We start from the raw sequence: 56,523 nt of genomic DNA, 5'->3' as shown, positions 1-56,523 counted from the left end.
TCGTGTATGGTAAATCAGAATACTTTCTCGCTCATCCATGCTAAAATGGTGATAACTCATAAGATTTCCTTTTGTAACTAGTTCGTTTAATTCCATTCTACTAGAAGATCTTATGAGTTTTTATTGTGCACTTATATTGTATATTCAAGGGACAAAATAGACTCTATAATTCCTACGGTGGATTTACCCACTACGGAAATTCTAGAATCCTTTTCGTTTGAAAAAACTCCTTAGAAAAGACTAAGGAGAAAGAATTATGTTTTCTTTTTAAGTTGTTGGTTTCGATACTGTCTAGGTGTTAAGTGATAGTGTTGTTTAAATTGACGGTTGAAGTTTGAAAGGTTGGTGAAACCGACTTGGCTTGCAATTTCTTGAATGCTGAGGTTGGTTTGGACGAGTTTCTCACAGGATTTCTCAAGACGTAACTGGAGCAAGTAGTCCATACAACTGGCTCCAGTATGTTGCTTGAAAATACTCATAAAGTGATTTTTACTATATCCAAATGTTGCAGCCAGTTGCTCGATATAAACGGGTTCTGCATAGTGCTGTTCAAGGTAGCAAATCACTTCTTTTAGTTTTTGGTATTTTTGGTAGGTATCATCTGTATAGTGTCGATTGACGTATCGATACTTAAAGAGAAGATGAAGCAATTCGTATAGTTTAGATTTTATGAGTAGATCGTAGTATATGCCTTTTTCTTCAAGGATAGAAAAGAGGGAAAGAAGGCAGGATTGAATTTGATCATAGGCCTTATCGCCTGGTGATATTTGAGGAGTGAGGCAAAAGTGACCAGAGTGGAGGGGTTGGATATAGCGTTGACTAAAGCTGTCTATTTGATTTCTTCCAAGACAATCTAGGTGGAAACGAAAGGTGGTAGAAAGTTGTTCTTGATCTTCGATAGAGTAGATAGTGTGAAGGGCTGTTGGCTGAATAAGAAAAATATCCCCTTCGCGACTTTCAAAGCGTTCAGAGTTGATATGAACGATGGCAGAACCCTTTGTAACATAAATAACCTCTAGCTCGGGATGACAATGATAGATTGTGTCAGGAGATGTTTTGGATAAGATTTGTTTTTCAAAATCATATGGGAAGTCAGATGGGTTATCTCGTAAGAAACGTGAACGGTCTGCCATGGTAAATCCTCCCAATATACTATTACTACTTTTATTATACCAAAAAAACTTCCGTATATAGGAAGTTTTCGGGCTTTAAGCTTTCTTCTTCATATAAAAAATAGTAAGCATAAGTCCAATGAAGGCCAAAGCAATAGCAACATAAAAAGCTACACTATAATTTCCATTATTAGCCATTGCCATTTGAACAGCGACTTTGGGAGCGAAAAATGCTGCTAAAGAATATCCAGTGAAGACGATACCGTAGTTGACCCCTTGATTTGCAGAACCGTAATTTTCCATGACGATAGATGGGAAGACCCCCATAACACCACCAAAGCAGATACCAAGCCCTATAATTCCTAAGGTAAACCCGAATTGACCCGGAACGATAGTTAGGGAGAATAAAGCTAGGACAATGACAGAATAGATAATCAATAAGGTCTTTGAACGGCCAATTTTATCAGAAAGTGACCCCCAGATAAAGCGACCACTAGAGTTTGCGATTGAATAAAGAGAGACATAGAGAGCTGCAGCGCCTGCAGAGAGTCCAAACATTGATTGACCGATTGGTGATGCCTGAGAGGCAATCATCAAACCAGAAAAGGCGCCAACAAAGAACATGCTAATGATAATGTAAAACAGAGGACTTTGTAGCATTTGTTTCCAGGTTTTATTAGTAGGTCCTTGCTTCGTTTGTACTGGAGCTTTCCAGCCTGCTGGTTGGTAGCCGCTTGGAGCTGCCTTGATAAAGAAAATTGCACAGATGATAACAACAATATAGACTAGCCCAATTGTACGAAAAGCAAAGAAGGCATCTTGTTGTTGAATGAGATTGCTTGCGACTGGAGAAGCGATGACTGCGGCAAATCCCATTCCGCCTGTCAGAATTCCAGAGGCTAAGCCACGTTTATCAGGGAAGAGGCGAAGTGAATTGGAGAGGGCACCTGAATAGGCAAAACCTTGACCAAGTCCAGCCATTAATCCATAGGTCAAATAAAGCATGGCTGGTGAATTGACATAGCCGGTTAAGTAAAATCCACTAGCAAATAGGAGAGCGCCGAGGGCGATGGTCCATTTTACATAACCTTTGTCAACTAAATAACCTCCGAGAATCATGGGGATAGGGCCTATTGCAGAGTTGATAGCAAATGCTAACATAATATCTGACATGGACCAGCCTGTTGAACTGCTAAGTGGTCCGGCAAAAACAGAAAAGGAATAGACGGCACCTGTACAAAGAAGAATGGCCGTAGACGCGACTAAAATCCGCCAACGATTGAATGTCTCTTTCATAAAAACATCCTCCGTAAATGTATATTTTTTCACCAAGACTATATCATAGTTAAGTAAGATGGTCAATAGTTTATGAAGATATTTTGTTAATTTTTTCACGAACTTATACTAAAGTACGATAATCTGATAGAATAACACGGTCTTTTATTATCAAGGATTTACAAGATTTTCTAAAGTAGTATAATGAAAGTAGATTAAATAAATGAAAGGGGTACCAAGATGAAACTAGTTGCTATCGTTGGAACCAATTCGGATCGCTCAACCAATCGCAAACTCTTGAAATTTATGCAAAAACATTTTTCAGATAAAGCTGACATTGAGGTATTGGAAATCAAACAATTGCCAGCATTTAACGAACCTGAGGACAAGCAAGCGCCAGCTGAAGTTCAAGCTTTTTCAGAAAAAATTCTTGCCGCTGATGGTGTGATTATTTCAACACCTGAATACGATCACACGATACCAGCACCTTTGGCCTCTGCTTTGGAGTGGATTGCTTATACCAGTCGTGCCTTGGTTAACAAACCAACGATGATTGTCGGAGCTTCTCTCGGTTTGCTAGGAACATCTAGAGCGCAAGCGCATTTGCGTCAGATTTTAGATGCGCCAGAGCTTAAAGCGAGAGTTATGCCTGGTACAGAGTTCTTTCTAGGTCATTCTGAGCAAGTACTAGATGATGAGTGTCATTTGAACAATCCTGAAAAGGTTGCAGAACTAGAAGAACATTTTTCAGAGTTTCAAAATTTTGTTGAACTAACAAAAGCTTTGGTCAAACCTGAAGATACAAATCGAAAAAAATCATTCATCTGGGAAGAATGGTTGAAAGCATAGGGAATTAATGAAAGGAGTAGAGTCAATGAAATTAGTAGCTATTGTTGGGACTAATGCAAAAAAATCCTATAATCGCAACCTGTTGCAATTTATGAAAAGACATTTTGCTCAGAAAGCGGATATTGAGATTTTAGAAATAACAGATGTACCAATGTTCAATGAAACAGATGATCAAACAGGTACACCTATTATTCAGAAGTTTAATCAAGCTATTTCAGAAGCCGATGGTGTCATTATCTCAACACCCGAGCACAATCATACGATTCCATCAAGTTTGAATAGCTTGCTCGAGTGGTTGTCTTTTAACATTCATCCACTAGACGGAAAGCCGACAATGATTGTCGGAGCTTCTTATGATATTCAAGGTTCTTCACGTGCCCAACTTCATCTTCGTCAGATTCTGGATGCTCCTGGGGTAAATGCAACAGTTATGCCAGGTAGTGAGTTTTTACTTGGTCGAGCGCATCGAGCGTTTGATGACAATGGAGATTTGATTGATGAGCGAACCGTTGATTTCCTAGATAGCTGTTTTTATCGCTTCCTTCGCTTTGTATCCGTTGCAAACCAACTAAACCTTCCTGAAGAAGTTCGGTTTGAACCGGGGACTTATCACGTTACAACCGAGGGACATAATGGTAAACTGCCGATGGAGGTAACGGTTTCAGAAGAGCGTATTGAAAAAATTGAGATTGACTCTTCTGGAGAATCTTCAGGAATCGCAGATGTTGTCTTTACTCGTATTCCAGCAGAAATCATTGAGGGGCAAACATTAAATGTTGATGCGGTGTCAGGAGCTTCTGTGACTTCAAATGGTGTTTTAGATGGAGTTGCGCGTGCAGTCAAACAAGCCGGTGCAAATCCGGATGTTTTACGCAAGCGTTCAAAAGCGCCATCTGCCCTAGATAAAGAAGATAAAACCTATCAGGCAGACGTTGTCATCGTCGGAGGCGGAGGAGCTGGATTAGCTGCAGCGGCTGCAGTCTTACAAGCTGGTAAGAAACCAATTGTGGTAGAGAAATTTCCTGCAATTGGAGGAAATACTGTTCGTGCAGGTGGTCCAATGAATGCACCAGATCCAGCATGGCAAAAGACCTTTGGAGCGAATCCAGGAGAGGCTCATACGCTTCAAGAATTGATTGCGACAGATGAATCAACGATTGATCCAGAATATCTAGAGGACTTTAGAGCCTTGAAAGTTGAGGTTGAGCAGTATTTGCAGGATCCGAGCTATTTGTTTGACTCTACCTTACTTTACCGTATCCAAACCTATATCGGTGGGAAACGAAAAGATTTACAAGGAAATGAAATTCATGGCCAATACGATTTAGTATCTGTTTTAACCGAACGGGCCCTAGAGTCTGTTCGTTGGTTGGAAGACATCGGCGTTGAATTTGTTCGTAGTGAAGTGACAATGCCAGTTGGAGCCCTTTGGCGTCGTGGCCATAAGCCGGTTCAACCAATGGGGTATGCCTTTATATCCGTCCTACAAAAATATGTTCTAGAGCATGGTGGCAAGATTTTGACAGATTCTCCAGTTAAAGAATTGCTTGTAAAAGACGGGGCTGTCAAGGGTGTCAGAGCAGAAGGTCGAAACGGTCAAACCATCATTGTCAATGCAGATGCCGTTGTTCTAGCTTCTGGAGGATTTGGTGCCAATACAAAGATGCTACAAAAATACAATACCTACTGGACTGAAATTGCAGATGATATTGCTACATCTAATACACCAGCTGTAACAGGGGATGGTATTCTTTTAGGTCAAAGTGTAGGTGCAGATCTAGTGGGTATGGGCTTTAGTCAAATGATGCCAGTATCCGATCCAGTGACAGGAGCCCTTTTCTCAGGGCTTCAAGTTCCTCCAGCAAACTTCATCATGGTAAATACTGAAGGGAAGCGCTTTGTAGATGAGTACGGTAGCCGTGACAAGCTATCTCAAGCGGCGATTGATAATGGAGGCTTGTTCTATCTAATCGCAGATGAACGTATCAAGGCAACAGCCTACAACACTAGCCAAGAAAAAATCGATGCCCAAGTCAAAGCAGGCACTCTCTATCGTGCAGATACGATAGAAGAGTTGGCGATTCAGATTGATATGGATCCACAGGTGTTAGCAGATACAATCAAGAAGTACAATTCTTATGTTGATGCAGGATTTGACCCTGAATTCAACAAGGGTAGTTTCGATCTCAAGTGTGAGGTTGCACCATTTTATGCAACACCGAGAAAACCAGCCGTTCACCATACAATGGGTGGACTCAAGATTGATACTTCAACACACGTTTTGAATGAAAAAGGTCAGATTATCCCTGGTTTGTATGCTGCCGGAGAAGTCGCAGGTGGACTCCATGCAGGTAACCGTCTAGGAGGAAATTCACTTACGGATATCTTTACTTTTGGACGTATTGCAGGTCAAACAGCTGTTAAAGAAAATTGTTAGTGATTGATTTAAAAAGTTAAGGTAATTTTAAGTCTCCTCGTGTATCATATAGTCATTAAATAAAGACCTCCTAACTTTATTTAATGAATTCCTAATCCTTTCTTTTTCATAATAATCTCCCTAAAGAAGCCACCCAATCAGGTGGCTTTTTTGTTTGTGGCTTGGATTTTTGCTATAATAGAAACATGAGTAGAATTTTAGATAATGAGATAATAGAGGATGAGGAGTTAGTCGAACGTACGCTCCGTCCTCAGTATTTACGTGAATATATTGGGCAGGATAAGGTCAAGGATCAGCTCCAAATCTTTATCGAAGCTGCTAAAATGCGGGATGAAGCGCTGGATCATGTGCTCTTATTTGGGCCTCCAGGTTTGGGGAAAACGACCATGGCCTTTGTCATTGCCAATGAACTGGGAGTCAATCTCAAGCAAACGTCTGGTCCTGTCATTGAAAAAGCAGGTGATCTGGTAGCAATTTTGAATGATTTGGAACCTGGAGACGTCCTTTTTATTGACGAGATTCATCGCTTGCCCATGTCGGTGGAAGAGGTGCTCTATAGTGCCATGGAGGACTTTTACATTGATATTATGATTGGGGCTGGTGAAGGCAGTCGCAGTGTTCATTTGGACTTGCCACCTTTTACCTTGATTGGTGCGACAACCCGAGCCGGTATGCTTTCAAATCCTCTGCGAGCACGTTTTGGGATTACAGGTCATATGGAATACTATGCCCACGCTGACTTGACGGAAATTGTTGAACGGACGGCAGATATTTTTGAGATGGAAATCACCCATGAGGCGGCAACTGAGTTGGCCTTGCGTAGTCGTGGAACTCCTCGTATCGCCAATCGTCTCCTCAAGCGCGTGCGCGACTTTGCTCAGATTATGGGAGATGGGGTTATCGATGATGTCATTACCGATAAGGCTTTGACCATGCTAGATGTTGACCATGAAGGCTTGGACTATGTGGATCAGAAAATCCTTCGTACCATGATTGAGATGTACGGTGGTGGACCTGTCGGGCTAGGAACTCTTTCTGTTAATATTGCCGAGGAGCGTGAGACGGTCGAAGATATGTACGAACCTTACCTGATCCAGAAAGGTTTCATCATGCGGACAAGGTCTGGGCGGGTGGCAACAGCTAAGGCATATGAGCATTTAGGCTATGAATACAGTGAAAAATGAGCAAGATATTTTAGACATTTTTAGAAAAAATCCAGATATGATGACCATTCTGACCATCATTCGAGACCTTGGTCTGAAAGACTCGTGGTTGGCAGCAGGCTCAGTTAGGAATTTCATCTGGAATCTCTTGTCAGACAAATCAGCTTTTGATCATGAAACAGATGTGGATGTGATTTTCTTTGATCCAGATGTTTCTTATGAGGAAACAGTATCCCTAGAGAAAAAGCTGAGAGAAGATTTTCCCCAGTATCAGTGGGAGTTGAAAAATCAGGTCTATATGCATCAGCACAGTCCCCACACTGTGCCCTATACGAGTTCTCGTGATGCTATGAGTAAGTATCCAGAACGTTGTACGGCGATAGGGCTTCGCTTGCATGCTGACGCAACTTTAGAGCTCTTTGCGCCTTATGGCTTAGAGGATATTTTGAACTTTCAGGTTTCCCCAACTCCTCATTTCTTAGAGAATGAAGACCGAATGAAGCTCTATCAAGAACGCTTATCCAAGAAAAAATGGCAAGAAAAATGGGAAAATCTCACTTTCTCAAATCTCTGAAAAGAAGTTAGTGACTTGATTACATAAGAATTCTATATGTGAGCTTGTGGTCATCACAAGATAAACAGAGAAATCTAAAGATGCAAAAAATTATATACTTAACAGGAACAACTCATTCAATCTATCATAGCTAACAAAGATGCCGAATTTGTGAGATTAAGTGAGAAAAACGTCTACTAGATTGTTCTTGGAAGAGAGAAAACAATGAAAATCTTAGTCGTCTCATCCATAAGTCCGTACTTAAAGGGGTAAAACGAACAACTAGAAAACTAGTCTCCTAAAATAGATGCTGGATAACATTATCCTAAAAAGATAAGACTCTTAGAAAAATTATCTCAGATAGCTAACTTGAGCTTGAAAATTAGCATATAAACGCTTTAGAAAAGTTGTAAATTGTGATACAATGTTTAGAGAAATTACTGAGACGAGGATTTAGAAAACAATGAAAGTACATTTCACAAATTTATTTGGGCAAGCATCAACGAGTGTGGCCTTAATGGCACAGAACAATGTCATGAAAATTGTTCGAGACTTCGGAGTTAACGAACTGGGGATATATTTTTATGATGCAAGCCATGAGCCGTGGGAAGAACTGAATTCGCGGATGGATGGAATTGTCGCGGGGGTATCTTATGGAGATGTGGTCTTTTTCCAATCCCCCTCATGGAATAGTGTTGAATGGGACAATCACTTGATAGAAAAGTTAAAGCTTTCTCATGTAAAAATGGTGATGTTTATACACGATGTTCAGCCGCTGATGTTTGAGAGCAATTATTACCTTATGAAGGCACACATTGATATGTATAACAAGTGTGATGTGGTGGTAGTGCCATCAGAACAAATGTACCAGAAACTCGTTTCAGAGGGATTAACCGTCAAGAAGTATGTTGTTCAAAAACTCTGGGATCTTCCCCATGGTTTGGAACTCTATACTCCAAAGTTTGAGAAAAAATTAATCTTCTCAGGAGATCCGTCTCGTTTTCCACATATTGTTGACTGGAAACACAGTACCCCCCTTCATGTTTATGCTACGAGAGCAGAGGGAGTAGATTATTCCAAAGTCCATCTTGAGGGGTGGCGAACTCAGCAGGAATTATTGTTGGAGTTGTCTAAAGGAGGAGGTTTTGGCCTAGTATGGGGAAATTCCGAAAATCCTGCGGAAGAGCGTGACTACTACAAAGAAAATGTTTCTTATAAGTTGACAACTTATCTGGCTGCGGGTATTCCTGTGGTTGTGCCAGACTATCTTTCTAATGTGGACTATATCCGTGAGAAAGGTTTGGGCTTTGTCGTGTCCAGTTTGGAAGAAGCTAGCCGTGTAGTTCAGGAATGTACGGCAGAAGAATATGATCAAATGGTCACAAGAGCGAAATACACAGCCTACTTGATTAAAAATGGGTATTTCACGAAGAAATTATTTATTGATTCCATGATGCTCTTAGATTAGCCAGAAGTCGGTCATCGATTTACTACATTCAGATTTAGAAAGGCAAAATTTCAAGTCGAAGTTAGCCATCTGAGATAATTAGTTTTTATATCAACTGTAATGGGTTGATGAAAAAACTCATCTTGGAGGGAACCAATTTGGTTCTCTCCTTTTTGCTAGACGCTTGAAGCTGATTCCCTGTACTTATAAATTTAGACATGACAAAATACCCTAAAAAGCTATCTAACTTTTTAAGGGTGGGTTATATACGGAGGAGGGTGATGATTATAAGATCATCACCAAGGTCCCAATCGTAATCAGTATACATCCAATGATTGTTTTTAACGTCAGGACATCTTGTAGAAAGAAAAAGGCTAAAACGAGTGTGATGACGAGACTAAACTTATCGACAGCAGATACCTCAGTCGCATTGCCCATCTGCAAGGCCTTGTAGTAGCAGAGCCAGGAGGCGCCTGTTGCCAAACCAGATAAGATGAGAAAGAGCCAACTTTTTCTACTGATGTTGACAATCTCAGTCTGACTATTGGTCAAGAAAACCATGGCCCAAGCCATAAGGATGACGACGACCGTACGAATGGCTGTTGCTAGATTGGATGGAACTCCTTCAATCCCAATTTTGGCTAAAATAGAAGTTAAGGCTGCAAAGACAGCAGATAAAAGTGCGAAGAAAAACCACATGATAACTACCTCCTATCTCTATTATAAGTAATCGAATCCGACTTGTCAGTTCTCAAGTGAAATCTTGCTCTGATGGTATTTTAAAAACTATACCAATTTTTATGCTTGACAAGTGAGAAAAACAAGTATATACTGTCTTTGCTGGTTCTGTGAAAGGAAAATCAGACTATACCAATTTAAGGAGAAAGCACAGCTAGCCTGTGTCGTATATACTATGTGTGGAATTGTCGGTGTTGTAGGAAACACAAATACAACTGATATTTTAATTCAAGGGCTTGAAAAGCTCGAATACCGTGGTTATGATTCTGCGGGAATTTTTGTCCTAGGTGGTGCTGAAAATCATCTAGTCAAGGCTGTTGGCCGTATCGCTGAATTGTCTGCTAAGACAGCTGGTGTTGAGGGAACAACTGGTATCGGTCATACGCGTTGGGCGACTCACGGGAAACCAACTGAGGACAATGCTCACCCACATCGCTCTGAGACTGGACGTTTTGTCTTGGTACACAATGGGGTGATTGAAAACTACCTTGAGATCAAGGAAGAATACCTTGCAGGTCACCACTTCAAGGGGCAAACAGATACGGAAATCGCCGTTCACTTGATTGGAAAATTTGCAGAAGAAGATGGTTTGTCAGTTCTTGAAGCCTTCAAAAAAGCCCTTCACATCATCCGTGGTTCATATGCCTTTGCCTTGATTGACTCTGAAAATCCAGATGTCATCTATGTCGCTAAGAACAAATCACCACTCTTGATTGGTCTTGGAGAAGGTTATAATATGGTCTGCTCAGATGCTATGGCTATGATTCGTGAGACCAACCAATACATGGAAATCCATGACCAAGAGTTGGTAATCGTCAAGGCTGATAGCGTCGAAGTTCAAGACTATGATGGCAATCGCCGTGAACGTGCTAGCTATACTGCGGAGCTTGACTTGTCAGATATCGGTAAGGGAACTTACCCTTACTACATGCTCAAGGAAATCGATGAGCAACCAACTGTTATGCGTAAACTCATCCAAGCCTACACAGATGAGGCTGGTCAAGTAGTGGTAGATCCTGCTATCATTAAGGCTGTTCAAGATGCAGACCGCATCTACATCCTTGCAGCTGGAACATCTTACCACGCAGGATTTGCTTCTAAGAAGATGCTGGAAGAGTTGACGGATACACCAGTTGAACTTGGAATCTCATCGGAGTGGGGCTATGGTATGCCACTTCTCAGCAAGAAACCGCTCTTTATCTTTATCAGTCAGTCTGGTGAAACAGCGGATAGCCGTCAGGTGCTTGTCAAGGCCAATGAAATGGGTATCCCAAGCTTGACAGTGACAAACGTTCCAGGTTCAACTCTTTCTCGTGAAGCCAACCATACTATGCTTCTTCACGCGGGCCCTGAAATTGCTGTGGCATCAACCAAGGCCTACACAGCACAAATTGCAGCTCTCGCCTTCCTTGCAAAAGCAGTCGGAGAAGCAAACGGCAATGCTAAAGCGCAAGCCTTTGACCTGGTTCATGAATTGTCAATCGTAGCTCAGTCTATCGAATCAACCCTTTCTGAAAAAGAAACCATTGATGCCAAGGTTCGTGACCTTCTTGAAACCACTCGCAATGCCTTTTACATTGGACGTGGTCAAGACTACTATGTAGCCATGGAAGCAAGTCTCAAACTCAAAGAGATTTCTTACATCCAGTGTGAAGGATTTGCGGCAGGAGAACTCAAGCACGGAACCATTGCCTTGATTGAAGAAGGGACGCCTGTCTTGGCTCTCTTGTCAGATCCAGTTCTTGCCAACCACACTCGTGGAAATATCCAAGAGGTCGCAGCCCGTGGTGCTAAGGTTCTCACTATCGCAGAAGAAAATGTTGCTAAAGACACAGACGATATCGTCCTTACGACCGTACACCCTTACCTCTCACCAATCTCAATGGTCGTGCCAACACAATTGGTCGCTTACTTTGCAACACTCCACCGTGGCCTTGATGTGGACAAACCACGTAATCTTGCTAAGTCAGTAACAGTAGAATAAGATAAAAGAGTCTAGTTTGCCATAAGTAGGGTATAATGTAAATATATAACAAATCGGAATTTATAGGGATTTGTATTGAAAAATACATTTGCAACTGCAAGTTGACATATTTCTATATTTTAATGGTGGCTATGCAACCAATGAAATTGTTATGATTGTATCATAAAAGAAAGGAGTGTTGTCAAATGAACATGGCAGACAGAATACAATATTTAAGAAAAATTAAAGGAATATCACAAGAAGAACTTGCTGATAAGGTAGGTGTTTCAAGACAAGCTGTTTCAAAGTGGGAAAGTGAACAAAGTACACCTGAGTTAGAAAAAGTAATTATAATGAGTGATTATTTTGGTGTTACTACAGATTATATTTTAAAAGGAATTGAACTGGTAGTAGATAAAGAACAAAAAAATAGAGAATTTGCTAGCAAGGTACTTTATATCTCATCAACAGCCTTTATTGCTATTGGATTGTTTTGTGCATTTGCTGAATGGTATGAAAAACAAACAATGGAAGCTATTTTGGGGGCAATAATTATTCAAGTGGTAGGAATTGTTGGATATTTTATCGCAAGAATATTATCAGAAGAAAAAGCACCGTTTTATGTGAATTGGCTTAATATAATTGGAATTGCTTTTATGCCTACTTCTATGGCTACTGGTTTTATTTCATTGTTGATTTTCAAACAGGGGTGGGTTGCGCCATACCCTATAGGAATATTTCACGTTTTGAATTTTATATTAGTTCTATTTGTGATTTTGATTACAAGTTATATTATTTTAAAAAAACAGATAAAATAGCATTTTCTCACCCCTATATTGTATACTCTAAGGAGAAGAAAATGAAGAAGAAAAAAATATTATTGCTATGCTGATTGGTATCGTCTTGTCTAGTTCTTTCTTGATACGTACGGTCTTGATCCATCAGAGGAGACAAGCGAAAAAGCAAAACCTGGAATGGATTGCTGCGGTGCAAGAGACGGTTCAGTCTCAAGATCAAAAGAAAGCTGAAGAGCAGAAAGAACAATTTAAAAAGGCGTTTGAAGGTATAGATAGAACTTCCATTCAAATGAAAGACTATGATAGCCACACAAAGATTAATGCGGAATATAGTTTTGGTACAAAGGATGGAGTACACTACCTAGTGGAATTAAAAACAGGTGAGAAAGTAACTCTGGAAGGTGTGGACAAGGCCTTTCCTTTGACTGTCAAGAACGAGGACACAAATAGTACGGGGCTTGCCCTGGTTGTCCGTAAAGACCAAGCCTGGTACATGATTGATACAAAGGGTGAGACGATTTACACTTTTGAACAAACAGAATTGACAGAAAACTCGAAGTTAACTTTGAAAGACAATAAACTACAGGTAGAATAAACTAAGAAAGTCTAGTTCATCTAGGCTTTTTCTAATGAGCAAATTTATTGAAAATAAAACTAATTAGTGATAAAATGTCCTAAAAACTAAAAGAGATAGTGAGAAAACAGGATGGTAGAATTAGGAATTTCAACATTTGGTGAAACAACAGCTCTAGAATCGACTGGGCAGATTTACAGTCATGATGAACGCATTCGTCAGTTGGTGGCAGAGATAGAGCTGGCTGATAAGGTTGGTTTGGATGTGTACGGGATTGGGGAGCATCATCGGGAGGACTTTGCGGTATCGGCGCCAGAGATTGTTCTTGCAGCTGGGGCGGTTAATACCAAGAAGATTCGTTTGACTAGTGCAGTCAGCATTCTCTCGAGTATGGATCCGATTCGCTTGTTCCAACAATATGCCACCATCGATGCCTTGTCAAATGGCCGTGCGGAGATTATGGCAGGGCGTGGTTCATTCACTGAGTCTTTCCCACTGTTTGGCTATGACTTGAAAGACTACGAAACTCTCTTTGATGAAAAGTTAGATCTGCTTCAGCTGGCAAATAAAACCACCAAAGTGACTTGGCAGGGGCAATTGACTCAAAGCATTGCTGGAAAAGAAGTTTATCCCCGTCCAGTTCAGGACAAATTGCCATTGTGGGTGGCGACAGGTGGTCATGTAGAGTCAACAGTGAAGATTGCTCAGATTGGGTTGCCGATTGTCTATGCCATTATCGGTGGCAATCCGCGTTACTTCAAGAAATTGATTCAAGCTTATCGTGAGATTGGTAGGGAAGTCGGTCATGCTGAAAAAGACCTGAAAGTGGGTGCTCATTCTTGGGGCTGGATTGCTGAAGATGGCGAGCAGGCTGTAAAAGATTATTTCCATCCGACCAAGCAAGTGGTGGATGCGATTTCCAAGGACCGTCCACACTGGCAGGAGTTGACCTATGAGCAATATTTGGAGCAAGTTGGTCCAAATGGTGCCATGTTTGTGGGAAATCCAGATCAGGTGGCAGAAAAATTGATTCACATGATTGAGGATTTAGGTTTGGATCGCTTCATGCTACACTTACCACTTGGTTCCATGCCTCATGATCAAGTTTTGAGAGCCATTGAACTCTTTGGCACACAAGTGGCGCCCAAAGTACGAGCTTACTTTGCCATGAAAGAGGGGGTATAAAAAAATCCAATCGGTTTGATAGAAAATCTATATAAGCTCCTTTTTGAACAATAGATAAAAATAAATAGAATCTTTGAAAGGCCAGTAACATCAAGCTTTTCAGGGATTTTTTTCTTTATAGATATAAAAATTTCCAATCGAGTTGATAGTCAATATATATTGGGAAAAGGGGAAAAGGAATGGTAAGATGGTTTCAATCCAAATGGAAGGAGAAAGGTATGGTAAGTAAAAGAGACTTAGTTTTTAGGGCAATTCGAGGAGAAGAAGTGGAGCGAGTTCCAGTTGGTTTTTGGTTTCATTTTGTAACCTTGGAAGAAAAAGGTCAAGGTTTGAATAACCCAAGAATTTTCAATAAAAGCGTTGATGGGCATAGACGGTATGTGGAAGCTATCAAACCTGATTTTGTCAAAATCATGAGCGATGGTTTTTTCATTTATCCAAGTAATGTCTATAGTCCTAAGATTGCAAGTATTCAGGAACTGACTTCTATTGAGTCGATTGGTGAGGATCACCCTTGGATTCAGCAACAGGTGGAAGTAGTTCAAGCAATTCGAGAGACCTTTACTGAAGAGATTGCTTCTTTCTACAATATCTTTTCACCTATCTCCTACCTCAAGCGCTGGTTTCGCACAGAAACTTCACGAGGAGATAAGGAAGTAGCTGATCTTTTGCTCGAAAATCCTGAGCGATTCAGAGCAATTCTAGATGTGATTGCAGGAGATATTGCTATCCTAACTCAGAAAATCATCCAGCAAGGTGGTGCTGATGGGATTTACCTCAGCACTCAAGAGATTCAGGATCAACGAATCACTCCTGAACTCTATCAAGCCTATATTGAGCCGAGCAATATAGAGATTTTAAAGGCAGCAAATCAAGCTGGTGGGATCAATATCCTTCATATCTGCGGTTTCGAAGGTGCTAGCAATGATGTGACAATTTTTAAAGATTATCCGGTGCAGGTAGTTAACTGGGCAACACACCATGAGAATGTTAGTTTGACGCAGGGGCAAGAGTTGTTTCAAGGTAAGGCCGTTTTAGGTGGTTTTGAAAATGGTAAGAAAAGCTTACTTTATCAAGGTTCCAAGGCGGAATTGCAAAATGAAACAAGGCGGTTGCTGGCTGAAGCTGGTAGCAGAGGAGTTCTTCTTGGAGCTGACTGTACTGTCCCAGATGACTTTGACTTAGAGAGGTTGGACTGGATTCGTCAAGCAGCCGTTCTCTAAAAGGAGGAGCTATGAAAAGTAAAAGATGGGGTATCTTCATTGCAGTTGTCGGTTTGCTGGCCTTGGTCGCCATAAGCGTCGTAAAAAATCAGCACTGCAAAAATGGAGAGAGATGTCGTGGAGTTCAGGATTTTTCCAAGTCCAGTCTCCCCTTTCTACGCTCGAATGATATCGCAAGCAGTTTATTAGTTGAAAAAGTAAGAAATGGAGAATAAGAATGTCAGAAAAAAGAGAACGCGTTTTAAAAGCATTTAAAGGTGAAGCAGTAGATCGAGTCCCAATCGGATTTTGGCACCACTTTACAGAAGAAAGTGAATGGCTAGAAGGATTTTCGAATCCTAGAATCATTGAGAAAAACTTGAAGGGGCACAAGACCTTTATCAAGGAGTTGGATCCAGACTTTGTCAAACTCATGAGTGATGGCTATTTCGCCTATCCAAATCCCGTTATTGGCAAGGAAAAAACCATTCAGGAGCTAGGCGCTATTCAACCTCTTGGGGCCGATCACCCATGGATCCAAGAACAAGTGGACTTGGTTAAGAAGATTAAGGCCGATTTCCCTGAGGATATTGTGGCGATTTACAATATCTTTGCGCCAATTACTTATCTCAAATGGTTGGTTGGGAAAGTTGCAGGAGGTGATGAGGAAATCGCAGCCTATCTCAAAGAAGACAAGGCAACCTTGAAAAAAGTTTTGGATGTGATTGCTCAAGACATTGCCGCGCTTAGCAAGAGAATCATCCAAGAAGCAGGAGCGGATGGGATTTATCTCAGTGTCCAAAGTATCCAAGGCGGAGCCGTTTCAGTAGAGGATTATCAAGAAATCATTGCTCCAAGCGAAGTAGCGGTACTTGAAGCTGCAAATGAGGTTGGTGGTATCAATATTCTGCATATCTGTGGCTATGAAGGTGCTCGGAACGATATTCATATTTTTGCAGACTATCCAGCGCAAGTCTTTAACTGGGCAGTCGGTCCAGAAGGCATCAGCCTTTCTGAAGGTCGAGAAATCTTCAAAGGTCGGACTGTACTGGGTGGTTTTGAAAATGGTAAGTCAGGCTTACTTTATACTGGAAGCAAGGAAGAAATTCAAGCGGAAACCAAACGATTGATCGCTGAATCTGGTAAAGAAGGCTTGATCATCGGAGCGGACTGTACCGTCCCTAGTGATATTGCTGTGGAACGTCTCCAGTGGGTCAAGGAAGCCACTCTATAAAGGTTGCGGTCCAAGTGTTGTTTTAGGAGCTTTGAAAAGTTAGGATCAAGTGGGAGGAGGACTTATGTCAAAGAAAGCAAAGATTATTACAGGAGTTGCGCTAGCAGGAGTTGTCGCAGTAACGATTATCAGTCGATTGGCCACTCAAAAAGGCACCCAAGCGGTTGAAAGTCAAGCAAGTCAATCGGAAAGGGTTATTCAAGTAGCCTATTCTCAGGCTCATGCTCCTTACAATTTCACCAATGAGCAGGGAGAACCAGATGGCTATGAAGCTTCCGTTCTAAAGGCGATCGATGAAAAATTGCCTCAATACCGCTTTGAATATACAGGAACCAATGACGAAGCTCTCCTAATCGGACTGGAATCTGGCAAGTTTGACATCGGAACCAAGGCGGCTTGGTATACGGATGAACGGGCTAAGAAATTCATCATTCCAAAAGAGGCCATTGGGGCAAGTATCATCGGCTTTACGGTGCGAAAAGAGGACGAAGCCAAGTACAAAAACATCAATGATTTTGCCAAGGAAAAAGGGAAATTAGTGCCCATTTCGCCGCAAAATGCCCAGTGGAGTGTGATCAAGGACTACAATGACAAGCATGCAGATACTCCGATTGAGTTGACCGCAGCGGAATCCTTTAAAGTAGCGGATGCCTATGCTTGGGTCTTAGAAGGGCGTTATGATGCCTACTTTGATGTTAAGTTGTCCTATGCACGATCTGTGACAAAGGAAGACGGTCCTTACCACCAATACGCAGACCAGCTGACCTGGTTCCCTTATAAAGGAATTCTGACCTATCCTTTGATTCACCGAAATGAAGAGAACGAGGAGTTTTCAAAGGCTTATGATCAGGCTATTCAAGAATTAAGAGCAGATGGAACCTTGGCTAAATTATCTGAGAAATTCTTTGGCGAAGATGTCTTCTCCTATGCAGATGAATAATGAGAAAGAGGAAATGAATGAGTAAAAAAACATGGATTATCGGAGGCGTTGCCTTAGTTGCAGTAGTTGGAGGAACGATTCTTGTGCGCAGTTTGTCTGGTTCCGAGGCAGAAAGTAATAGTAACACAGCTGCTTCAACTGCAGTGACAACGCTCAAAGTAGCCCATACCCAGAACTACGTTCCTTATGACTTTGTCAATGAAAAAGGGGAATCAGATGGTTACGAAGTAGCTGTTTTGAAGGCTGTTGATGAGAAGTTAGCAAACTATAAATTTGAATATACTGGAACCAGTGATGACGACCTCTTGATTGGTCTGGAATCAGGCAAGTATGACATCGGAACCAAGGGAGCTTGGTACACAGATGAACGAGCTAAAAAGTTTGTCATTCCATCTGAACCAGTCGGAGCCAGCATCATCGGATTTACTGTCAGAAAAGAAGATGAACAGAAATACAAAACCATTGATGACTTTGCTAAGAATAAAGGGAAATTAGTGCCTATTTCACCGCAAAATGCGCAATGGAATGTTATTACCAGCTACAACGACAAGCACAAGGATGCTCCAATTGAATTGACCGCAGCAGAATCTTTCAAGGTTGCGGATGCCTATGCTTGGGTCCTAGAAGGGCGCTATGATGCCTTCTTTGATATTAAACTTTCCTTTGAAAAGGCGGTGACAGCAGAGGATGGATCCTACCATCAGTATGCAGACAAACTCAGTTGGTTCCCGTATAAGGGGATTCCGACCTATCCTTTGATTCACCGTGATGAAAAGGGGGAAAAATTTGCCAAAGAATACGAAAAAGCAATCAAAGAGTTGAAAGAAGATGGCACGCTTGCTAAGCTATCTCAGCAATACTTTAAAGAAGATGTCTTTAGCTATGTAGATAAAGACTAGAACATTCTAAACGAAATTAGAAAGGGTTTCGCAAGCATGGTTTCTTATGATTTTTCAAAGGTCTTTCAGTTTTTGCCGACTCTTTGGCAGGCTCTTCCTATGACGCTCTTGGTGCTAGTTTTAACAACCATATTGGGTTCCTTATTTGGTGGTCTGCTGGCCTGGGGACAACTGGCTGAGGACAAAACCTTTGCGAGTCTTTCAAAGGGTTACATTTTTACCCTTCGTTGTACGCCGCCTATTGTTTTGCTCTTTCTAGTCTTTTATGGCTTGCCAGAATTTCTGAAATGGTGGCTTGGTTTGGATATCAACAACTGGTCTAAAACTATTTTTGTTCTCTTGACGATGATTCTCTTGTTTGCGGCTATTGTTGCCGAGGTTTTCAAGGCGGCCTATCAAGCTATTCCGAAGGGGCAGACAGAGGCCGGGCTTAGTATTGGTTTGACTCCAGCTCAGACCTTTTGGAGAATCATTTTTCCCCAAGCTTTTCAGGTTGCTCTTCCCAATATAACGACCGCTGTTCTCAACCTCATGCGAGATGCTGCCTTGGCCTATACGATCGGTTTTGTTGATGTTATGGGAGCAGGGAATCTCTTGATTAGTCGCAACTTAGGGAACTACTCTTTGGAAACCTATACGGCGGTTGCACTTCTTTACTGGGGAATTGCCTTGGTTATTTCTAGCTTGAGTCGTTTGCTTGAGAAGTCTTTGGAAACAAAAGGGAGGTAAGAAATGGATATAGACTATATTGCAAAGACCTTTCTGGAGACCTTGAAAGGTGTACCGACCACCTTGATCATCATGATTGTGGCTATGGTCTTAAGTTTTTTACCGGCTCTATTTTTGGCCTTGGGACAGATTTATAAGATTCGAGGGGTGAGGAGTTTTTCTCTGGTTTATCTGGCCTTTATCCGAGCGACTCCTCCGATTTTATTAATTCTCTTCTTTTATAGTTTGTTTCCAAGTTTGTTGAACCAATTTCTCAAAAGCATAGGAAGTGACCTTGATATTTTCAAGCTTAATCCTCTCTATTATGCCTTCATCATTTATAGTTTGATGACGGTCGGGAGTTTGTCGGAGATCTTACGTTCAGCTATCTTGACTGTGGACAAGGGGCAATTAGAGGCAGCGCATGCGATTGGGTTGACTACGACACAGGCCTATCTAAGGATCGTTTTTCCTCAAGCCTTGCGCTCGGCCTTACCTAACTTGGCCAATCTGGTGATCAATATCGTCAAAGGGACATCTCTGGTCTTTGTCATGACCATCAAGGACATCACCGCTATTGCTCGTGTGGAAGCGTCTTACGGTTACCAGTATTTTGAATCTTATTTTGTGATCTTTTTACAGTATATTTTGATCTGTGGCTTGATTCAGTGGGGCTTTTCAGTATTGGAGAAAGGCTATGTAAAGAAAGAAAAGGGCGCAAAAGCATCTAGCGCGCGTTTTGTATAGGAGGACAGGATGTTACAAGTAGAACATATCGCAAAAACATTTGGTGAGAGGCAGGTACTGGAGGATGTCAATCTCCAGGTCAACCAAGGGGATGTTGTCGTTATTTTGGGACCATCAGGTTCGGGGAAAACGACCTTTCTCCGTTGTCTCAATCACTTAGAAAAAGCTGACAGTGGCCGTTTGACCTTGGCAGGAGAGACCTATGACTTAGCCAAATTAAGCAAGAAAGATATTCTAGAAATTCGCCAAAAAACAGCCTTTGTTTTCCAACACTACAATCTCTTTGCAAATAAAACTGCTCTGGAAAATATTCTGGAAGGCCTAATCGTGGCTCGTAAAGTACCTAAGGAAGAAGCGCTTAAACGTGCAGAATCTGCCTTGGAAAAAGTTGGTTTACTGGCCTACAAAGACTACTACCCTTCCCAGCTATCTGGAGGGCAACAACAACGAATAGGAATTGCGCGTGCTATTGCCGTCAAGCCTGAGGTGATTTTGCTAGATGAACCAACATCTGCACTAGACCCTGAGTTGGTTGGAGATGTTTTGGATGTTCTGAAACAGTTGGCGGGAGAAGGTGTGACCATGGTGGTCGTCACGCATGAAATGGGATTTGCTAGGGATGTCGCTAACCACGTTATTTTCATGGATGGAGGCCGTATCGTAGAGGAGAACAATCCACGTGATTTCTTTGGTCGTCCGCAGGAAGAGCGAACCAAGCAGTTTTTGGCTCGTATCTTGTCGGATGCTACCTACAGTGTAGAATACATGATTTGATAGATAAGTACATTATGAAATTAACTTATGAAAACAAAGTTCAAATCTATAAACTATGGCAAAAAGGTGTCAGCTTGAAATGACTTTCAGAAAAAGCTAGGTTTTAGACTTAGATTGGCTATTTGATATACTTTTCGTACACTCAAGTGGGCAATCTTATTTTAAAGTTCTCATTTCTCAAAAAACTTAAGAAAAATTTAAGTTAGGGACGGTATACTGAGTTCATAAGTTAAGAGAAACTTAACTTAAACTCCTAAAACTTTTTCATAATAATCTCCCTATAAAATTAAGTCGCCCAATCAGGCGGCTTATTTTTTGTCTGTAAGGAGAGCTAATAACTTAGCGATAGAAGAAAATAGGGAAATATGGTATAATGAAACGATAGATTTTTGAATAGGAATAAGATCATGTTTGGATTTTTTAAGAAAGATAAAGCTGTAGAAGTTGAGGTTCCAACACAGGTTCCTGCTCACATCGGCATCATCATGGATGGGAATGGCCGCTGGGCTAAAAAACGGATGCAACCACGGGTTTTTGGTCATAAGGCGGGGATGGAAGCCCTCCAAAAGGTGACCAAGGCAGCTAACAAGATGGGAGTTAAGATCATCACTGTTTATGCCTTTTCAACGGAAAATTGGACACGCCCAGATCAAGAAGTCAAGTTTATCATGAACTTGCCAGTCGAGTTTTATGACAACTATGTCCCTGAATTGCACGCAAATAACGTTAAGATTCAGATGATTGGAGAGACGAACCGTTTGCCTAAGCAGACTTTTGAAGCTTTGAAAAAAGCAGAGGAGTTGACAAAGAACAATACGGGCTTGATTCTCAATTTTGCGCTTAACTATGGTGGTCGTGCTGAAATTACGCAGGCTTTTAAGAGCTTGGCTCAGGAAGTTCTAGATGCCAAAATCAATCCTGGTGATATTACAGAAGATATGATAGGGGACTATCTTTTCACGCAACACCTGCCAAAGGATTTGCGAGATCCTGATTTGATTATCCGCACGAGTGGTGAGTTGCGTTTAAGTAATTTCTTGCCATGGCAAGCAGCCTACAGCGAACTTTACTTTACGGATACCTTGTGGCCTGATTTTGATGAAGCCGCCTTGCAGGAAGCTATTGCTGCTTTTAACCATCGCAATCGCCGTTTTGGAGGAATTTAGAAGAAGATATGACCAAAGATTTACAAAAGAGAACATTGTTTGCGGTATTGGCCCTGTCTATTTTCCTTCCAGTCCTGTTTGTGGGTGGACTCTTGTTGCAGATAGGGATTGGTTTGTTAGCCATGCTGGGCGTCCATGAACTCTTGCAGATGAAGGGACTAAACACTATGACCATTGAGGGGGCTTTGACTCTCTTTGCGACCTTTGCCCTCACAATCCCTTTAGAAAATTATCTAACTTTCTTGCCTGTTGATGGAAATGTGGTTGCCTACAGCGTCTTGATTACGATTATGCTAGGGACGACTGTTTTCAGTAAAAGCTATACGATTGAGGATGCTGCCTTTCCGATTGCTGTGAGTTTTTATGTAGGCTTTGGTTTTAATGCCTTACTAGATGCTCGTATAGCTGGATTTGATAAAGTTCTCCTTGCCCTCTTTATCGTTTGGGCGACAGATAGTGCAGCTTACCTGGCGGGAATGAATTTTGGCAAGCATAAGTTGGCTCCGAGAGTTTCTCCTAATAAGAGTATTGAGGGGTTTGTCGGGGGCATTCTAGGTGCGGTACTGATAACAGTGATTTTCATGTTAGTGGACAGCACAGTTGCTCTCCCTTATGGAATTTATAGAATGAGTCTCTTTGCTGCCTTCTTCAGTGTGGCAGGTCAGTTTGGTGACTTGATTGAGAGTGCTATGAAACGCCATTTCGGTGTCAAGGATTCTGGAAAATTTATCCCTGGACATGGTGGTGTATTGGATCGCTTTGACAGCATGCTGATTGTGTTTCCAATGATGCACTTATTTGGCCTGTTTTAAAGAAAGGAATATTGAATGATTGGATTGCTAACCTTTATCCTCGTTTTTGGGATTATCGTGGTGGTGCATGAGTTTGGACATTTTTATTTTGCCAAGAAATCAGGCATTCTAGTTCGTGAATTTGCCATTGGTATGGGGCCCAAGATTTTTTCCCATATCGGTAAGGATGGCACTGCTTATACCATTCGAATCCTTCCTCTAGGAGGCTATGTTCGTATGGCTGGCTGGGGTGATGATGCGACAGAAATCAAGACAGGAACTCCAGTCAGTTTAACACTTGCTGATGATGGTAAGGTCAAACGGATCAACCTCTCAGGGAAGAAACTGGATCAAACGGCTCTTCCTATGCAGGTAACCCAGTTTGATTTTGAAGACAAGCTCTTTATCAAGGGGTTGGTCCTGGAAGAAGAAAAGTCTTTTACAGTGCATCATGATGCAACGGTTGTTGAAGAAGACGGAACTGAAGTGCGCATCGCTCCTTTGGATGTACAGTATCAAAATGCTTCTATCTGGGGCAAGCTCATCACCAACTTTGCAGGTCCTATGAATAACTTTATCTTAGGTGTTATTGTTTTTTGGATCTTGATCTTTTTGCAGGGCGGTGTTAGAGATACTCAAACCAATCTCTTTCACGTCATGCCTGAGGGAGCTTTGGCTAAGGTGGGTGTAGCTGAGACAGCTCAAATTACCAAGGTCGGCTCGCATGAGGTTAAGAATTGGCAAGACTTGACCCAGGCTGTGGAAGCAGATACCAAGGACAAGACAGCCCCGACCTTAGATGTGACCATTTCTGAAAATGGTAGCGAAAAACAAGTCACGGTGACTCCAGAAGAGAATCAAGGACGTTATATTCTCGGGGTTCAACCGGGGGTCAAGTCAGACCTTCTATCCATGTTTGTTGGTGGATTTACAACCGCTGCTGACTCAGGGCTCCGTATCCTTTCGGCTCTGAAAAACTTGATTTTCCATCCAGATTTGAACAAACTCGGTGGTCCCGTTGCTATTTTTAAGGCAAGTAGCGATGCTGCTAAAAATGGAATTGAGAATGTCCTCTACTTCCTAGCTATGATTTCCATCAATATCGGGATTTTTAACCTTATTCCGATTCCAGCACTGGATGGTGGTAAGATTGTGCTCAATATCCTAGAGGCTATTCGCCGCAAACCATTGAAACAAGAAATTGAAACCTATGTCACCTTGGCAGGAGTGGTCATCATGGTTGTCTTGATGATTGCTGTGACCTGGAATGACATTATGCGACTCTTCTTTTAGATAATCGAGGAATATTATGAAACAAAGTAAAATGCTAATCCCAACGCTTCGCGAAATGCCAAGCGATGCCCAAGTTATCAGCCACGCTCTCATGTTGCGTGCTGGTTATGTTCGTCAAGTTTCTGCCGGTGTTTACTCTTACCTGCCACTTGCTAACCGTGTGATTGAAAAGGCTAAAAATATCATGCGCCAAGAGTTTGATAAGATTGGTGCGGTGGAGATGTTGGCTCCTGCCCTTCTCAGTGCCGATCTTTGGCGTGAATCAGGCCGTTATGAAACCTATGGTGAAGACCTATATAAACTGAAAAACCGTGAAAAGTCAGACTTTATCCTAGGTCCGACACACGAAGAAACTTTTACAGCTATTGTTCGTGACTCTGTCAAGTCTTACAAGCAATTGCCACTCAACCTTTACCAAATCCAACCGAAATACCGTGATGAAAAACGCCCACGTAACGGCCTTCTCCGTACGCGTGAATTTATCATGAAAGACGGATATAGTTTTCATGCTAATTACGATAGTTTGGATGTGACTTATGACGAGTACAAGGCGGCCTACGAACGTATTTTCACTCGTAGTGGCTTGGATTTCAAGGCCATCATCGGTGACGGTGGCGCTATGGGTGGCAAGGATAGCCAAGAATTTATGGCCATTACACCAGCCCGTACAGACCTCGACCGCTGGGTTGTCTTGGACAAATCTGTTGCCTCATTTGATGAGATTCCTGCAGAAGTGCAAGAAGAAATCAAGGCAGAATTGCTCAAATGGATGGTTTCTGGTGAAGACACCATTGCCTACTCAAGTGAGTCTAGCTATGCAGCTAACTTAGAAATGGCAACAAACGAGTACAAACCAAGTAACCGTGTCGTTGCGGAAGAAGAAGTGACTCGAGTGGAAACTCCAGGTGTTAAATCCATCGATGAAGTGGCAGCCTTCCTCAACGTGCCAGAAGAGCAAACAATCAAAACCCTCTTTTACATGGCAGATGGAGAACTTGTTGCTGCCCTTCTAGTTGGAAATGACCAACTTAACGAAGTCAAGTTGAAAAACCACTTGGGTGCAGATTTCTTTGACGTTGCTAGCGAAGAAGAAGTGGCAAGTGTCATCCCAGCAGGCTTTGGTTCTCTTGGTCCAGTTGGTTTGCCAGAAAATGTGAAAATCATTGCAGACCGTAAGGTACAAGATGTTCGTAATGCAGTTGTGGGGGCTAACGAAGATGGCTACCACTTGACGGGTGTGAACCTAGGTCGTGATTTTACTGCAGAATACGTGGATATCCGCGAAGTTCGTGAGGGTGAAATTTCACCAGACGGACAAGGTGTCCTAAACTTTGCCCGTGGTATCGAGATCGGTCACATCTTTAAACTCGGAACTCGTTATTCAGCAAGTATGGGCGCAGATGTTTTGGATGAAAATGGCCGTGCTGTGCCAATCATCATGGGATGTTACGGTATTGGTGTTAGCCGTCTTCTCTCAGCAGTTATGGAACAACACGCTCGCCTCTTTGTCAACAAAACGCCTAAAGGTGAATACCGTTATGCTTGGGGAGTTAACTTCCCTAAAGAATTGGCACCATTTGATGTGCACTTGATTACTGTCAATGTCAAAGATGAAGAAGCGCAAGCCTTGACAGAGAAACTTGAAGCAAGCTTGATGGGAGCTGGTTACGAAGTCTTGACAGACGACCGTAACGAACGTGTCGGAGTGAAGTTTAGCGATAGCGACTTGATTGGCTTGCCGATTCGTATCACTGTTGGGAAGAAAGCAGCCGATGGCATCGTAGAAGTTAAGATTAAGGCGACTGGTGACACCATCGAAGTTCATGCAGACAACTTGCTTGAAACGCTTGAAATCCTCGGCAAGAAATAAAACTATAATCAGAAGAAAAACAAGGCAAAAATGGTACTAGTTTTTACCTTGTTTTTTCTATATAATGGGGAAAATGAGTAAATGAAGAGGTAAAGCTATGCTAAAATTTCCAAAGGATTTTGTTTGGGGTTCCTCCACTTCTGGACCACAGACAGAAGGACGAGTGCCAGGTGATGGTAAAGGAGATAATCTCTGGGATTATTGGTATCAGGTGGAACCCAATCGCTACTACAATGGGATTGGACCTGACAAAACATCAACTTTCTATGAAAACTGGGAAAAGGATATTGAGCTTTTGGTAGAGACTGGGCATACAGCCTTTCGAACTTCTATCCAGTGGTCTCGTATTTTCCCGCAAGGTCGTGGAGAGGTCAATCCTCAAGGGGTGGCTTTCTACCGTCAGGTCTTTGAAGCTATTAAGGCCAAGGGGATTCGTCTCTTAGTCAATCTCTATCACTTCGACCTGCCTTTTGCCCTCCAAGAAGACGGCGATGGTTGGGAAAATAAGGCAACTGTCAAGGCTTATGAAGACTATGCTCGTTTTTGTTTTGAAACTTACGGTGACTTGGTGGACCAATGGATTACATTCAATGAACCCATCGTTCCTGTGGAGTTCGGCTATTTCTACGATGCCCACTATCCTCACAAGGTAGATGCCAAAGCAGCGGTTAAGGTTGCCTATCATACGCAACTGGCTAGTAGTCTTGCGGTTAAGGCCTGTCATGAGATTTTGCCTGATTCCAAGATTGGGATTGTTCTTAACTTAACGCCTGCTTATCCACGTAGCCAGCATCCTGCGGATGTCAAGGCTGCGCGCATTGCAGATCTTGTTCAAGCTCAATCTTTCCTAGATCCGTCTGTCTTGGGAGCTTATCCACAGGAGTTGGTAGAGATTTTAGCTGAGCATGATTTGCTACCAGAGTACACTGTTGAAGAGTTAGAACTCATTCGCGAGAATACAGTTGATTTTCTTGGGGTCAACTACTACCAACCTTTGCGTGTCATGGCGCCGCGTTTTGCTAAACATCCTGATAGCCCGCTTTTGCCAGAGCATTTCTACGAACCTTACGTCATGCCGGGCCGTAAAATTAATCCTCACCGCGGTTGGGAAATCTACGAGCAGGGGATTTATGATATCGCTCAAAATATCAAGGAAAATTATGGTAATATCGAGTGGATGTTGACAGAGAATGGCATGGGGGTTGAAGGGGAAGACAAGTTCCGTGAGAATGGCATGATTCAAGACGACTATCGTATCGACTTTGTCAAAGGGCATCTTCGTGAACTCCACCGTGCTATTGAAGACGGAGCCAATTGTAAGGGCTACTTGATTTGGACCTTTATCGACTGCTGGTCATGGCTCAATAGCTATAAAAACCGCTATGGTCTAGTTGAGCTTGACTTGGAAACACAAGAACGTCGCTTGAAAAAATCAGGCCACTGGTTCAAAGAGCTTAGCGACCATAATGGATTTTAAAAATAAAAAGAGTGAGATGGTGTTCATCTCACTTTTTAATATGTGACTACGAATCAGTATAGTTTTATCTACTACAAGTATGATAAAATCTTTCCATCTAAATCGTAAGGGAAATGGTACTGGCTATATATTTTCTTTAATTATGGTAAAATAGTAAGAGAATAATGTGAGGAAATTGAATGTCAAGTAAGTTTGAAATCTTAATGAATCAAATAGGAATCTCTGATCAGCTGAGACAGGATCCTGCTCTTGTTGATGCAAGTATTGAGCGTGTTATGGTTCATAAAATTAGTAAGGTTTGGGAATTTCATTTTGTATTTTCTAATATTTTACCGATTGAAATCTTTTTAGAGTTAAAGAAAGGGCTTAGTGAAGAATTTTCTAAGACAGGGAATCGAGCTGTTTTCGAAATCAAGGCTCTTTCTCAAGAATTCTCTAATGAACTCTTGCAGGCCTACTATAGAGAAGCTTTTTCTGAAGGTCCATGTGCTAGTCAAGGCTTTAAATCTCTTTATCAAAATCTGCAAGTTCGTGCGGAGGGAAATCATCTCTTTATTGAAGGTTCAGAGGCGATTGATAAGGAACACTTTAAGAAGAATCATCTTCCTAATCTAGCAAAACAACTCGAAAAGTTTGGTTTCCCAGCCTTTGTATGCCAGATAGAAAAGAATGATGCCCTTACACAAGAGCAGGAGAAAGCCTTCCATACGGAGAATGAACAAATTGTCCAGGCTGCCAATGAAGAGGCTTTGCGGGCTATGGAGCAACTGGAACAAATGTCTCCTCCTCCAGTAGAAGAGAAACCGGTCTTTGATTTTCAGGCTAAAAAAGCTGCGGCCAAGCCTAAACTAGATAAGGCTGAAGTTACCCAGATGATTGACGTGACAACTGAGGAAAATCGTCTTGTCTTTGAAGGGGTAGTCTTTGATGTCGAGCATAAAGTGACCAGAACAGGTCGCGTTTTGATCAACTTTAAGATGACGGACTATAGTTCAAGCTTCTCTATGCAAAAATGGGTTAAGAATGAAGAAGAAGCTCAGAAGTTTGACATTATTAAGAAGAATTCTTGGCTCCGAGTGCGTGGGAATGTGGAGATGAATAACTTCACACGCGATTTGACCATGAATGTCCAGGATGTGCAGGAAGTTGTTCACTATGAGCGGAAGGATTTGATGCCAGAAGATGAGCGTCGGGTTGAGTTTCATGCTCATACTAACATGTCGACCATGGATGCTCTACCAGAGGTAGAGGAGATCGTTGCGACAGCTGCTAAGTGGGGACACAAGGCGGTTGCCATCACGGACCATGGGAATGTTCAGTCCTTTCCACATGGCTACAAGGCAGCTAAGAAAGCAGGAATTCAGCTGATCTATGGAATGGAAGCCAATATCGTTGAAGACCGTGTTCCTATCGTTTACAACGAAGTGGAGATGGACTTGTCAGAAGCAACCTACGTGGTTTTTGACGTTGAAACGACGGGACTTTCAGCCATCTATAATGACTTGATTCAGGTTGCGGCTTCTAAGATGTATAAGGGAAATGTTATTGCTGAATTTGATGAATTTATCAATCCCGGGCATCCATTATCAGCCTTTACTACTGAGTTGACTGGTATTACAGATGATCATGTCAAAAATGCTAAACCACTGGAACAAGTTTTGCAAGAATTCCAAGAATTTTGCAAGGATACAGTATTAGTTGCCCACAATGCCACCTTTGACGTTGGCTTTATGAATGCCAACTATGAGCGTCATGGTTTGCCTAAGATTAGCCAGCCAGTTATTGATACGCTGGAGTTTGCTAGAAATCTCTATCCTGAGTATAAACGTCATGGTTTGGGGCCTTTGACCAAGCGTTTTGGTGTAGCACTTGAACACCACCACATGGCCAACTACGATGCGGAAGCTACTGGTCGTCTACTTTTCATCTTTATCAAAGAGGTAGCAGAAAAACATGGTGTGACCGACCTAGCTAGACTCAACATTGATTTGATTAGTCCAGACTCTTATAAAAAAGCTCGAATCAAGCATGCGACTATTTATGTTAAGGATCAAGTTGGTTTAAAAAATATTTTTAAGCTGGTTTCTTTGTCCAATACCAAGTACTTTGAAGGGGTACCACGGATTCCGAGAACGGTTCTAGATGCTCATCGGGAAGGTTTGATTTTGGGCTCAGCCTGTTCAGAAGGTGAAGTTTTTGACGCAGTCGTTTCCCAAGGTGTGGATGCGGCGGTTGAGGTGGCCAAGTATTATGACTTTATCGAGGTCATGCCACCAGCTATCTATGCACCATTGATTGCTAAAGAGCAGGTTAAGGATATGGAGGAGCTCCAGACCATTATCAAGAGTTTGATAGAGGTCGGGGACCGTCTTGGTAAGCCTGTATTGGCTACGGGAAATGTTCACTATATTGAACCGGAAGAAGAGATTTATCGCGAAATTATCGTCCGTAGTTTGGGCCAGGGGGCTATGATTAACCGAACCATCGGTCATGGTGAACATGCCCAACCAGCTCCTCTTCCGAAAGCTCATTTTCGAACAACCAATGAGATGTTGGATGAATTTGCCTTCTTGGGTGAGGAACTGGCTCGTAAACTGGTTATTGAAAACACCAATGCCTTGGCAGATATCTTTGAGCCTGTTGAGGTTGTTAAGGGTGACTTGTACACGCCTTTCATAGACAAGGCTGAAGAAACGGTCGCTGAATTGACCTATAAGAAAGCTTTTGAGATTTATGGAAATCCGCTGCCAGATATCGTTGATTTGCGGATTGAAAAAGAACTAACTTCTATTCTGGGGAATGGATTTGCCGTGATTTACCTGGCATCGCAGATGCTGGTACAACGTTCCAATGAACGGGGCTACTTAGTTGGTTCCCGTGGGTCTGTTGGTTCCAGTTTCGTTGCGACTATGATCGGGATCACAGAGGTTAATCCTCTCTCTCCTCATTATGTTTGTAGCCAGTGTCAGTACAGCGAGTTTATCACGGATGGTTCTTACGGTTCAGGGTTTGATATGCCCAATAAGGATTGTCCAAAGTGTGGTCACAAACTCAGCAAAAATGGGCAGGATATTCCGTTCGAGACCTTCCTAGGTTTTGATGGGGACAAGGTTCCCGATATTGACTTGAACTTCTCGGGAGAGGACCAGCCTAGCGCCCACTTGGATGTACGTGATATCTTTGGTGAGGAATATGCCTTCCGTGCAGGAACGGTTGGTACAGTTGCTGCCAAGACTGCCTATGGATTTGTAAAGGGCTACGAGAGAGACTATGGGAAGTTTTATCGCGATGCAGAGGTGGAACGCCTTGCTCAAGGTGCTGCTGGTGTCAAGCGGACTACAGGACAACACCCGGGAGGAATCGTAGTTATTCCTAACTACATGGATGTCTATGACTTTACGCCTGTTCAGTATCCAGCGGATGACGTGACGGCTGAATGGCAGACGACCCACTTTAACTTCCACGATATCGATGAGAACGTCCTCAAACTCGATGTGCTGGGGCATGATGATCCGACCATGATTCGGAAATTGCAGGACTTGTCTGGTATTGATCCTAATGAAATTCCTATGGATGATGAAGGCGTGATGGCCCTCTTTTCAGGGACTGATGTGTTAGGGGTAACACCTGAGCAAATCGGCACTCCGACGGGTATGCTGGGAATTCCAGAGTTTGGAACAAACTTTGTACGTGGGATGGTCGATGAAACGCATCCGACGACTTTTGCGGAGTTACTTCAGCTGTCTGGTCTGTCCCACGGTACCGATGTGTGGTTGGGAAATGCCCAGGATCTGATCAAGCAAGGGATTGCGGATCTATCAACCGTTATCGGTTGTCGGGACGACATCATGGTTTACCTCATGCATGCGGGTCTCGAACCTAAGATAGCCTTTACCATCATGGAACGGGTGCGTAAAGGTTTGTGGCTGAAGATTTCCGAAGAGGAGCGAAATGGCTATATCGAAGCCATGAAGGCCAACAAGGTGCCAGAGTGGTATATCGAGTCTTGTGGGAAAATCAAGTATATGTTCCCTAAAGCCCATGCGGCGGCCTACGTTATGATGGCCTTGCGTGTAGCCTACTTCAAGGTTCACCATCCCATTTATTATTACTGTGCTTACTTCTCTATCCGCGCCAAGGCCTTTGATATCAAGACCATGGGTGCGGGCTTGGATGCCATTAAGCGTAGAATGGAAGAAATCGCTGAAAAACGGAAGAATAATGAAGCCTCTAATGTGGAAATTGACCTCTATACAACTCTTGAGATTGTCAATGAAATGTGGGAACGTGGCTTTAAGTTTGGCAAGTTAGACCTCTATCGTAGTGATGCGACTGAATTCATCATTGATGGAGATACCCTCATCCCACCATTTGTAGCAATGGATGGTCTGGGAGAGAACGTTGCTAAGCAGTTGGTGCGTGCGCGTGAAGAGGGTGAATTCCTCTCTAAGACAGAACTACGCAAACGCGGTGGGCTTTCATCGACCTTGGTTGAGAAGATGGATGAAATGGGGATCCTCGGCAATATGCCAGAGGATAACCAGTTGAGTTTGTTTGATGAATTTTTCTAAAATATAGGAAGAGATTTTTATGAAACTTACCATTTCCGCTCAGGATAAGCCAGCGCAAAAGGTGTTTGATTACCAGCTGGATCTTGACCCTGATACGATTTTGAGAATGACCGCTTTGATTTGCGGCACGGTGGCAACGGTTAGCCTGTTGTCCTTGTTTAAAGAGAAATAACAAAAGAAAAGGAAAAACAAAATGGTTTTACCAAATTTTAAAGAAAATCTAGAAAAATATGCCAAATTGTTGGTTGCGAACGGAATCAACGTGCAACCTGGTCACACTTTGGCTCTCTCAATCGATGTGGAGCAACGTGAATTGGCGCATTTGATCGTGAAAGAAGCCTATGCACTCGGTGCACATGAAGTCATCGTCCAGTGGACAGATGATGTGATCAATCGTGAGAAATTCCTCCATGCACCGATGGATCGATTGGACAATGTGCCCGAATACAAGATTGCTGAGATGAACTATCTCCTTGAAAATAAAGCAAGTCGTCTCGGTGTCCGCTCTTCTGATCCAGGTGCCTTGAACGGAGTGGATGCTGACAAACTTTCAGCTTCTGCTAAAGCTATGGGAGTTGCGATGAAGCCAATGCGTATCGCAACGCAATCCAACAAGGTTAGCTGGACTGTAGCAGCTGCAGCTGGACTTGAGTGGGCTAAGAAAGTCTTTCCAAATGCTGCGAGCGATGAAGAAGCAGTCGATCTCCTTTGGGATCAAATCTTCAAAACTTGCCGTGTCTACGAAGAAGATCCTGTTAAGGCTTGGGAAGAACATGCAGCCATCCTCAAGAGCAAGGCAGATATGCTCAATAAGGAACAATTCTCAGCCCTTCACTACACAGCACCAGGAACAGATTTGACACTTGGCTTGCCTAAGAACCACGTTTGGGAATCAGCTGGTGCCATCAATGCACAGGGCGAAGGATTCTTGCCAAATATGCCAACAGAAGAAGTCTTTACGGCTCCTGACTTCCGTCGTGCAGATGGGTATGTAACCTCTACAAAACCACTTAGCTACAACGGAAATATCATCGAAGGCATTAAAGTAACCTTCAAGGATGGACAAATCGTTGACATTACTGCTGAAAAGGGTGATCAGGTTATGAAGGATCTTGTCTTTGAAAATGCGGGCGCTCGTGCCTTGGGTGAATGTGCCTTGGTACCAGATCCAAGTCCAATTTCACAGTCAGGCATTACCTTCTTCAACACCCTTTTCGATGAGAATGCTTCAAACCACTTGGCTATCGGTGCAGCCTATGCGACCAGCATTGTTGGTGGAGCAGAGATGAGCGAAGAAGAGCTTGAAGCTGCAGGGCTGAACCGTTCAGATGTTCACGTGGACTTTATGATTGGTTCTAGTCAAATGGATATCGATGGTATCCGTGAGGATGGAACACGCGTACCCCTCTTCCGTAATGGAGACTGGTCTATTTAAGGAGTTACAATGCTAGGAAGTATGTTTGTTGGTCTCCTAGTGGGACTCTTGGCAGGTGCTTTGACCAATCGTGGAGAACGTATGGGATGCTTTGGGAAGATGTTCCTCGGTTGGATTGGTGCCTTTCTGGGGCACCTGCTCTTTGGAACTTGGGGACCAATTTTAGCGGGAACAGCTGTTATTCCTGCTGTTTTGGGTGCTATGATTGTCTTAGCTATTTTCTGGAGACGAGGAAGTTAAGTTCCTAAATCTGATACTCAATGAAAATCAAAGAGCAAACTAGGAAACTAGCCGCAGGCTGTACTTGAGTACGGCAAGGCGACGTTGACGCGGTTTGAATTTGATTTTTGAAGAGTATGAAACGAAAAGGAGGTTGGTCATTGTACCAGCCTCCTTTTGAGTATGATATAATAGTTCTATGAGATTAGATAAATTTTTAGTAGCCTGCGCTGTAGGGAGTCGGACAAAAGTCAAAAACTTGCTCAAGGCTGGGCGCGTGATGGTAAATGGTAAAAAAGAAAAATCAGCTAAACTCCAGATCAATGAAGAAGGAGATGAGATTTGCTTTGATGGTCAAGTGCTAGAGTACGAGGAGTTTGTCTACTACATGATGAACAAGCCCCAAGGCGTTATTTCAGCGACTGAGGATTCTAAACACAGAACGGTGTTGGACTTGTTGGATGACTTAGCGCGGACCAAGGAAGTTTTCCCAGTAGGACGCTTGGATATCGATACGCATGGTCTCCTACTTTTGACCAATGACGGCAAACTAGCTCACGCTCTTCTTTCACCAAAACGTCATGTGGATAAGGCCTATCTGGCACATGTCGAGGGAATTATGACCCAAGAAGATGTGGAGACATTTGCCAAGGGCATTCCGCTCAAGGATTTTACTTGTCAGCCGGCTAGACTGGAACTTGTATCGGTAGATCCAGAAAAAAATCAAAGTTTGGTTCGTGTAACCATTGCAGAAGGGAAGTTCCACCAGGTCAAACGAATGGTGGCCTACTGTGGCAAGGAAGTGGTGGACCTACAACGTTTGACGATGGGAACTTTAGCCTTGGATGAGAACTTAGAACAAGGAGAATGGCGTCGCTTGACCAAGGAGGAGCTAGAGAATCTCCTTGCTAGTATTGCTTAGTTTGGATTATGTTAGAAAAGATGAGGAGAATGTCCTTGCCTTTTTAAGTTTTTCGGTTGCTTCCTTTGTGAAAAGAGTTATAATAGACAGTAGAATAAAAGGAGGAATCTATGAACGCGATTCAAGAATCATTTACAGATAAACTATTTGCCAACTATGAAGCAAATGTCAAATACCAAGCGATCGAAAATGCTGCTAGTCACAATGGAATTTTTGCAGCCCTAGAGCGTCGCCAGAGCCATGTAGACAACATACCTGTTTTCTCATTGGATTTGACCAAGGACAAGGTTACTAACCAGAAAGCGTCTGGTCGTTGCTGGATGTTTGCAGCTCTCAACACCTTCCGCCACAAACTCATCTCTCAATACAAACTGGAAAACTTTGAATTGTCACAAGCCCACACTTTCTTCTGGGACAAGTACGAGAAATCCAACTGGTTCTTGGAGCAAGTCATTGCGACTGCAGACCAAGAATTGACGAGCCGTAAGGTTAGCTTCCTACTCCAAACTCCACAACAAGACGGTGGACAGTGGGATATGGTCGTTGCCCTCTTTGAGAAATACGGTGTCGTTCCTAAGTCTGTTTATCCTGAGTCTGTTTCATCTAGCAGCAGCCGTGAGCTCAATGCAATCCTTAACAAATTGCTTCGTCAAGATGCTCAAATCTTGCGTGACTTGCTCGCTTCTGGTGCAGACCAAGCGACTGTTCAAGCTAAGAAAGAAGACCTCTTGCAAGAAATCTTTAACTTCCTTGCTATGTCACTAGGACTTCCACCACGTAAATTTGACTTTGCTTATCGCGATAAGGATGATAACTACCAAAGTGAAAAAGGAATCACACCACAGGAATTTTACAAGAAATATGTCAATCTTCCTCTAGAAGACTACGTTTCTGTTATCAATGCTCCAACTGCTGACAAGCCTTACGGCCAATCTTACACAGTTGAGATGTTGGGAAATGTGGTTGGCAGTCGTGCAGTTCGCTACATCAACGTTCCAATGGAACGCTTGAAAGAATTGGCGATTGCCCAAATGCAAACAGGAGAAACTGTTTGGTTTGGTTCAGATGTTGGCCAACTCAGCAATCGTAAAGCTGGGATCCTTGCGACAGATGTTTATGACTTTGAATCAAGCATGGATATTCAACTCACTCAAGACAAGGCTGGACGTTTGGACTACAGCGAAAGCTTGATGACCCACGCCATGGTCTTGACAGGTGTGGACTTGGACGAAAATGGCAAATCAATCAAGTGGAAGGTTGAAAACTCATGGGGAGATAAGGTCGGTACAGATGGTTACTTCGTTGCCTCAGACGCTTGGATGGACGAATACACTTACCAAATCGTTGTCCGTAAGGAATTGCTGACAGCAGAAGAACAAGCTGCTTATGAAGCAGAACCAATCGTGTTAGCACCATGGGATCCAATGGGAGCCTTGGCAGAATAAAGCATAAAGAAAAGAGGTTAGGGAAATCCTAGCTTCTTTTTTAAGTTCTTCTTAAAGTGGCGATAGATGATGTTTGCCAAGTGAGTTCTTCTTATTTTGAGTCTTTAAGTGACAGAGAAAAAGATATGTGTTACTATAGTAGTACAAAAGGATATTGGAGTAGAAATGAAGTATTTAAGCAGTCAAGACATCAAGGGTCGTCAACGAAACATCAGCGACATTAAACCCTATAAAACAACCAAGGAAATTGTCGTTTCAAATATCTTTACCTTCTTTAATGCTATGAACTTGGCTCTGGCAGTTCTGGTAGCCACAACCTTGCGATTTGAAAATATGCTCTTTTTAGGTGTGATTGCTATCAATACAGCCATTGGGATTTTCCAAGAAGTACGTTCAAAAAATGCCTTAGAAAAGCTGAGTTTGCTTGGTAAAAGTAAGTACAAAGTCAACCGAGATGGTCAAACGATTGAGATTGATCCAGAGGACATCGTTCTAGGGGAGTATCTGCATCTCAATCTGGGTGATCAGGTGCCTGTCGATGCAGAAGTCCTTGAAGGGAATATTGAAGTTGATGAGTCCTTGCTGACGGGTGAGAGTGATTCGGTCTTTAAAACAGTTGGTGACCAGCTGATGAGCGGAAGCAATGTCGTCAGCGGTACGTGTCTGGTTACGGCGACAGCTGTGGGTTCAGATAGCTATATTAACAAACTCGCAAAATCCAGCAAGGAATTCAAAAAATACCCTTCTCAACTGCGTGATTACATGGATAAGATTTTAAAAATCGTCTCGATCTTGCTGGTGCCAGTTGCCATTCTGCTCTATGTCAGAGGTTTTAGTCTAGGACGGTCTTATGTTGAAATTGTCTTGGGAAGTTCTGGTGCCTTGGTCGGCATGATTCCGGAGGGGTTGATTCTCCTTGTCAGTGTCTCCCTAGCAGTAGCGGCCATGAAGCTGGCCAAAAAGAAGGTTCTGGTGCAGGAGCTATACTGTGTAGAGACCTTGGCGCGTGTAGATGTTCTTTGTTTTGATAAGACAGGTACCATCACGACTGGCAATATGAAGGTCCAAGAAATGGATGCTAATGTGGCAGAGAAACTGTCTTCTTATCTGGCTTATTTCGAGGATGAAAATGCAACTTCGCGGGCTCTGAAGACTTACTTAACTTGTGAGAAGAAGTGGGAAGTTCAAGAAGTCGGTGCCTTTTCAAGCAAAAACAAGTATTCCTTTGTTCAAGTAAAAGAGGGTGGGACCTATTTCTTCGGAGCCTATGAGTTTCTAGGCTTTACCCAGCCAATGGATGCCTACTATGAGCATCTGAAACAGCAAGGTTTTCGAATTTTGTCACTTGCTCATAGCAAGGACCACATCACGAGTCCAGCCAATATGGAACTACTAGGGCACGTCGTTTTGTCGGATGAGATTAAGGACAATACCAAGGAAACCTTTGACTATTTCGAATCTCAAGGTGTTGAAGTGAAGATTATCAGTGGTGATAATCATGTGGCTGTATATGGGGTGGCTCGTAAGGCAGGTTTTAAGGAAGAAGCCCGTGCGATTGATATGACCAAGGTGAGCGATGATGGCTTTGAAAGAGTGGTCTTGGAACACGATATATTTGGACGCGTGACACCCGAACAGAAGCAAAAGATGGTATCTATTTTGCAAAAGGCTGGTAAGACAGTTGCCATGAGCGGTGACGGGGTCAATGATGTTCTGGCTCTCAAGAAAGCAGATATTAGTTTTGCTATGAAGGGGGCTACGAGTGCAGCCAAAAGTGTATCCAATATTGTTTTCCTGACAGATGATTTTGCAGTATTTTATGATATTTTGATGGAAGGACGCCGTGTCATCAATAACATTCAAAAGGTAGCCTCTCTCTTTCTAACAAAGACCTTCTTCTCCATCGTGTTTGCGATTTTAAGTGTGGTATTTGGTTTGGAATTTGCCTTTATCCCCATTCAGTTTACAATCATTTCAGCTATTACGATTGGGATTCCATCTTTCTTCCTAACTTTTGAGTCCAATAAAGAAAAGGTCAGCACACATTTTATGCGAGATATTTTGACCAATGCTGCGATTGGTGGTGGCATTCTGGTTGCTAGTGTACTCTTGACTAACTTCTTTATCACTGTCCCAGGTCAGGTCAAATTTATTTGCTTCCTCCTTGCTTTGATCAATGGTCTGTGCCTAGTTGTCAAGGTCAGTCTGCCATTTAATCGATACAAACTAGTCTTGCTCACGTTTTTGAGCCTTTCAGCCCTCGTTGGCGTACTTGCCAATACATTTATCCTGCGAGGAGCTTTTGTGCCTTTAGAAGCCAGCCGAGTCGTCTATGTAGCCATGCTAGCAGTGGTGATTGGAGGCTTGCATTATCTGACTAGAAGAAAAAGTTGATACACAAAAAGAATCAGGATTTAATCCTGATTCTTTTTTATCTATATTCTCGATGGCTTGGATTACATGATACCGAAGAAACGAGCTGCAATACCTACTGCAAAGAGAGCAAGGATGATTGCGATTGGTGATACTTTTTTCTTAAGCAACCACATGCAAAGGAAAGTAAGGAGAAGTCCCATCAATCCTGGAATCAATGAGTTCAACTGACCTTGAAGAGTTTGTGGTTGAACGCTGTCCAAACTCAAACCTCCGAGTGCTTGACCAAGGATTCCTTTCAATTCTGAACCTGTTACAGCACCTTCTGGGAAGTTGATGTAAGCCCCTTCTGCCAATTGTTTACCTGGAAGATTAACAGTAAAGTTGATAGATACCCAACGTTGTACAAGAACGGCAAGGATAAACATACCAAGGATAGAAGCTCCTTTAGTGATGTCTTTCAAGATACCACCAGACATGTCTTTAGTGATTTCAGATCCAGCTTTGTAACCGAATTCTTGTGTGTACCATAGGAAGGCCATACGGATAGCATTCCATCCAAAGAAGAAGAGAAGGGGACCAACAATATTACCAGATGCAGCAAGTGATGCACCAAGGGCTCCAAGGATAGGACGAACTGTAAACCAGAATACTGGGTCACCGATACCAGCAAGAGGTCCCATCATACCGATCTTAACCCCTTGGATAGCCGCGTCGTCGATTTCAACACCGTTAGCGCGCTCTTCTTCAAGTGCAAGAGTAACCCCCATGATTGGAGCAGCGACGTATGGGTGAGTGTTGAAGAACTCAAGGTGACGCTCAAGTGCAGCCGCTTGATCTTCTTTTTTAGTGTACAATTTTTTGATAGCTGGGATCAATGAGTAAGCCCAACCCAAGTTTTGCATACGTTCGTAGTTCCAAGAACCTTGAAGGAATTGTGAACGCCACCAAACTTTTTGACGATCTGATTTTGATAATTGAATTTTTTCAGCCATGATTGTTCCCCTTTCTAGTAGTCTTCTAGGATATCACCGATTGGGTCGTTAGAAGTCGCAGCTCCGCCGCCACCGTTTCCACCTTGTTTTGTAAGGTTAAGGTAGATGAAGGCAAGGGCAACACCGATGACACCAAGGGCAATCAAAGTCAATTGAGAGATTGCTGCAAGAGCAAAACCGATAGCGAAGAATGGCCATACTTCACGAGTTGCCATCATGTTGATAACCATAGCGTAACCAACGGCAACGACCATAGCACCACCGACAGCCATACCACCATTCAACCATTCTGGCATTAGACCAAGAGCGTCTTTAACAGCAGAAGCTGGGATAGCAATAAGGAAGGCTGCAGGGATAGCGATACGAAGACCTTGAAGAACAAGGGCAAAGTAGTGAGCGCGTTCAACGGCAGCAAAGTTTCCGTCTTTAGCAGCAGCATCAGCTGAGTGAACCAAAGCAACTGAGATTGTACGAACAATCATTGTCAAGAAAAGTCCAGCTACGGCAAGAGGGATAGCTGTTGCAGTTGCAACGGCGATACCATCAGTAGTAAAGTTACCACCTTTGATCAAGATGATCGCTGCGGCAACAGATGCAAGGGCAGCGTCAGGAGCTACAGCAGCTCCGATGTTTGCCCAACCGAGGGCGATCATTTGGAGAGATCCACCAAGCATAACACCTGCTTCGAGGTTACCAGTTGCAAGTCCGATAAGGGTACATGCGACGATTGGTTGGTGGAATTGGAATTGGTCGAGGATACCTTCAAGACCTGCAAGGAAGGCAACAACTACAACCAAGATAGCAGAAATGATTGAAATATCTGACATGGTTTTATTCCTTTTCTATTTAATTATAATAAAGTGTAAAATCTTTCTTCCGAGAGTTCGAGAGAAGAAGATTCTAATTATTGAACGTTCGCTTTGTTAATCAAGTCAAACAAATCTTTTTTCGTGTCGTTTGGTACTTTACGTACGTCAAATTCAACACCGAGGTCACGCATTTTTTCAAATGTTGCAACGTCTTCTTTGTCCATAGACAAAACGTTGTTGATCATTGTTTTACCTGTTGAGTGAGCCATAGAACCGACGTTAAGGGTCTTGATTGGCACGCCACCTTCGATAGCACGAAGTGCATCTTGTGGAGTTTCAAACAAGATAAGGGCATGAGTTTCGCCGAAACGTGGATCTTTTGCAACGTCAATCAATTTTTGGATTGGAACAACGTTGGCTTTTACTCCATTAGGAGCTGCTTGTTTGATCAATTCTTTACGCAACTCGTCGTTTGCAACGTTGTCTGAAGCAACGATGATACGGTTTGCTTTCGAATCTGGTGTCCAAGCAGTTGCAACCTGACCGTGAAGGAGACGAGTGTCTAGACGAGCAAGGTTGATTTTCAGTTTACCGTCACCGATAACTGTTCCTTCTGGAATAGCAGCTTGGGCAACTGGAGCAGCTGCAGCAGTTGCAGCTGCCTCAACTGGGTTAAGCTCTTCTGGAAGAGCTTTGATGCCATCTTTGGCTTCTTTAATGATATTCGCAGCGACTTTTTCCACACCTGCATTCGCGTCCATAAGGCGCTCTGTGTAGGCTTGGATCAACATCGGCAAGTTAAGTCCTGTGATGATGGCAAACTTACGTTCTGGATTTTCTCCCATTACGCGGCTAGCTTGGTTGAATGGAGATCCACTCCAAAGGTCAGCCAATACTAGAACCTCATCTTCTGCGTCAAATGCAGCCACAGCGTTATTGAATTTAGCGTAAAGGTCATCTGGACCTTCATTTGGCATAAAGGTTACAACTTGAACCTTTTCTTGTTCACCAAAGATCATAGATCCTGACTGATGAATACCCGCAGCAAATTCGCCGTGGCTCGCAATAATGATTCCGATACTCATTATTGTCATTCCTCCTTATAAAATGTTTGACTCTTAGTTTTTAAGAAAACTTTAAGACTAATATTAAGTATAAACCGTTTTCAAATAAAAATCAACTATTTCTCATAAATATGTATTATTTTCAACGAAAATCCGCCTGCGATGTTAATATATAAATATTTTGTAAAACGATACAAAGTAGATTGATTGAAAAATGTGAAAATCAAAAAAGCTAGCACAAGCTAACTTTTGAGTGTCATAGGAATAAATTTTGTAGGGTATGGGCGACACCATCTTCATCGTTTGTCAAAGAGAGCTGTTTATCTGCATATGGTAGCAAGGTGGGGTTGGCATTCTTCATAGCATATCCCCTGTCTGCAAAAGCTAGCATTTCGGTGTCATTGTGCTCATCACCGAAGGCAATTAGATCTTTTTTATCACGGTTCATAATATTGAGCAAATACTCTAAGGCAAAGGCTTTGTTTACTCCCTTTGGAGTGCATTCGAGAATGTTGAGGGGACCTCCCCAGGTATTGATGGATAGCTGATGTTGGTAAAAACGATTCATCTCCTCAGCTAGAGCGTATTTATCTTCAGCTCTTGTTTGCAAGAGGATGCAGTTAGGATCCTTGGTTACGCATTCAGGCTTAAATTGATTTTCCGGTTGGAAGTTTTCTACGCCAAATAGTTTAGGATCTGCAATTTCTTTATTAGGGGCTGTAATGTAAAATTTCTTTCGATATTCTCCTGCAATAAAGTCAGCTTGAATATCTTCTTTGCGTTCGACCATATCCAAGAGGTATTTTTTGTCCAAAGTCAAACATTTTTCATGCTTCCAAGCCTGTCCTGGTAGATGAGTGAGGGAACCATTGAAGTTGATCATGGGTGTGTGCAACTCTAGCTCTTGATAAAATTCTTTTGCCATACGATAAGGGCGCCCAGTAGTGATGATGACATGGTGTCCTTCTTCTGATATTTTTTTGATAGTCTTTTTGGTGAAATCGGAGAGTTTGCTTTCTGAGTTAAGCAGGGTTCCGTCCAAATCAACTGCGATAATTTTTTTAGTCATATAAACCGTCCTATATAGTATATTCTAGATAAGGTGTCTACTATTATATCAAAAAGAAAGCAGAAAAACAGACTTGAAACTGATAGAGAGGATTTAGTTTGTTAAATAAATCAAGCAAACATATTGAAAAGGTGAATGATAAATGGTATAATACTCATATTGTTCGTAAAAAACAAAAGGAGATTTATAATGGACAAACTATTTAAACTAAAAGAGAATGGAACAGACGTTCGTACAGAAGTTCTCGCTGGTTTAACCACTTTCTTTGCAATGAGTTATATCCTCTTTGTAAACCCAGAGATGCTTAGTCAAACAGGAATGCCTGTGCAAGGTGTCTTCTTGGCAACGATTATAGGGACGGTTGCAGGGACACTGATGATGGCATTTTATGCCAATATTCCCTATGCACAAGCTCCTGGTATGGGCTTGAATGCTTTCTTTACCTACACGGTCGTGTTTGCTTTGGGCTACACTTGGCAAGAAGCTTTGGCTATGGTTTTCTTGTGCGGAGTTATTAGTATTATCGTGACCTTGACAAAGGTTCGGACGATCATCATTCATGCGATTCCGGAAACGCTCAAGCATGCTATTTCAGCTGGTATTGGTGTCTTTCTAGCCTATATTGGTATTAAAAAAGCTGGTTTGTTGAAGTTTTCGATTGATCCAGGAACTTATACAGTAGCAGGAACAGGGGCGGATCAGGGTCAGGCTGCCATTACTGCAAATGGAATGGCAACCCCGGGTTTGGTTGATTTTAACAATCCAGCTGTTCTAGTGGCTCTCTTTGGTATCATCATCACGATTTTCTTTGTTTTGAAACGCGTTCGAGGAGGAATTATCTTATCTATTGCTGCAACAACACTGGTTGCGATTGCTGTCGGAGTTGTGGATTTAGGTTCTGTGAATTTCGCCTCAAATAACCTAGGTGCTGCAATCAATGACTTAAAAACAATTTTTGGTGCAGCGCTTGGTAGCGAAGGTTTGGGTGCCTTGTTCTCTGATGCATCTCGCATTCCAGAGGTGCTAATGGCAATTTTGGCCTTCTCTTTGACAGATATCTTTGACAACATTGGAACTCTCATCAGTACAGGACGCAAGGCAGGTATCTTTAACGTAGCAGATGAAGAGGCCGCCAAAGATTCAGCAGGTCTTCAAACGAAAATGGACAAGGCCTTGTTCTCAGATATGGTAGGAACAACGATCGGTGCAGTAGCCGGAACCTCTAATGTCACTACCTATGTAGAGTCTGCTGCAGGTATTGAAGCAGGAGGACGTACAGGTCTGACAGCTTTGGTTGTGGCGATTCTCTTTGCGGTTGCTAGCTTCTTTAGCCCTTTACTTGCAATCGTTCCAACTGTTGCAGTTGCTCCGATTTTAATTATCGTGGGGATTATGATGCTGGCGAGCCTAAAAGATATTGATTGGCATGACTTGTCAGAAGCAGTACCGGCTTTCTTCACCTCTATCTTTATGGGATTCAGCTACTCAATCACACAAGGAATTGCAATTGGTTTTTTGACCTATACCTTGACAAAAATTATTAAGGGTCAGGCAAAAGAAGTGCATGCAATGATTTGGATTTTGGATGTCTTGTTTATCCTTAACTATATCAGTATGGCAATCTAAATAACTACAGGTTAAAAGGAGACAGTTCATTCATAGTCTGTCTCCTTTTCTTAATAAGGAGGCAGTAATCATGGAAAATAAAAGTATCTGGAAAGAAATTGTCAATAGAGGGATTTGGATTTTAGTTTTGCTACTTGCTTTAGGATTGTCGCAACTCCCTCTTATTTTATCTATATGGCTTGTCAGATTTCAATTCCCCCTTTTACAGTCAGGTTTGTTGGTAGCACTACTTTCTATCATGGTGGTTGTCACTTTTATTATAGGTGCACGAAAAACACAGCTTGCTACCTTTAATCTCTCATTTTTCAAAGCCAAAGACTTAGCTCGCTTGGTATTGAGTTATCTAGTGATTTTTGTTACCAATCTGTTTGGTTCAGTTTTGCTTCGCATGATGAATGAGACAACGACCAGCAATCAGTCAACACTCAATGGCTTGTTTCAAAATATTTCCTTAATTTCAACTTTCTTCTTGCTTGTAGTAGTTGCTCCTATTTGTGAGGAAATTTTGTGTCGTGGGATCATTCCTAAAAAAATCTTCCGTGGCAAGGAAAAAATTGGTTTTATTGTCGGGGCGCTTGTCTTTGCCCTGCTCCACACTCCAACCAATTTACCTTCTGTGATTATTTATGGAGGGATGTCAACAGTTTTGACCTGGACAGCCTACAAGACTAATCGTTTAGAGATGTCAATATTGCTCCATATGATTGTCAATGGCATTGCCTTTTGTTTGATAGCCTTGCTAGTTTTGATTAGTAGAAATTTAGGCCTGTCGTTCTAAATGACATTCTAAAGCAATGACTCGCTTGGAAAGATGAATGCTAGCGTATCCATCTTTTTCTTTTTATGGTAAAATAGAGAAATAATGTGGTGAAAAACCCTGAGGAGTGACCGTATGTCTAATAAAGCTAGTCAGACAAAAACAGCTATTTGTGGAATTATCAATGTAACCCCAGATTCCTTTTCGGATGGTGGTCAGTTTTTTGTTATTGAAGATGCAGTCAAGCAAGCTCAAAAACTCATTGCAGAAGGAGCAACTATGCTGGACATTGGTGGGGAGTCCACTCGGCCGGGCAGTTCATATGTGGAAATTGAAGAGGAAATCCAGCGTGTTGTTCCCGTGATTAAAGCTATTCGCAAGGAAAGTGATGTTCTCATTTCTGTTGATACTTGGAAGAGTCAGGTGGCAGAGGCTGCTTTGGCTACCGGTGCCAATCTGGTCAATGATATCACAGGTCTTATGGGTGATGAAAAAATGGCTGATGTGGTTGCTAAGACTGGAGCGAAAGTTGTCATCATGTTTAATCCAGTTATGGCTCGACCCCAGCACCCTAGCTCGCTCATCTTTCCTCATTTTGGATTTGGTCAAGCTTTTACAGAGAAAGAGTTAGCTGGTTTTGAAAAAATGCCAATCGAAGATTTGATGAAGTCTTTCTTCGAACGAGCCTTAGCAAGAGCGGATCAAGCTGGGATAGCACAAGAAAATATCCTGCTGGATCCGGGGATTGGCTTTGGTCTAACCAAGAAGGAAAATCTGATCCTTCTACGGGACCTTGATAAACTACATCAGCAGGGATATCCAATATTTCTTGGTGTTTCGCGCAAGCGATTTGTCATTAATATCATGGAGGAAAATGGTTTTGAAGTCAATCCTGAGACCGAACTTGGTTTTCGCAATCGGGACACGGCTTCGGCTCATGTGACCAGTATCGCTGCGAGACAGGGTGTCGAAGTAGTGCGCGTGCACGATGTAGCCAGTCACAAGATGGCGGTTGAAATTGCATCAGCTATCCGTCTGGCAGATGATGCGGAAAATCTAGATTTGAAACAATATAAGTAAGATGAACGAAATTCAAAACAATCAGTGGATTGCCCACTACCGTACGGACCAACCGCATTTTGGTTTGGAACGAATGGTGGAACTCCTAGCTCAGCGTGGCAATCCCCATCTCAAACTCAAGGTCATCCATATCGGAGGAACCAATGGAAAGGGTTCGACCATTGCTTTTTTGAAAAAGATGCTGGAAAAGCTAGGTCTGAGAGTTGGCGTGTTTAGTTCGCCCTATCTCATTCATTATACGGATCAGATTAGCATCAATGGGGAATCCATCCCAGAAGCGAGGCTAGAAGTCCTCATGGCAGACTATCAGTCTTTGCTTGAGGGGGAATCTGCTGACAATTTGCAGGGAACAACCGAGTTTGAAATTATCACAGCTCTAGCTTATGATTACTTTGCCTCAGAGCAAGTAGATGTAGCCATCATGGAAGTCGGCATGGGTGGCCTTCTGGATAGTACCAATATTTGCCAGCCAATTTTAACAGGAATTACGACCATTGGACTGGATCATGTGGCCCTACTAGGTGATACCTTAGAAGCCATAGCAGAGCAGAAGGCTGGTATTATCAAACAAGGTATTCCCTTGGTGACAGGTCATATTGTTCCTGAAGCCTTGACTGTGATCGACCCTATTGCAGAAGCTAAAAATGCACCTAGACTTGCCTATGGAAGTGATTACCAGGTTCGTCATCAAGAAAGCGTGATAACGGGTGAAATCTTTGATTATACCAGTTCTGTCAGACAAGGTCGCTTTCAAACAGGTTTGCTTGGCTTGCATCAGATAGAGAATGCGGCGATGGCGCTTGCTCTCCTGGACACTTATTGTCAAGAGACTGGACGAGAATTAGCAAGTAATGACTTAGTTGCTCAAGCCCTTGAGGAAACCAGATGGCCAGGGCGCTTAGAGGTCGTGTCTAGTGACCCCTTGTTGCTTTTAGATGGGGCCCACAATCCCCATGCTATCAAGGCTTTATTAGCAACCTTGCAAGGCCGATTTGCCGACTTTCACAAGGAAATCCTTTTTACCTGTATCAAAACCAAGGCCTTGGAGGATATGTTGGATTTGCTAGAAACAGTGCCAGATAGTCAATTGACTTTAACCCATTTTGACGATAGTCGGGCGACTGATGAAAGCGTGCTGAAAGAGACGGCTAAGTCTAGAAATCTTAATTACCAAAATTGGCAAGAGTTTTTAGAACAGAAAATGGTAGAAGATGGAGAGAAAAAACAGTTAGGATTGTCACGGGCTCCTTGTATTTCTTGAGCCAAGTGAGAGCCTTTCTGATGGAGAGGAATAACTAGAGAATGGATACACAAAAGATTGAAAGAGCTGTAAAAATGATTATCGAGGCTGTCGGTGAGGACGCTAACCGCGAGGGATTACAGGAAACACCTGCTCGTGTAGCCCGTATGTACCAAGAGATTTTTTCAGGTCTTGGCCAAACTGCTGAGGAACATTTGTCAAAATCCTTTGAGATTATTGATGATAATATGGTAGTGGAAAAGGATATCTTTTTCCACACCATGTGTGAGCACCACTTCTTGCCCTTTTATGGGAGAGCTCACATTGCCTACATTCCAGATGGTCGGGTGGCAGGCTTGTCTAAGCTAGCCCGTACGCTTGAAGTTTATTCTAAAAAACCACAGATTCAAGAACGTTTGAATATCGAAGTGGCCGATGCCTTGATGAATTATCTGGGGGCTAAAGGAGCCGTTGTTGTCATTGAGGCCGAGCATATGTGTATGAGCATGCGTGGTGTCAGAAAACCAGGTACTGCGACTTTGACAACAGTCGCTCGTGGTCTATTTGAAACAGATAAGGACCTCCGAGATCAGGCTTATCGTTTAATGGGACTATAATACTCTTCGAAAATCTCTTCAAACTACGTCAGCTTCCATCTGCAACCTCAAAACAGTGTTTTGAGCAGCCTGCGGCTAGCTTCCTAGTTTGCACTTTGATTTTCATTGAGTATAAAAAGAATCCGCTTTATGCGGATTTTTCTAGAAAGGACTAGTTATGGATCAACTGCAGATTAAAGATTTGGAAATTTTTGCCTATCATGGTCTCTTTCCAAGTGAGAAAGAATTGGGGCAGAAGTTTGTCGTTTCAGCCATCCTATCCTATGATATGACCAAGGCGGCGACAGACTTGGATTTAACGGCATCTGTCCATTACGGAGAACTGTGTCAGCAGTGGACGACTTGGTTTCAGGAAACCGCTGAGGACTTGATTGAAACGGTAGCTTACAAACTAGTTGAACGTACCTTTGAGACCTACCCTCTTGTCCAAGAGGTTGAGTTGGAACTAAAAAAACCTTGGGCTCCAGTGCATTTACCGTTGGATACCTGCTCGGTGACCATTCACCGTCGTAAGCAGCGAGCCTTTATCGCTCTAGGAAGCAATATGGGAGATAAGCAAGCAAACTTGGAGCAAGCCATTGACAAACTGCGAGTTCGTGGTATCCATATTCTCAAAGAGTCCAGTGTCTTGACGACGGAGCCTTGGGGTGGTGTGGAACAGGATAGTTTTGCCAATCAGGTGATTGAAGTAGAAACTTGGCTTCCAGCACCAGTCTTGTTAGAAACTTTGTTAGCCATTGAGTCAGAAATGGGACGGGTGAGAGAGGTGCATTGGGGGCCTCGTTTGATTGACTTAGATTTACTCTTTGTAGAAAACCAGGTCATCTATACAGACGACCTCATCTTGCCTCATCCTTATATAGCAGAACGCCGCTTTGTTCTTGAGCCTTTACAGGAAATAGCTCCCCATTTTATCCATCCAATCTTAAAACAACCAATTCGCTACTTGCTTAGCCAGTTGGAGCAAGGAAATGCCTAAACTTTCCGAGACCTATAGCAAGTGGAAGAGCATTGGGGAAGGCTTGCTTGCTATTGTTTTAGGGATTCTCTTGATTCATTTTGGACAAGTTATCCCACGGATGGGGTACCAGTTGCTGATGGGCTACTTTTCCTTATCAGCAGTTGGGAACTTGTTTACTCGCTGGTTTCAGGATAAAAACCGCAGGGAAAACATCTTTGTAACCTTGGCTAAGTTGGTGGTCACGGCTCTCGTGTTTGACTCCATCATCTTGCAAGACCTTGCCCTCTACTTTCTGGTTTTTGTCCTTGCAAGCTATCAGCTGTTTACGGGAGTTATTAGCCTAGTGACTTGGTCTCTCTATCGAAAAAATGCCATTCATCCACGGATTCATCGTCTTTTCGATGCCGTATGGATGATAGGATTTGGAATTTATAGCATCTCTCCTTTTCATGATGCGGCGAATTTTGAATTACTCTTACTAGGATTCTACTTGCTCATGCTAGGAGGCAGTAGTCTTCGGGATGGTTTCTTTTTTGAAAAGCTAGTAAACAACCCCAAGCTGAAGCGCCACATGCGAGTGACACTACCGATATTTGTAACAGCCCTGATTCCTATCAGTACCTTGCGAAAGTTAAATGAATGGTTTTCCAGTCATGAGAGCAAGGAGAGGGGAGTCCGTTCAGAAAGAAAAAACGACCAGACGGTTGATTTGGAAATTTTTGTCCATACCTCAGAAACCTCTTTCTTTCTCGCTATGGGACATGTGGATATTTGTTATCAAGGGACGGTCATTTCCTATGGTTCGTATGATCCCTCCTCGGAGCGTTTATTCGGCATGGTCGGAGACGGTGTTTTATTTAAGGCCAATAGGGAAAAATACATTGAACTCTGTAAGAGGGAAAGTCAGAAGACCTTGTTTGCTTATGGTTTGAGTTTGACAGACCAACAGAAAGCAGCTATCCAAGCTCGTTTGGCAGAAATAGAAGACCTGTTAATTCCTTGGGAACCAAGCTCACAGTTGATGAAAAGAAGAGAAGGAGAGGTCAAACATACCTACTCCTATCAGTTAAAGCATGAAGCGGATGCGACTCTCTATAAATTCAGCTCATCTAAGTTTAAGACCTACTTTGTTCTTAGCACTAATTGTGTTTTACTGGCAGACTCTATTGTCGGAAAGGCCGGAACGGACATATTGAGCCCGCAAGGCTTCATTGTTCCAGGAACTTACCAGGATTACCTTGACTTAGAGTACACAAAACCAAACGGTCTAGTTGTTAGTCGCTCCATTTATTAGAAAAGAAAACTCTAACTCCTCGGCAGTTTGCGCCAAGAAGCTAGAGTTTTTAAAATAAGTCATTTTCTTCTGGAAGGAGGATGGTTTCTCTGCCGTCCATATCTAAAACAAGTACCCTAGGAGGGTAAAGAGGGTCAAACGGATGGCTAAAATCAAAATCAATGCTCGTCGGCAGGTGCTGGCTAGAGAAATGGAAGGTGATAGTCCCCTCGTTATTGAGAAGTTGAAACTCTAGCTCTTCTTCTAATTCGAAGACATTTTTCAAAAAATGATCTATAATATACCAGAAAGAATCGATGACATCGTCAGGTAAGCTAGTCACAACGCCAAAACTGGCCGAACGTCTCTGAGTATCCGTAAAAGCCATGGTGTCTCCCTCCTTTGCTTTTTTCTTATCATACAGCAAATTGGTCTAAAAATCAAGAGAAGTTTCTTCTTTTCTAAAAAACAAGAACATGGGATGAAATTTTTTCAAAGATTCTCTAAAAAATACTTGAAAGTGTTTACAATAAGTGATAAAATGGAGTAAGTAGGTGTATGAAAGCGAAATTTTCAATATAGAAAGGAAACGGAATGAACACAGATGATACAGTAACAATTTATGATGTTGCCCGTGAAGCCGGTGTTTCCATGGCAACGGTTAGCCGTGTAGTTAATGGCAATAAGAATGTCAAAGAGAATACCCGTAAAAAAGTTCTAGAGGTGATTGATCGTCTTGACTACCGTCCAAATGCGGTAGCGCGTGGCTTGGCCAGCAAGAAAACCACGACAGTTGGTGTTGTGATTCCAAATATCACTAATGGTTATTTTTCATCTCTAGCTAAAGGAATCGATGATATTGCTGAAATGTACAAATACAACATCGTCCTTGCTAATAGTGATGAGGACGATGAGAAGGAAGTTTCAGTAGTCAACACTCTCTTTTCAAAACAAGTAGATGGAATCGTCTTTATGGGATATCACTTAACTGAAAAGATTCGTTCGGAGTTCTCTCGTTCACGGACACCGGTTGTTCTTGCCGGTACTGTGGATGTAGAACACCAACTTCCAAGTGTCAATATCGACTACAAACAAGCAACGATTGACGCAGTGAGCTACCTTCTAAAAGAAAACGAGAAAATTGCTTTTGTGAGTGGACCACTAGTCGATGATATCAATGGCAAGGTTCGTTTGATTGGTTATAAAGAGGCGCTAAAAAAAGCAGGAATCTCCTACAGTGAAGGATTGGTCTTTGAGTCTAAATACAGCTATGACGATGGTTATGCCTTGGCAGAACGTCTAGTTTCTTCACAGGCCACAGCCGCAGTTGTAACAGGTGATGAATTGGCTGCGGGTGTGTTGAATGGCTTGGCGGATCATGGTATTTCTATACCGGAAGAGTTTGAAATCATCACGACAGATGACTCTCAGATTGCACGATTCACTCGTCCAAACTTAACGACAATTGCTCAACCTCTATACGACCTTGGTGCTATCAGTATGCGTATGTTGACCAAGATTATGCATAAGGAAGAGTTGGAAGAACGTGAAGTTCTCTTACCTCACGGTTTGACAGAACGTCGTTCGACACGAAAACGTAAATAGAAAAAATCAGGGAATCGAGAAGATTTCCTGATTTTCAATTTTAACCTTCCATGTAATTGCGAAGTTCTTGTCCTTTTAACCCAGCGTTGATAGCAATCAATAATTTGAGGCGAGCTTTTTGAGCATTGAGTTCTTTGACAAAGAAAACGCCAGACTCTTGTAATTGAACCCCTCCGCCCGAATAGGCGTAAACGGGCTCTGCAATACCATTAAAGCACCGTGAGACCAAGGCGACTGGAATTCCTTTTTGGAGGAGATTTTCTAATTTTTGAGCTGTTTCTTTGGGAATATTACCTGCTCCAAAGGCCTGAATGACTAAGCCATCCAGCTGTTCCAGGTCTAACATATCGATCAGCTCGTCTGTCATGCCTGCATAGGCTGAGATGATGGGAACCAGACCTTGAATATGTTCGAGATCAAACCGGACACGAGGTTCAGCCGTTTTGAAGTAGAGGATTTCTTGCTTCATGATGAGACCAAGTGGTCCATGTGTTGGGGTTTGAAAGGTGCTGACGTTGGTCGTATGAGTTTTGGTAACATACTTGGCTGCGTGGATCTCATCGTTCATGACGACCAGCACCCCCTTGTCGGTTGCTTTATCATCGCTGGCAACTCGCAAAGCGCTCAGATAGTTATAAACACCATCGCTGCCCAGTTCATTGGAACTGCGCATGGCGCCTGTTAGAACGATGGGGATGGGTGGAATTTTCATGGTATCAAGGAAGTAAGCTGTTTCTTCTAAGGTATCTGTACCATGTGTGATGACAACTCCATCGTAGTTATCAGCTTCCTCTTTGATTTTATGATAGAGTGCAAGCATATGCTTGGGTTTGATATGGGGGCTTGGCAGATTAAAAAAGTCTAGGGCATGAACCTCAATCCCTTCAAGTGGATTGGAAACATGATTCATGGGATTGTCCTGGCTAGTCACAACTGCCCCAGTGGCGTCAGCTTGCATGGAAATAGTCCCACCTGTATGTAAAACAAGGATTTTCTTAGGCATGAATTACTCACTCTTTCTGAAATGTGGTATAATCATTGTAACACAAAAGGGGAGAATGGGATAGGATGGAAGTCAAAGCTGTTTTTTTTGATATTGATGGAACGCTAGTCAACGATCGCAAGAGTGTTTTGAAATCCACTAAGGACGCGATTAAGATTGTTAAAGAACAAGGGGTACTTGTTGGAGTAGCGACAGGGCGAGGGCCGTTTTTTGTCAAGGAATTGATGGAAGACTTGGACTTAGACTTTGCGGTGACCTACAATGGTCAATACATTTTTAATAAAGAAAAGGTACTCTTTGCAAGCCCAATCGCTAAGTCAAGCCTGCGTCAACTGATTGCTTATGCAAAAAAGGAGCGAAAAGAAATCGCTCTTGGAACCGAGCATGCCGTTGTTGGTTCGAAGATTATGTCATTTGGTCTCGGATCCTTTTCCCAACTGGTTAGTCGTTTTATTCCGACTGTGCTGACAAGAACTGTTAGCCGCTCTTTTAATCGAATGGTCAGCAAGGCAGTTCCTCAAAAGGAAAACGACTTGCTTAACTTGATTAATCAACCCATTTACCAAGTTTTGATGCTGATGACGCCAGAAGAATCTGAGAAGGCAGCAAGTGATTTTGACGACTTGAAATTAACTCGAAGCAATCCTTTTGCCGCAGATATCATTAACCAAGGAAATTCCAAACTAGAAGGCATTCGTCGAGTCGGTAAAGAGTATGGTTTTGATCTCAACCAAGTCATGGCCTTTGGTGATTCAGACAATGACCTGGAAATGTTGGCAGGTGTTGGTATGTCTGTAGCCATGGGAAATGGCAGTAGCAGCGTCAAAGAAGTTGCCAAGCACATTACAGCAAGTAACCAACAAGATGGCATCCACAAGGCGCTCGAGCACTTTGGTGTTTTGGCTTCAGAAAAAGTGTTTGTCAGTCGGGACTACCACTTTAATAAGGTCAAGACCTTCCACCACATAATGGATGAACGAACTCAAGAAGAACCACAGGCATGGGATGCTGAAGGTGCAACCCACCGCGCAGACTTTAAAATTGAAGAATTAGTAGAGTTTGTCCGTGCAGCAAGTTCTTCGGAGGAAGAATTCCAAAACTCCCTTGCAAGCATGCATGAAGCACTTGATAAGGCGGCTGAAAAGGTGAGGCAAAAAACGCCTGCCCAAAAAGATCTAATCGGGCAGGTTGATGCCTTAATTGATACACTGTATTTTACTTACGGCAGTTTTGCCCTGATGGGAGTGGATCCAGAACGCATCTTTGATATTGTGCATGAGGCAAACATGGGGAAGGTTTTTCCTGATGGGAAAGCTCATTTTGACCCTGTTACGCACAAAATTTTAAAACCAGATGACTGGGACGAAAAATATGCTCCAGAACCTGCGATTGAAAAAGAAATTCAACGTCAAATCAAGGCTTATGAACGACATAAAGAGAGAAATAAGTAAGAAAAAAGGGAGCCTAGCAGGCTCCTTTTGTGTTCCTATAATGTTTTTTCTTGTTCTCTCACGACCAGCAAATCAACTTTTGCGTGGCGGAGGATGTATTCAGATGAAGAGCCAACCAAGAGGCGTTCAAAGGCGTTAAGCCCTGTTGCACCGACGAGAATCAAGTCAACATTTTCTGCGTCTGGAATGGTGCGGGCAAGGAGGGTTTTCGGATTTCCCATTTCGATGACGATGTGAATATCCGTCACGCCCGCATCTTTTGCACGTTTTTCGTACTCTTTCATCAAACTTTCAGCATCTACTTGAAGTTCTTCGTAAACTTCAGCGTCAAAGGTAGACACGCTTTGAAGAGCGCGTGTGTCAATAACATGGGCAATGGTGAGTTTAGATTCGTTGCGTAGAGCAGTGTAAACACCTTTGACGAAAGCCAAGTCAGCCTCTTTAGAACCATCAATTGCAACCATAACATTTTGGTAACGTTGTGCCATAATGAAACCTCCTGAAATTTTCTTACTTTTATTGTAATCCTTTTCACTAAAGAAGTAAAGTAAAAATCATATTTAAATAAATATTATCGGAGATTCGATTTGGTGGAGATATGTTAAAATAAAAGAAAACGGGATAGTAGGAAACACAGTGAGAGGAAGGAGAAAGTATGAAAGAGTCTGTTCAAGCTTCTAAAAAAATAAGTTTTCTTTATCATGGAATTATCCTTGCGTCACTTGTAGGAGAAGTAGTGATGGTTTGGCAGCTGGAAAGAGTTGTGCCTGTTCTCTATCGAGGTTTTGTTGGCTTTCTTCTCTTTCACTTAGTCTACCACATCATTTTATTTGTGATTGCAAAGAGAAGTGCTCGCTTGGACTATTTGGTTACGTGGGGGCTCTTTCTCATGTTTAATCTTTTGTATGATTCCTTTTTAGCATTGCTCTTCCTAGGTTTGTCTTTTGGTATGTGAGAAATGATTCTGCATTCTAGTTATTTAGACGGTGAGAACCTAGTCGTTGTGAGTTTTTTTCTTTGCTTGCTCATTTCAGGAAACTTGTCGCCATCCCTTTCTAGTGGTATAATGTTACTATCTCGGTGAATTGAGGAAACAAGATGAAAGAATATAACAAGTCTAGTAAGTTAGAGCATGTTGCTTATGATATCCGTGGTCCTGTGCTTGAAGAAGCCATGCGTATGCGGGCCAACGGAGAAAAAATTCTCCGTCTCAATACTGGAAATCCAGCAGAATTTGGCTTTACAGCGCCAGATGAGGTCATTCATGACCTGATTATGAATGCGCGTGATAGTGAAGGTTATTCAGACTCCAAGGGGATTTTCTCTGCGCGAAAAGCGATCATGCAGTATTGCCAGCTCAAGAAATTTCCAAATGTGGATATTGAGGACATTTACCTTGGAAATGGTGTCAGTGAGCTGATTGTTATGTCCATGCAAGGGCTTTTGGACAATGGAGATGAGGTCTTGGTGCCTATGCCAGACTATCCTCTCTGGACAGCCGCGGTCAGCCTAGCTGGGGGAAATGCCGTTCACTATATCTGTGATGAAGCTGCAGAATGGTACCCAGATATTGACGATATTAAGTCGAAAATTACTTCCAATACTAAGGCAATCGTTCTTATCAATCCAAACAACCCAACTGGAGCCCTTTATCCTAAGGAACTCTTGTTGGAGATTATTGAAATCGCTCGTCAGAACGATTTGATTATCTTTGCGGATGAGATTTATGACCGTATGGTGATGGATGGGCATGTGCACACGCCAGTCGCAAGTCTCGCGCCAGATGTTTTCTGTGTCAGCATGAATGGTCTTTCAAAATCCCACCGTATTGCTGGCTTCCGTGTAGGATGGATGGTCTTATCTGGTCCTAAGACGCATGTCAAGGGCTATATCGAAGGGCTCAATATGCTGTCCAATATGCGCCTTTGCTCTAATGTTTTGGCCCAACAAGTCGTGCAAACCTCGTTAGGTGGGCACCAGTCAGTGGACGAATTGCTTCTTCCAGGTGGACGGATTTACGAGCAAAGAAACTTCATTTACAATGCTATTCAAGATATCCCAGGTTTGTCTGCGGTCAAACCCAAGGCTGGGCTTTATATCTTCCCGAAAATTGATCGCAATATGTACCGCATCGATGATGATGAGCAGTTTGTTCTTAATTTCTTGAAGCAGGAAAAGGTTCTCTTGGTTCATGGTCGCGGCTTTAATTGGCAAGAACCAGACCATTTCCGTATCGTTTACCTCCCTCGTGTGGACGAATTAGCGCAAATCCAAGAAAAGATGACACGTTTCTTGAAACAGTATCGTAGATAAGGCTTTCATAGGGAAAAGCAGGAAACATTTCCTTAGAGCTATTGACAAATAGGTAAGAATCAGATAGAATAGTAAAGTATGTTTAGTAACTGATCACTTTATAGCCGGCTAAACGAATACAAAATCTATGAGGAGGTATTCATCGTGAAACGTACTTATCAACCAAGTAAACTTCGTCGTGCGCGCAAACACGGATTCCGTCACCGTATGTCAACTAAAAACGGTCGTCGCGTATTGGCAGCTCGTCGTCGTAAAGGACGCAAAGTTTTGGCTGCATAATCCAAACGAATTCAACAAAGAAGTCAGTAGGAACTCGAGTCTACTGGCTTTTGTTTTGCATTGAATAATGAATTTTCCAATGAGTCATCCATTTCAGATGAAGGTTTTATACTCATTTAAAATCAAAGTGCAACTATTTTATTGACAGGTAGCTCAAGAAATATCGTAGGTCTGATATATACGTTGAAGTACAAGAGATAATTCTAGATAGGACTTTATTCT

Annotated in this window: 50 protein-coding genes and 1 pseudogene; 41 read left to right on the top strand and 10 right to left on the bottom strand. The window is 42.5% G+C overall.

Annotation, left to right across the window (positions count from 1 at the left end; all coding sequences use genetic code 11):
• Positions 1-254 precede the first annotated feature (254 nt).
• Positions 255-1,133 (bottom strand): AraC family transcriptional regulator, encoded by an 879-nt coding sequence (locus SORDD16_RS01235; RefSeq protein WP_061452042.1) that lies wholly within the window; start codon positions 1,131-1,133, stop codon positions 255-257.
• Positions 1,134-1,208: 75 nt separating this feature from the next.
• Positions 1,209-2,408 carry an L-lactate MFS transporter gene (locus SORDD16_RS01230; RefSeq protein WP_061452041.1) on the bottom strand — a complete coding sequence of 400 codons (1,200 nt, stop codon included), beginning with the start codon at positions 2,406-2,408 and terminating at the stop codon, positions 1,209-1,211.
• Between the two features lie 219 nt (positions 2,409-2,627).
• Here SORDD16_RS01230 and SORDD16_RS01225 point away from each other — a divergent pair, with 219 nt between their 5' ends.
• From SORDD16_RS01225 to SORDD16_RS01205, 5 genes are all read left to right on the top strand, one after another.
• The gene (locus tag SORDD16_RS01225) at positions 2,628-3,236 is read left to right on the top strand and encodes an NADPH-dependent FMN reductase (RefSeq protein WP_000779601.1); all 609 of its coding nucleotides are present in this window, start codon (positions 2,628-2,630) and stop codon (positions 3,234-3,236) included.
• A 25-nt stretch (positions 3,237-3,261) separates the two neighbouring features.
• A complete protein-coding gene (locus SORDD16_RS01220) occupies positions 3,262-5,673 on the top strand; it encodes a flavocytochrome c (protein WP_061452040.1) in 2,412 nt (803 codons plus the stop codon).
• Positions 5,674-5,858: 185 nt separating this feature from the next.
• Entirely contained in the window at positions 5,859-6,857 is a 999-nt protein-coding gene (gene ruvB / locus SORDD16_RS01215) for a Holliday junction branch migration DNA helicase RuvB (protein ID WP_081215099.1), read from the top strand.
• On the top strand, positions 6,838-7,410 hold the full coding sequence (locus SORDD16_RS01210) for a nucleotidyltransferase family protein (protein ID WP_061452039.1): 573 nt from the start codon (positions 6,838-6,840) through the stop codon (positions 7,408-7,410). Before ruvB ends, SORDD16_RS01210 begins: the two co-directional genes overlap by 20 nt.
• A gap of 442 nt (positions 7,411-7,852) precedes the next feature.
• On the top strand, positions 7,853-8,857 hold the full coding sequence (locus tag SORDD16_RS01205) for a sugar transferase (RefSeq protein WP_061452038.1): 1,005 nt from the start codon (positions 7,853-7,855) through the stop codon (positions 8,855-8,857).
• A gap of 264 nt (positions 8,858-9,121) precedes the next feature.
• Here SORDD16_RS01205 and SORDD16_RS01200 read toward each other — a convergent pair whose 3' ends face one another.
• On the bottom strand, positions 9,122-9,535 hold the full coding sequence (locus SORDD16_RS01200; protein WP_061452037.1) for an EamA family transporter: 414 nt from the start codon (positions 9,533-9,535) through the stop codon (positions 9,122-9,124).
• A gap of 214 nt (positions 9,536-9,749) precedes the next feature.
• Between SORDD16_RS01200 and glmS the strand changes: the two genes are divergently transcribed.
• From glmS to SORDD16_RS01075, 24 genes are all read left to right on the top strand, one after another.
• Positions 9,750-11,558 (top strand): glutamine--fructose-6-phosphate transaminase (isomerizing), encoded by a 1,809-nt coding sequence (gene glmS / locus SORDD16_RS01195; RefSeq protein ID WP_061452036.1) that lies wholly within the window; start codon positions 9,750-9,752, stop codon positions 11,556-11,558.
• Positions 11,559-11,743: 185 nt separating this feature from the next.
• The gene (locus SORDD16_RS01190) at positions 11,744-12,355 is read left to right on the top strand and encodes a helix-turn-helix domain-containing protein (RefSeq protein WP_061452035.1); all 612 of its coding nucleotides are present in this window, start codon (positions 11,744-11,746) and stop codon (positions 12,353-12,355) included.
• Positions 12,356-12,422: 67 nt separating this feature from the next.
• Complete coding sequence (locus SORDD16_RS01185; RefSeq protein ID WP_061452034.1) at positions 12,423-12,929, top strand: hypothetical protein; 507 nt, start codon at positions 12,423-12,425, stop codon at positions 12,927-12,929.
• A gap of 111 nt (positions 12,930-13,040) precedes the next feature.
• Positions 13,041-14,093 (top strand): LLM class flavin-dependent oxidoreductase, encoded by a 1,053-nt coding sequence (locus SORDD16_RS01180; protein WP_061452033.1) that lies wholly within the window; start codon positions 13,041-13,043, stop codon positions 14,091-14,093.
• A 218-nt stretch (positions 14,094-14,311) separates the two neighbouring features.
• On the top strand, positions 14,312-15,316 hold the full coding sequence (locus SORDD16_RS01175) for a uroporphyrinogen decarboxylase family protein (protein WP_128973445.1): 1,005 nt from the start codon (positions 14,312-14,314) through the stop codon (positions 15,314-15,316).
• Positions 15,317-15,327: 11 nt separating this feature from the next.
• Complete coding sequence (locus SORDD16_RS01170; protein WP_000837741.1) at positions 15,328-15,531, top strand: hypothetical protein; 204 nt, start codon at positions 15,328-15,330, stop codon at positions 15,529-15,531.
• Positions 15,532-15,533: 2 nt separating this feature from the next.
• The gene (locus tag SORDD16_RS01165; RefSeq protein ID WP_061452031.1) at positions 15,534-16,529 is read left to right on the top strand and encodes a uroporphyrinogen decarboxylase family protein; all 996 of its coding nucleotides are present in this window, start codon (positions 15,534-15,536) and stop codon (positions 16,527-16,529) included.
• Between the two features lie 64 nt (positions 16,530-16,593).
• A complete protein-coding gene (locus tag SORDD16_RS01160) occupies positions 16,594-17,469 on the top strand; it encodes a transporter substrate-binding domain-containing protein (protein WP_061416047.1) in 876 nt (291 codons plus the stop codon).
• Between the two features lie 17 nt (positions 17,470-17,486).
• On the top strand, positions 17,487-18,368 hold the full coding sequence (locus tag SORDD16_RS01155; RefSeq protein WP_061452030.1) for a transporter substrate-binding domain-containing protein: 882 nt from the start codon (positions 17,487-17,489) through the stop codon (positions 18,366-18,368).
• A gap of 36 nt (positions 18,369-18,404) precedes the next feature.
• Positions 18,405-19,097, top strand: coding sequence for an amino acid ABC transporter permease (locus tag SORDD16_RS01150; protein WP_061452029.1), 693 nt, complete (start codon positions 18,405-18,407; stop codon positions 19,095-19,097).
• A gap of 3 nt (positions 19,098-19,100) precedes the next feature.
• The gene (locus tag SORDD16_RS01145) at positions 19,101-19,823 is read left to right on the top strand and encodes an amino acid ABC transporter permease (RefSeq protein ID WP_061452028.1); all 723 of its coding nucleotides are present in this window, start codon (positions 19,101-19,103) and stop codon (positions 19,821-19,823) included.
• Between the two features lie 9 nt (positions 19,824-19,832).
• Positions 19,833-20,597: an amino acid ABC transporter ATP-binding protein gene (locus SORDD16_RS01140; RefSeq protein ID WP_061452027.1), complete on the top strand. Its 765-nt coding sequence runs from the start codon at positions 19,833-19,835 to the stop codon at positions 20,595-20,597.
• Between the two features lie 407 nt (positions 20,598-21,004).
• Entirely contained in the window at positions 21,005-21,763 is a 759-nt protein-coding gene (locus SORDD16_RS01135; protein WP_061452026.1) for an isoprenyl transferase, read from the top strand.
• An 8-nt stretch (positions 21,764-21,771) separates the two neighbouring features.
• Positions 21,772-22,575 carry a phosphatidate cytidylyltransferase gene (locus SORDD16_RS01130; protein ID WP_061452025.1) on the top strand — a complete coding sequence of 268 codons (804 nt, stop codon included), beginning with the start codon at positions 21,772-21,774 and terminating at the stop codon, positions 22,573-22,575.
• Positions 22,576-22,590: 15 nt separating this feature from the next.
• Positions 22,591-23,847, top strand: coding sequence for an RIP metalloprotease RseP (rseP, locus tag SORDD16_RS01125; RefSeq protein ID WP_061452024.1), 1,257 nt, complete (start codon positions 22,591-22,593; stop codon positions 23,845-23,847).
• A gap of 16 nt (positions 23,848-23,863) precedes the next feature.
• Entirely contained in the window at positions 23,864-25,717 is a 1,854-nt protein-coding gene (locus SORDD16_RS01120) for a proline--tRNA ligase (RefSeq protein ID WP_061452023.1), read from the top strand.
• A gap of 97 nt (positions 25,718-25,814) precedes the next feature.
• On the top strand, positions 25,815-27,194 hold the full coding sequence (locus SORDD16_RS01115) for a glycoside hydrolase family 1 protein (RefSeq protein ID WP_061452022.1): 1,380 nt from the start codon (positions 25,815-25,817) through the stop codon (positions 27,192-27,194).
• Positions 27,195-27,373: 179 nt separating this feature from the next.
• On the top strand, positions 27,374-31,765 hold the full coding sequence (locus tag SORDD16_RS01110; protein ID WP_061452021.1) for a PolC-type DNA polymerase III: 4,392 nt from the start codon (positions 27,374-27,376) through the stop codon (positions 31,763-31,765).
• 19 nt (positions 31,766-31,784) lie between these two features.
• Positions 31,785-31,937, top strand: coding sequence for a hypothetical protein (locus SORDD16_RS11270; protein WP_049477769.1), 153 nt, complete (start codon positions 31,785-31,787; stop codon positions 31,935-31,937).
• 21 nt (positions 31,938-31,958) lie between these two features.
• Positions 31,959-33,200, top strand: coding sequence for an aminopeptidase (locus SORDD16_RS01100; protein ID WP_061452020.1), 1,242 nt, complete (start codon positions 31,959-31,961; stop codon positions 33,198-33,200).
• 9 nt (positions 33,201-33,209) lie between these two features.
• A complete protein-coding gene (locus tag SORDD16_RS01095) occupies positions 33,210-33,440 on the top strand; it encodes a GlsB/YeaQ/YmgE family stress response membrane protein (protein ID WP_061452019.1) in 231 nt (76 codons plus the stop codon).
• 178 nt (positions 33,441-33,618) lie between these two features.
• Positions 33,619-34,341 (top strand): pseudouridine synthase, encoded by a 723-nt coding sequence (locus SORDD16_RS01090; protein WP_061452018.1) that lies wholly within the window; start codon positions 33,619-33,621, stop codon positions 34,339-34,341.
• A gap of 110 nt (positions 34,342-34,451) precedes the next feature.
• A complete protein-coding gene (gene pepC, locus SORDD16_RS01080) occupies positions 34,452-35,786 on the top strand; it encodes an aminopeptidase C (protein ID WP_061452016.1) in 1,335 nt (444 codons plus the stop codon).
• Between the two features lie 165 nt (positions 35,787-35,951).
• Positions 35,952-38,180: an HAD-IC family P-type ATPase gene (locus tag SORDD16_RS01075; RefSeq protein WP_061452015.1), complete on the top strand. Its 2,229-nt coding sequence runs from the start codon at positions 35,952-35,954 to the stop codon at positions 38,178-38,180.
• Positions 38,181-38,242: 62 nt separating this feature from the next.
• On the opposite strand, the gene SORDD16_RS01070 is transcribed toward SORDD16_RS01075, so the two are convergent.
• The 4 genes from SORDD16_RS01070 to SORDD16_RS01055 form a co-directional block, all read right to left on the bottom strand.
• Positions 38,243-39,154, bottom strand: coding sequence for a PTS system mannose/fructose/sorbose family transporter subunit IID (locus SORDD16_RS01070; protein WP_061452014.1), 912 nt, complete (start codon positions 39,152-39,154; stop codon positions 38,243-38,245).
• Positions 39,155-39,168: 14 nt separating this feature from the next.
• On the bottom strand, positions 39,169-39,981 hold the full coding sequence (locus SORDD16_RS01065) for a PTS mannose/fructose/sorbose transporter subunit IIC (RefSeq protein ID WP_061452013.1): 813 nt from the start codon (positions 39,979-39,981) through the stop codon (positions 39,169-39,171).
• A gap of 77 nt (positions 39,982-40,058) precedes the next feature.
• The gene (locus tag SORDD16_RS01060; protein WP_061452012.1) at positions 40,059-41,048 is read right to left on the bottom strand and encodes a PTS sugar transporter subunit IIB; all 990 of its coding nucleotides are present in this window, start codon (positions 41,046-41,048) and stop codon (positions 40,059-40,061) included.
• Positions 41,049-41,283: 235 nt separating this feature from the next.
• Entirely contained in the window at positions 41,284-42,096 is an 813-nt protein-coding gene (locus SORDD16_RS01055; RefSeq protein ID WP_061452011.1) for a Cof-type HAD-IIB family hydrolase, read from the bottom strand.
• A 189-nt stretch (positions 42,097-42,285) separates the two neighbouring features.
• Between SORDD16_RS01055 and SORDD16_RS01050 the strand changes: the two genes are divergently transcribed.
• The 7 genes and pseudogenes from SORDD16_RS01050 to SORDD16_RS01020 all read left to right on the top strand — a co-directional run bounded on the left by SORDD16_RS01050 (position 42,286) and on the right by SORDD16_RS01020 (position 49,671).
• Positions 42,286-43,722: an NCS2 family permease gene (locus tag SORDD16_RS01050; protein WP_061452010.1), complete on the top strand. Its 1,437-nt coding sequence runs from the start codon at positions 42,286-42,288 to the stop codon at positions 43,720-43,722.
• 70 nt (positions 43,723-43,792) lie between these two features.
• Positions 43,793-44,500 (top strand): CPBP family intramembrane glutamic endopeptidase, encoded by a 708-nt coding sequence (locus SORDD16_RS01045; protein ID WP_061452009.1) that lies wholly within the window; start codon positions 43,793-43,795, stop codon positions 44,498-44,500.
• A gap of 114 nt (positions 44,501-44,614) precedes the next feature.
• On the top strand, positions 44,615-45,559 hold the full coding sequence (folP, locus tag SORDD16_RS01040; protein ID WP_061452008.1) for a dihydropteroate synthase: 945 nt from the start codon (positions 44,615-44,617) through the stop codon (positions 45,557-45,559).
• Position 45,560: 1 nt separating this feature from the next.
• A pseudogene (locus SORDD16_RS01035) lies at positions 45,561-46,881 on the top strand (bifunctional folylpolyglutamate synthase/dihydrofolate synthase).
• Entirely contained in the window at positions 46,862-47,416 is a 555-nt protein-coding gene (gene folE / locus SORDD16_RS01030) for a GTP cyclohydrolase I FolE (RefSeq protein ID WP_061452006.1), read from the top strand. Before SORDD16_RS01035 ends, folE begins: the two are co-directional and overlap by 20 nt.
• A 157-nt stretch (positions 47,417-47,573) precedes the next feature.
• Positions 47,574-48,395 carry a 2-amino-4-hydroxy-6-hydroxymethyldihydropteridine diphosphokinase gene (gene folK, locus SORDD16_RS01025; protein WP_061452005.1) on the top strand — a complete coding sequence of 274 codons (822 nt, stop codon included), beginning with the start codon at positions 47,574-47,576 and terminating at the stop codon, positions 48,393-48,395.
• A complete protein-coding gene (locus SORDD16_RS01020; protein WP_061452004.1) occupies positions 48,388-49,671 on the top strand; it encodes a hypothetical protein in 1,284 nt (427 codons plus the stop codon). Before folK ends, SORDD16_RS01020 begins: the two co-directional genes overlap by 8 nt.
• Before the next feature lie 49 nt (positions 49,672-49,720).
• Here SORDD16_RS01020 and SORDD16_RS01015 read toward each other — a convergent pair whose 3' ends face one another.
• Positions 49,721-50,038 carry a DUF960 domain-containing protein gene (locus tag SORDD16_RS01015; RefSeq protein WP_061452003.1) on the bottom strand — a complete coding sequence of 106 codons (318 nt, stop codon included), beginning with the start codon at positions 50,036-50,038 and terminating at the stop codon, positions 49,721-49,723.
• A gap of 206 nt (positions 50,039-50,244) precedes the next feature.
• Here SORDD16_RS01015 and ccpA point away from each other — a divergent pair, with 206 nt between their 5' ends.
• Positions 50,245-51,255, top strand: a complete 1,011-nt coding sequence (gene ccpA / locus SORDD16_RS01010; protein WP_061452002.1) for a catabolite control protein A — start codon at positions 50,245-50,247, stop codon at positions 51,253-51,255.
• A gap of 40 nt (positions 51,256-51,295) precedes the next feature.
• Here the strand turns inward: ccpA and SORDD16_RS01005 are convergent, their stop codons facing one another.
• On the bottom strand, positions 51,296-52,258 hold the full coding sequence (locus tag SORDD16_RS01005; protein ID WP_061452001.1) for an asparaginase: 963 nt from the start codon (positions 52,256-52,258) through the stop codon (positions 51,296-51,298).
• 65 nt (positions 52,259-52,323) lie between these two features.
• Here SORDD16_RS01005 and SORDD16_RS01000 point away from each other — a divergent pair, with 65 nt between their 5' ends.
• Positions 52,324-53,709 carry a Cof-type HAD-IIB family hydrolase gene (locus SORDD16_RS01000; protein ID WP_061452000.1) on the top strand — a complete coding sequence of 462 codons (1,386 nt, stop codon included), beginning with the start codon at positions 52,324-52,326 and terminating at the stop codon, positions 53,707-53,709.
• Positions 53,710-53,744: 35 nt separating this feature from the next.
• On the opposite strand, the gene SORDD16_RS00995 is transcribed toward SORDD16_RS01000, so the two are convergent.
• Positions 53,745-54,197 carry a universal stress protein gene (locus tag SORDD16_RS00995; RefSeq protein ID WP_061451999.1) on the bottom strand — a complete coding sequence of 151 codons (453 nt, stop codon included), beginning with the start codon at positions 54,195-54,197 and terminating at the stop codon, positions 53,745-53,747.
• Between the two features lie 167 nt (positions 54,198-54,364).
• Between SORDD16_RS00995 and SORDD16_RS00990 the strand changes: the two genes are divergently transcribed.
• The 3 genes from SORDD16_RS00990 (at position 54,365) to rpmH (ending at position 56,301) form a co-directional block, all read left to right on the top strand.
• Positions 54,365-54,664 (top strand): hypothetical protein, encoded by a 300-nt coding sequence (locus SORDD16_RS00990; RefSeq protein ID WP_061451998.1) that lies wholly within the window; start codon positions 54,365-54,367, stop codon positions 54,662-54,664.
• 143 nt (positions 54,665-54,807) lie between these two features.
• On the top strand, positions 54,808-56,022 hold the full coding sequence (locus tag SORDD16_RS00985; RefSeq protein WP_061451997.1) for a pyridoxal phosphate-dependent aminotransferase: 1,215 nt from the start codon (positions 54,808-54,810) through the stop codon (positions 56,020-56,022).
• A 144-nt stretch (positions 56,023-56,166) separates the two neighbouring features.
• Entirely contained in the window at positions 56,167-56,301 is a 135-nt protein-coding gene (rpmH, locus tag SORDD16_RS00980) for a 50S ribosomal protein L34 (protein WP_061451996.1), read from the top strand.
• Positions 56,302-56,523 lie beyond the last annotated feature (222 nt).

It is taken from the genome of Streptococcus oralis (assembly GCF_001578945.1).
In the GTDB taxonomy this organism is placed as follows: Bacteria; Bacillota; Bacilli; order Lactobacillales; family Streptococcaceae; genus Streptococcus; species Streptococcus oralis_Q.
The sequence above is the reverse complement of the archived record's forward strand: the minus strand, read 5'-3'. Positions and strand labels throughout refer to the sequence as shown.

Bases quoted from the DNA above. Each gene is read 5' to 3' on its own strand.
- SORDD16_RS01235 (WP_061452042.1), bottom strand. From the start codon at position 1,133: ATGGCAGACCGTTCACGTTTCTTACGAGATAACCCATCTGACTTCCCA.
- SORDD16_RS01230 (WP_061452041.1), bottom strand. From the start codon at position 2,408: ATGAAAGAGACATTCAATCGTTGGCGGATTTTAGTCGCGTCTACGGCC.
- SORDD16_RS01225 (WP_000779601.1), top strand. From the start codon at position 2,628: ATGAAACTAGTTGCTATCGTTGGAACCAATTCGGATCGCTCAACCAAT.
- SORDD16_RS01220 (WP_061452040.1), top strand. From the start codon at position 3,262: ATGAAATTAGTAGCTATTGTTGGGACTAATGCAAAAAAATCCTATAAT.
- ruvB (WP_081215099.1), top strand. From the start codon at position 5,859: ATGAGTAGAATTTTAGATAATGAGATAATAGAGGATGAGGAGTTAGTC.
- SORDD16_RS01210 (WP_061452039.1), top strand. From the start codon at position 6,838: ATGAATACAGTGAAAAATGAGCAAGATATTTTAGACATTTTTAGAAAA.
- SORDD16_RS01205 (WP_061452038.1), top strand. From the start codon at position 7,853: ATGAAAGTACATTTCACAAATTTATTTGGGCAAGCATCAACGAGTGTG.
- SORDD16_RS01200 (WP_061452037.1), bottom strand. From the start codon at position 9,535: ATGTGGTTTTTCTTCGCACTTTTATCTGCTGTCTTTGCAGCCTTAACT.
- glmS (WP_061452036.1), top strand. From the start codon at position 9,750: ATGTGTGGAATTGTCGGTGTTGTAGGAAACACAAATACAACTGATATT.
- SORDD16_RS01190 (WP_061452035.1), top strand. From the start codon at position 11,744: ATGAACATGGCAGACAGAATACAATATTTAAGAAAAATTAAAGGAATA.
- SORDD16_RS01185 (WP_061452034.1), top strand. From the start codon at position 12,423: ATGCTGATTGGTATCGTCTTGTCTAGTTCTTTCTTGATACGTACGGTC.
- SORDD16_RS01180 (WP_061452033.1), top strand. From the start codon at position 13,041: ATGGTAGAATTAGGAATTTCAACATTTGGTGAAACAACAGCTCTAGAA.
- SORDD16_RS01175 (WP_128973445.1), top strand. From the start codon at position 14,312: ATGGTAAGTAAAAGAGACTTAGTTTTTAGGGCAATTCGAGGAGAAGAA.
- SORDD16_RS01170 (WP_000837741.1), top strand. From the start codon at position 15,328: ATGAAAAGTAAAAGATGGGGTATCTTCATTGCAGTTGTCGGTTTGCTG.
- SORDD16_RS01165 (WP_061452031.1), top strand. From the start codon at position 15,534: ATGTCAGAAAAAAGAGAACGCGTTTTAAAAGCATTTAAAGGTGAAGCA.
- SORDD16_RS01160 (WP_061416047.1), top strand. From the start codon at position 16,594: ATGTCAAAGAAAGCAAAGATTATTACAGGAGTTGCGCTAGCAGGAGTT.
- SORDD16_RS01155 (WP_061452030.1), top strand. From the start codon at position 17,487: ATGAGTAAAAAAACATGGATTATCGGAGGCGTTGCCTTAGTTGCAGTA.
- SORDD16_RS01150 (WP_061452029.1), top strand. From the start codon at position 18,405: ATGGTTTCTTATGATTTTTCAAAGGTCTTTCAGTTTTTGCCGACTCTT.
- SORDD16_RS01145 (WP_061452028.1), top strand. From the start codon at position 19,101: ATGGATATAGACTATATTGCAAAGACCTTTCTGGAGACCTTGAAAGGT.
- SORDD16_RS01140 (WP_061452027.1), top strand. From the start codon at position 19,833: ATGTTACAAGTAGAACATATCGCAAAAACATTTGGTGAGAGGCAGGTA.
- SORDD16_RS01135 (WP_061452026.1), top strand. From the start codon at position 21,005: ATGTTTGGATTTTTTAAGAAAGATAAAGCTGTAGAAGTTGAGGTTCCA.
- SORDD16_RS01130 (WP_061452025.1), top strand. From the start codon at position 21,772: ATGACCAAAGATTTACAAAAGAGAACATTGTTTGCGGTATTGGCCCTG.
- rseP (WP_061452024.1), top strand. From the start codon at position 22,591: ATGATTGGATTGCTAACCTTTATCCTCGTTTTTGGGATTATCGTGGTG.
- SORDD16_RS01120 (WP_061452023.1), top strand. From the start codon at position 23,864: ATGAAACAAAGTAAAATGCTAATCCCAACGCTTCGCGAAATGCCAAGC.
- SORDD16_RS01115 (WP_061452022.1), top strand. From the start codon at position 25,815: ATGCTAAAATTTCCAAAGGATTTTGTTTGGGGTTCCTCCACTTCTGGA.
- SORDD16_RS01110 (WP_061452021.1), top strand. From the start codon at position 27,374: ATGTCAAGTAAGTTTGAAATCTTAATGAATCAAATAGGAATCTCTGAT.
- SORDD16_RS11270 (WP_049477769.1), top strand. From the start codon at position 31,785: ATGAAACTTACCATTTCCGCTCAGGATAAGCCAGCGCAAAAGGTGTTT.
- SORDD16_RS01100 (WP_061452020.1), top strand. From the start codon at position 31,959: ATGGTTTTACCAAATTTTAAAGAAAATCTAGAAAAATATGCCAAATTG.
- SORDD16_RS01095 (WP_061452019.1), top strand. From the start codon at position 33,210: ATGCTAGGAAGTATGTTTGTTGGTCTCCTAGTGGGACTCTTGGCAGGT.
- SORDD16_RS01090 (WP_061452018.1), top strand. From the start codon at position 33,619: ATGAGATTAGATAAATTTTTAGTAGCCTGCGCTGTAGGGAGTCGGACA.
- pepC (WP_061452016.1), top strand. From the start codon at position 34,452: ATGAACGCGATTCAAGAATCATTTACAGATAAACTATTTGCCAACTAT.
- SORDD16_RS01075 (WP_061452015.1), top strand. From the start codon at position 35,952: ATGAAGTATTTAAGCAGTCAAGACATCAAGGGTCGTCAACGAAACATC.
- SORDD16_RS01070 (WP_061452014.1), bottom strand. From the start codon at position 39,154: ATGGCTGAAAAAATTCAATTATCAAAATCAGATCGTCAAAAAGTTTGG.
- SORDD16_RS01065 (WP_061452013.1), bottom strand. From the start codon at position 39,981: ATGTCAGATATTTCAATCATTTCTGCTATCTTGGTTGTAGTTGTTGCC.
- SORDD16_RS01060 (WP_061452012.1), bottom strand. From the start codon at position 41,048: ATGAGTATCGGAATCATTATTGCGAGCCACGGCGAATTTGCTGCGGGT.
- SORDD16_RS01055 (WP_061452011.1), bottom strand. From the start codon at position 42,096: ATGACTAAAAAAATTATCGCAGTTGATTTGGACGGAACCCTGCTTAAC.
- SORDD16_RS01050 (WP_061452010.1), top strand. From the start codon at position 42,286: ATGGACAAACTATTTAAACTAAAAGAGAATGGAACAGACGTTCGTACA.
- SORDD16_RS01045 (WP_061452009.1), top strand. From the start codon at position 43,793: ATGGAAAATAAAAGTATCTGGAAAGAAATTGTCAATAGAGGGATTTGG.
- folP (WP_061452008.1), top strand. From the start codon at position 44,615: ATGTCTAATAAAGCTAGTCAGACAAAAACAGCTATTTGTGGAATTATC.
- folE (WP_061452006.1), top strand. From the start codon at position 46,862: ATGGATACACAAAAGATTGAAAGAGCTGTAAAAATGATTATCGAGGCT.
- folK (WP_061452005.1), top strand. From the start codon at position 47,574: ATGGATCAACTGCAGATTAAAGATTTGGAAATTTTTGCCTATCATGGT.
- SORDD16_RS01020 (WP_061452004.1), top strand. From the start codon at position 48,388: ATGCCTAAACTTTCCGAGACCTATAGCAAGTGGAAGAGCATTGGGGAA.
- SORDD16_RS01015 (WP_061452003.1), bottom strand. From the start codon at position 50,038: ATGGCTTTTACGGATACTCAGAGACGTTCGGCCAGTTTTGGCGTTGTG.
- ccpA (WP_061452002.1), top strand. From the start codon at position 50,245: ATGAACACAGATGATACAGTAACAATTTATGATGTTGCCCGTGAAGCC.
- SORDD16_RS01005 (WP_061452001.1), bottom strand. From the start codon at position 52,258: ATGCCTAAGAAAATCCTTGTTTTACATACAGGTGGGACTATTTCCATG.
- SORDD16_RS01000 (WP_061452000.1), top strand. From the start codon at position 52,324: ATGGAAGTCAAAGCTGTTTTTTTTGATATTGATGGAACGCTAGTCAAC.
- SORDD16_RS00995 (WP_061451999.1), bottom strand. From the start codon at position 54,197: ATGGCACAACGTTACCAAAATGTTATGGTTGCAATTGATGGTTCTAAA.
- SORDD16_RS00990 (WP_061451998.1), top strand. From the start codon at position 54,365: ATGAAAGAGTCTGTTCAAGCTTCTAAAAAAATAAGTTTTCTTTATCAT.
- SORDD16_RS00985 (WP_061451997.1), top strand. From the start codon at position 54,808: ATGAAAGAATATAACAAGTCTAGTAAGTTAGAGCATGTTGCTTATGAT.